52 protein-coding genes and 1 pseudogene are annotated in these 50599 nt (G+C 69.8%); 30 read left to right on the top strand and 23 right to left on the bottom strand.

The annotated features are described in order from the left end of the window. Nucleotides 1-145 precede the first annotated feature (145 nt). The 3 genes from D0D37_RS24530 to D0D37_RS24520 form a co-directional block, all read right to left on the bottom strand. The gene (locus tag D0D37_RS24530) at nucleotides 146-658 is read right to left on the bottom strand and encodes a MarR family winged helix-turn-helix transcriptional regulator (RefSeq protein ID WP_208720121.1); all 513 of its coding nucleotides are present in this window, start codon (nucleotides 656-658) and stop codon (nucleotides 146-148) included. Between the two features lie 227 nt (nucleotides 659-885). Then, nucleotides 886-2289 (bottom strand): CoA transferase, encoded by a 1404-nt coding sequence (locus tag D0D37_RS24525; protein WP_116202914.1) that lies wholly within the window; start codon nucleotides 2287-2289, stop codon nucleotides 886-888. An 11-nt stretch (nucleotides 2290-2300) separates the two neighbouring features. Beyond that, entirely contained in the window at nucleotides 2301-3293 is a 993-nt protein-coding gene (locus tag D0D37_RS24520) for an MDR family oxidoreductase (protein WP_208720120.1), read from the bottom strand. 91 nt (nucleotides 3294-3384) lie between these two features. Here D0D37_RS24520 and D0D37_RS24515 point away from each other — a divergent pair, with 91 nt between their 5' ends. The 3 genes from D0D37_RS24515 (at nucleotide 3385) to D0D37_RS24500 (ending at nucleotide 6275) form a co-directional block, all read left to right on the top strand. Then, nucleotides 3385-4239: a LysR family transcriptional regulator gene (locus D0D37_RS24515; RefSeq protein WP_116202913.1), complete on the top strand. Its 855-nt coding sequence runs from the start codon at nucleotides 3385-3387 to the stop codon at nucleotides 4237-4239. Nucleotides 4240-4333: 94 nt separating this feature from the next. Continuing rightward, nucleotides 4334-4753 (top strand): VOC family protein, encoded by a 420-nt coding sequence (locus tag D0D37_RS24505; protein ID WP_244223653.1) that lies wholly within the window; start codon nucleotides 4334-4336, stop codon nucleotides 4751-4753. 85 nt (nucleotides 4754-4838) lie between these two features. Further along, nucleotides 4839-6275: an MFS transporter gene (locus D0D37_RS24500; protein ID WP_116202912.1), complete on the top strand. Its 1437-nt coding sequence runs from the start codon at nucleotides 4839-4841 to the stop codon at nucleotides 6273-6275. 15 nt (nucleotides 6276-6290) lie between these two features. On the opposite strand, the gene D0D37_RS24495 is transcribed toward D0D37_RS24500, so the two are convergent. Further along, nucleotides 6291-6878, bottom strand: a complete 588-nt coding sequence (locus D0D37_RS24495) for a TetR family transcriptional regulator (RefSeq protein WP_116202911.1) — start codon at nucleotides 6876-6878, stop codon at nucleotides 6291-6293. Between the two features lie 91 nt (nucleotides 6879-6969). Between D0D37_RS24495 and D0D37_RS24490 the strand changes: the two genes are divergently transcribed. The 3 genes from D0D37_RS24490 (at nucleotide 6970) to D0D37_RS24480 (ending at nucleotide 9879) form a co-directional block, all read left to right on the top strand. Next, nucleotides 6970-7650 (top strand): nitroreductase, encoded by a 681-nt coding sequence (locus tag D0D37_RS24490; protein ID WP_116202910.1) that lies wholly within the window; start codon nucleotides 6970-6972, stop codon nucleotides 7648-7650. Between the two features lie 133 nt (nucleotides 7651-7783). Beyond that, nucleotides 7784-8902 (top strand): carboxylate-amine ligase, encoded by a 1119-nt coding sequence (locus D0D37_RS24485; RefSeq protein ID WP_116202909.1) that lies wholly within the window; start codon nucleotides 7784-7786, stop codon nucleotides 8900-8902. Then, the gene (locus D0D37_RS24480; RefSeq protein ID WP_116202908.1) at nucleotides 8899-9879 is read left to right on the top strand and encodes an iron-containing redox enzyme family protein; all 981 of its coding nucleotides are present in this window, start codon (nucleotides 8899-8901) and stop codon (nucleotides 9877-9879) included. Before D0D37_RS24485 ends, D0D37_RS24480 begins: the two co-directional genes overlap by 4 nt. Before the next feature lie 54 nt (nucleotides 9880-9933). Here D0D37_RS24480 and D0D37_RS24475 read toward each other — a convergent pair whose 3' ends face one another. From D0D37_RS24475 to D0D37_RS24465, 3 genes are all read right to left on the bottom strand, one after another. After that, nucleotides 9934-10134, bottom strand: a complete 201-nt coding sequence (locus D0D37_RS24475) for a CDGSH iron-sulfur domain-containing protein (RefSeq protein ID WP_116202907.1) — start codon at nucleotides 10132-10134, stop codon at nucleotides 9934-9936. Beyond that, the gene (locus D0D37_RS24470; RefSeq protein WP_116202906.1) at nucleotides 10121-10804 is read right to left on the bottom strand and encodes a methyltransferase; all 684 of its coding nucleotides are present in this window, start codon (nucleotides 10802-10804) and stop codon (nucleotides 10121-10123) included. Before D0D37_RS24470 ends, D0D37_RS24475 begins: the two co-directional genes overlap by 14 nt. 100 nt (nucleotides 10805-10904) lie before the next feature. Then, nucleotides 10905-11138, bottom strand: a complete 234-nt coding sequence (locus D0D37_RS24465) for a DUF2188 domain-containing protein (protein ID WP_116202905.1) — start codon at nucleotides 11136-11138, stop codon at nucleotides 10905-10907. 109 nt (nucleotides 11139-11247) lie between these two features. On the opposite strand from D0D37_RS24465, the gene D0D37_RS48505 reads away from it, so the two are divergent. Further along, complete coding sequence (locus tag D0D37_RS48505; RefSeq protein WP_268744698.1) at nucleotides 11248-11376, top strand: hypothetical protein; 129 nt, start codon at nucleotides 11248-11250, stop codon at nucleotides 11374-11376. A 19-nt stretch (nucleotides 11377-11395) separates the two neighbouring features. Here D0D37_RS48505 and D0D37_RS24460 read toward each other — a convergent pair whose 3' ends face one another. Continuing rightward, complete coding sequence (locus tag D0D37_RS24460) at nucleotides 11396-11833, bottom strand: ATP-binding protein (RefSeq protein ID WP_116202904.1); 438 nt, start codon at nucleotides 11831-11833, stop codon at nucleotides 11396-11398. A gap of 260 nt (nucleotides 11834-12093) precedes the next feature. Between D0D37_RS24460 and D0D37_RS24455 the strand changes: the two genes are divergently transcribed. Further along, nucleotides 12094-13320 carry a PP2C family protein-serine/threonine phosphatase gene (locus D0D37_RS24455; protein WP_162834450.1) on the top strand — a complete coding sequence of 409 codons (1227 nt, stop codon included), beginning with the start codon at nucleotides 12094-12096 and terminating at the stop codon, nucleotides 13318-13320. Here the strand turns inward: D0D37_RS24455 and D0D37_RS24450 are convergent, their stop codons facing one another. Both D0D37_RS24450 and D0D37_RS24445 read right to left on the bottom strand, forming a co-directional pair. Next, the gene (locus tag D0D37_RS24450; protein ID WP_116202902.1) at nucleotides 13321-13692 is read right to left on the bottom strand and encodes an STAS domain-containing protein; all 372 of its coding nucleotides are present in this window, start codon (nucleotides 13690-13692) and stop codon (nucleotides 13321-13323) included. Nucleotides 13693-14492: 800 nt separating this feature from the next. Next, the gene (locus D0D37_RS24445; RefSeq protein WP_116202901.1) at nucleotides 14493-15104 is read right to left on the bottom strand and encodes an HSP18 transcriptional regulator; all 612 of its coding nucleotides are present in this window, start codon (nucleotides 15102-15104) and stop codon (nucleotides 14493-14495) included. A 306-nt stretch (nucleotides 15105-15410) separates the two neighbouring features. On the opposite strand from D0D37_RS24445, the gene D0D37_RS24440 reads away from it, so the two are divergent. From D0D37_RS24440 to D0D37_RS24415, 6 genes and pseudogenes are all read left to right on the top strand, one after another. Further along, entirely contained in the window at nucleotides 15411-15842 is a 432-nt protein-coding gene (locus D0D37_RS24440) for a DUF6292 family protein (RefSeq protein WP_244223656.1), read from the top strand. An 87-nt stretch (nucleotides 15843-15929) separates the two neighbouring features. Then, nucleotides 15930-16247: an SRPBCC family protein gene (locus D0D37_RS24435; RefSeq protein ID WP_116202900.1), complete on the top strand. Its 318-nt coding sequence runs from the start codon at nucleotides 15930-15932 to the stop codon at nucleotides 16245-16247. A gap of 113 nt (nucleotides 16248-16360) precedes the next feature. Next, on the top strand, nucleotides 16361-16744 hold the full coding sequence (locus tag D0D37_RS24430; protein WP_116202899.1) for a DUF2267 domain-containing protein: 384 nt from the start codon (nucleotides 16361-16363) through the stop codon (nucleotides 16742-16744). Between the two features lie 609 nt (nucleotides 16745-17353). Next, nucleotides 17354-17950, top strand: a complete 597-nt coding sequence (locus tag D0D37_RS24425; RefSeq protein ID WP_116202898.1) for a class I SAM-dependent methyltransferase — start codon at nucleotides 17354-17356, stop codon at nucleotides 17948-17950. A gap of 18 nt (nucleotides 17951-17968) precedes the next feature. After that, nucleotides 17969-18433, top strand: a complete 465-nt coding sequence (locus tag D0D37_RS24420) for a DinB family protein (protein WP_116202897.1) — start codon at nucleotides 17969-17971, stop codon at nucleotides 18431-18433. A gap of 250 nt (nucleotides 18434-18683) precedes the next feature. Next, nucleotides 18684-19982: pseudogene (locus tag D0D37_RS24415) on the top strand (methionine--tRNA ligase); the annotation flags it as partial. Here the strand turns inward: D0D37_RS24415 and D0D37_RS24410 are convergent. From D0D37_RS24410 to D0D37_RS24400, 3 genes are all read right to left on the bottom strand, one after another. Beyond that, nucleotides 19934-20884: an arsenic resistance protein gene (locus D0D37_RS24410; protein WP_208720123.1), complete on the bottom strand. Its 951-nt coding sequence runs from the start codon at nucleotides 20882-20884 to the stop codon at nucleotides 19934-19936. The pseudogene D0D37_RS24415 and the gene D0D37_RS24410 sit on opposite strands and share 49 nt — an antisense overlap. Nucleotides 20885-21118: 234 nt before the next feature. Next, nucleotides 21119-23356, bottom strand: a complete 2238-nt coding sequence (locus D0D37_RS24405) for an ATP-binding protein (RefSeq protein WP_162834449.1) — start codon at nucleotides 23354-23356, stop codon at nucleotides 21119-21121. A gap of 363 nt (nucleotides 23357-23719) precedes the next feature. Continuing rightward, nucleotides 23720-24124: a hypothetical protein gene (locus tag D0D37_RS24400; RefSeq protein ID WP_116202894.1), complete on the bottom strand. Its 405-nt coding sequence runs from the start codon at nucleotides 24122-24124 to the stop codon at nucleotides 23720-23722. Nucleotides 24125-24551: 427 nt separating this feature from the next. Here D0D37_RS24400 and D0D37_RS24395 point away from each other — a divergent pair, with 427 nt between their 5' ends. Next, the gene (locus D0D37_RS24395) at nucleotides 24552-26858 is read left to right on the top strand and encodes an APC family permease (RefSeq protein WP_208720118.1); all 2307 of its coding nucleotides are present in this window, start codon (nucleotides 24552-24554) and stop codon (nucleotides 26856-26858) included. Nucleotides 26859-26890: 32 nt separating this feature from the next. Here the strand turns inward: D0D37_RS24395 and D0D37_RS24390 are convergent, their stop codons facing one another. Beyond that, on the bottom strand, nucleotides 26891-27430 hold the full coding sequence (locus D0D37_RS24390) for a TetR family transcriptional regulator (RefSeq protein ID WP_116202893.1): 540 nt from the start codon (nucleotides 27428-27430) through the stop codon (nucleotides 26891-26893). 48 nt (nucleotides 27431-27478) lie between these two features. Here D0D37_RS24390 and bioB point away from each other — a divergent pair, with 48 nt between their 5' ends. Both bioB and D0D37_RS24380 read left to right on the top strand, forming a co-directional pair. Continuing rightward, nucleotides 27479-28540, top strand: coding sequence for a biotin synthase BioB (gene bioB, locus D0D37_RS24385; RefSeq protein ID WP_116202892.1), 1062 nt, complete (start codon nucleotides 27479-27481; stop codon nucleotides 28538-28540). A 5-nt stretch (nucleotides 28541-28545) separates the two neighbouring features. Further along, complete coding sequence (locus D0D37_RS24380) at nucleotides 28546-29682, top strand: 8-amino-7-oxononanoate synthase (RefSeq protein WP_167493565.1); 1137 nt, start codon at nucleotides 28546-28548, stop codon at nucleotides 29680-29682. A gap of 113 nt (nucleotides 29683-29795) precedes the next feature. On the opposite strand, the gene D0D37_RS24375 is transcribed toward D0D37_RS24380, so the two are convergent. Beyond that, nucleotides 29796-30251, bottom strand: coding sequence for a MarR family winged helix-turn-helix transcriptional regulator (locus tag D0D37_RS24375; RefSeq protein ID WP_244223652.1), 456 nt, complete (start codon nucleotides 30249-30251; stop codon nucleotides 29796-29798). Between the two features lie 94 nt (nucleotides 30252-30345). Between D0D37_RS24375 and D0D37_RS24370 the strand changes: the two genes are divergently transcribed. Next, on the top strand, nucleotides 30346-31224 hold the full coding sequence (locus tag D0D37_RS24370; RefSeq protein WP_116202889.1) for an alpha/beta fold hydrolase: 879 nt from the start codon (nucleotides 30346-30348) through the stop codon (nucleotides 31222-31224). Nucleotides 31225-31352: 128 nt separating this feature from the next. Here D0D37_RS24370 and D0D37_RS24365 read toward each other — a convergent pair whose 3' ends face one another. After that, nucleotides 31353-31796 (bottom strand): DoxX family protein, encoded by a 444-nt coding sequence (locus D0D37_RS24365; protein WP_116202888.1) that lies wholly within the window; start codon nucleotides 31794-31796, stop codon nucleotides 31353-31355. Between the two features lie 161 nt (nucleotides 31797-31957). Here D0D37_RS24365 and D0D37_RS24360 point away from each other — a divergent pair, with 161 nt between their 5' ends. Together D0D37_RS24360 and D0D37_RS24355 are read left to right on the top strand one after the other, a co-directional pair. Next, a complete protein-coding gene (locus D0D37_RS24360) occupies nucleotides 31958-32500 on the top strand; it encodes a COG4315 family predicted lipoprotein (RefSeq protein ID WP_116202887.1) in 543 nt (180 codons plus the stop codon). Between the two features lie 140 nt (nucleotides 32501-32640). Further along, a complete protein-coding gene (locus D0D37_RS24355; RefSeq protein WP_116202886.1) occupies nucleotides 32641-33843 on the top strand; it encodes an NAD(P)/FAD-dependent oxidoreductase in 1203 nt (400 codons plus the stop codon). A 102-nt stretch (nucleotides 33844-33945) separates the two neighbouring features. Here the strand turns inward: D0D37_RS24355 and D0D37_RS24350 are convergent, their stop codons facing one another. The 3 genes from D0D37_RS24350 to D0D37_RS24340 are packed head-to-tail and all read right to left on the bottom strand — an operon-like array spanning nucleotide 33946 to nucleotide 36057. Continuing rightward, nucleotides 33946-34179 (bottom strand): hypothetical protein, encoded by a 234-nt coding sequence (locus D0D37_RS24350; RefSeq protein ID WP_116202885.1) that lies wholly within the window; start codon nucleotides 34177-34179, stop codon nucleotides 33946-33948. Nucleotides 34180-34196: 17 nt separating this feature from the next. Further along, nucleotides 34197-35810: a hypothetical protein gene (locus D0D37_RS24345; RefSeq protein WP_244223651.1), complete on the bottom strand. Its 1614-nt coding sequence runs from the start codon at nucleotides 35808-35810 to the stop codon at nucleotides 34197-34199. Continuing rightward, complete coding sequence (locus D0D37_RS24340) at nucleotides 35803-36057, bottom strand: hypothetical protein (protein ID WP_116202883.1); 255 nt, start codon at nucleotides 36055-36057, stop codon at nucleotides 35803-35805. Before D0D37_RS24340 ends, D0D37_RS24345 begins: the two co-directional genes overlap by 8 nt. Before the next feature lie 481 nt (nucleotides 36058-36538). Between D0D37_RS24340 and D0D37_RS24335 the strand changes: the two genes are divergently transcribed. Next, complete coding sequence (locus D0D37_RS24335; RefSeq protein WP_116202882.1) at nucleotides 36539-37072, top strand: hypothetical protein; 534 nt, start codon at nucleotides 36539-36541, stop codon at nucleotides 37070-37072. Between the two features lie 149 nt (nucleotides 37073-37221). On the opposite strand, the gene D0D37_RS24330 is transcribed toward D0D37_RS24335, so the two are convergent. Then, a complete protein-coding gene (locus tag D0D37_RS24330; RefSeq protein WP_116202881.1) occupies nucleotides 37222-37431 on the bottom strand; it encodes a hypothetical protein in 210 nt (69 codons plus the stop codon). A 147-nt stretch (nucleotides 37432-37578) separates the two neighbouring features. On the opposite strand from D0D37_RS24330, the gene D0D37_RS24325 reads away from it, so the two are divergent. The 3 genes from D0D37_RS24325 to D0D37_RS24315 are packed head-to-tail and all read left to right on the top strand — an operon-like array spanning nucleotide 37579 to nucleotide 39586. Further along, nucleotides 37579-37923 carry a DUF3040 domain-containing protein gene (locus D0D37_RS24325; protein ID WP_116202880.1) on the top strand — a complete coding sequence of 115 codons (345 nt, stop codon included), beginning with the start codon at nucleotides 37579-37581 and terminating at the stop codon, nucleotides 37921-37923. Beyond that, a complete protein-coding gene (locus D0D37_RS24320; RefSeq protein ID WP_116202879.1) occupies nucleotides 37908-38960 on the top strand; it encodes an SDR family oxidoreductase in 1053 nt (350 codons plus the stop codon). Before D0D37_RS24325 ends, D0D37_RS24320 begins: the two co-directional genes overlap by 16 nt. Next, nucleotides 38957-39586: a phosphoribosyltransferase gene (locus tag D0D37_RS24315; RefSeq protein ID WP_116202878.1), complete on the top strand. Its 630-nt coding sequence runs from the start codon at nucleotides 38957-38959 to the stop codon at nucleotides 39584-39586. Before D0D37_RS24320 ends, D0D37_RS24315 begins: the two co-directional genes overlap by 4 nt. Before the next feature lie 355 nt (nucleotides 39587-39941). Here the strand turns inward: D0D37_RS24315 and D0D37_RS24305 are convergent, their stop codons facing one another. Together D0D37_RS24305 and D0D37_RS24300 are read right to left on the bottom strand one after the other, a co-directional pair. Beyond that, nucleotides 39942-40937 (bottom strand): inorganic phosphate transporter, encoded by a 996-nt coding sequence (locus D0D37_RS24305; RefSeq protein ID WP_116202877.1) that lies wholly within the window; start codon nucleotides 40935-40937, stop codon nucleotides 39942-39944. Continuing rightward, nucleotides 40938-41552, bottom strand: a complete 615-nt coding sequence (locus D0D37_RS24300; RefSeq protein ID WP_116202876.1) for a DUF47 domain-containing protein — start codon at nucleotides 41550-41552, stop codon at nucleotides 40938-40940. It abuts the gene before it with no gap. 100 nt (nucleotides 41553-41652) lie between these two features. On the opposite strand from D0D37_RS24300, the gene ku reads away from it, so the two are divergent. Beyond that, nucleotides 41653-42552, top strand: coding sequence for a non-homologous end joining protein Ku (gene ku / locus D0D37_RS24295; protein WP_116202875.1), 900 nt, complete (start codon nucleotides 41653-41655; stop codon nucleotides 42550-42552). An 81-nt stretch (nucleotides 42553-42633) separates the two neighbouring features. Here the strand turns inward: ku and D0D37_RS24290 are convergent, their stop codons facing one another. Next, on the bottom strand, nucleotides 42634-44586 hold the full coding sequence (locus D0D37_RS24290; protein WP_116202874.1) for an aconitate hydratase: 1953 nt from the start codon (nucleotides 44584-44586) through the stop codon (nucleotides 42634-42636). Nucleotides 44587-44685: 99 nt separating this feature from the next. Here D0D37_RS24290 and D0D37_RS24285 point away from each other — a divergent pair, with 99 nt between their 5' ends. The 5 genes from D0D37_RS24285 to D0D37_RS24265 form a co-directional block, all read left to right on the top strand. After that, nucleotides 44686-45021 carry a plasmid stabilization protein gene (locus D0D37_RS24285; protein WP_116202873.1) on the top strand — a complete coding sequence of 112 codons (336 nt, stop codon included), beginning with the start codon at nucleotides 44686-44688 and terminating at the stop codon, nucleotides 45019-45021. 10 nt (nucleotides 45022-45031) lie between these two features. Then, nucleotides 45032-46843 (top strand): glycoside hydrolase family 15 protein, encoded by a 1812-nt coding sequence (locus D0D37_RS24280; protein ID WP_116202872.1) that lies wholly within the window; start codon nucleotides 45032-45034, stop codon nucleotides 46841-46843. Between the two features lie 52 nt (nucleotides 46844-46895). After that, nucleotides 46896-48689: a thiamine pyrophosphate-requiring protein gene (locus D0D37_RS24275; RefSeq protein WP_116202871.1), complete on the top strand. Its 1794-nt coding sequence runs from the start codon at nucleotides 46896-46898 to the stop codon at nucleotides 48687-48689. Then, nucleotides 48686-49798 carry an enolase C-terminal domain-like protein gene (locus tag D0D37_RS24270; RefSeq protein WP_116202870.1) on the top strand — a complete coding sequence of 371 codons (1113 nt, stop codon included), beginning with the start codon at nucleotides 48686-48688 and terminating at the stop codon, nucleotides 49796-49798. The genes D0D37_RS24275 and D0D37_RS24270 overlap by 4 nt, the downstream gene beginning before the upstream one ends. Then, nucleotides 49795-50599 (top strand): FAD-binding oxidoreductase (locus D0D37_RS24265; protein WP_162834448.1); only part of this gene is annotated, 805 nt, incomplete at its 3' end. The genes D0D37_RS24270 and D0D37_RS24265, both read left to right, overlap by 4 nt.

Raw genomic sequence — 50599 nt, 5'->3', positions numbered from 1 at the left:
ATGTGTATAAGGGCATGGGAGCTTTTCAAGGCATCTTTCCCGCATTGACAAGCACCCGCCGCCCATCATCACATTAGGCTTCGAGGTGCCCCTACGCAACTATCGTGCGCAATGTCGCCGCCAGGCGACGAGCCGCACAAGCGAGTCAAATCTCAGACCGCTCAGCAACCGCCTCCCACAACGCCCCCAGCTCGTTCAACATCCCCGCGATCTCCCCCCGCCGCTCCTCCGGACAGCCCTCAAGCAACGCCTGATCCAACTTCCGCGTCCGCCGGGTGACCTCCCGAAACGCAGCCACCCCGTCCCCCGTCAACGTCAACACCTTGGCCCGAGCGTCATGCGGCGCAGGCCCCCGAACAATCAGCCCCCGATTCTCCAGCCGCCGGCACACATCAGCCATCGTCGAAGTATCCAACGCCACGGCCTTGGCCAACGCGGTCTGATCAAACCCGGGATAAGCCCGCACCGCCGACAACACCGCGAACTGCGGCCCGGTCAGCACCGAATCGACATGCCGATTCCAAGCCGCCAAATACGCCTGATACAGCCGACGAGCCCCATACCCAGGCGCCGCGGCAAGATCCGCAGGCGCCTCCAGGCTGACCCGCCGCCCCGCCCGAGGCCCGCCTTTCGCTGACCCACCCACTGCTGTCGACATCCCTCGACCTTAACTACGCACCCGCGCCCCGGCAGACCGTCCGGCCCGCCGAAGCCTGTCCCCGCATCCCTGCCCGCTCATAATAGTACGTCCCCGGACAAACTCGAGCCCAGCCACGGCGGTCGAGTTCTGAGTTCAGGCAGCACTGCTCAGCGAACTCGCTTCTGCTGATTCCGGTCAAACAGGGCAGCCTCACCCATCAAGAAGACCTGCTCGGCACAGTCAGGTCACCACTCCGGCCGCGAACTCCCCAGCTGCGGAGTCGTCCCAGCCCAACGCGACGGGGTCTCGCTCATCCGGATCACCGGCCCCAGGCTCTTCAAATCCCCATAGATCGTGCCCTCGTCCGACACCGCGTAACGCTCGAATTCCTCCGACGAAAGACGGCCGGGGGCGTCCGCGTAATCAGTCAACAACCCCTGCCGCTGCAACAACATCGACGACTGGCACAGCGAAACCTGCACGTGATACGACCCGCCTTCCCGAGCCCGCCGCGCCAAAGCCAGCATCGCGCCATAACTCCCCAGGAAGCCGGTCAGGAAGTCGCACAGGTACACCGGAGTCAACTGTGGACGGTCGCCACCCTGAATCACACAAGCACCGGTGACCGCCTGCGCGACCTGATCCCATCCGGCACGCATTCCGAACGGGCCGCCCGAACCGAAGCAGTTCACGCTCACATAGACGATTCCCGGACGCAGCGCCGCGAGATCTTCCGGGCCGAAGCCGTGCGCGGACATCCGGCCTGGGCGGTAGCCTTCGACGAACACATCGGCCGTGCTGGCCAAAGAGCGCAACCGAGCGGAATCGTCCACTGTGGAGTAATCGAGGTAGGTGCTTCGCTTGCCGTGACTGGTATCCCGGACGAACGGCGCGACTTGCGGCAAGTGCGGAGCAGTCACCATCAGCACATTCGCACCATGCTCGGCCAGGCTCAGCGCAGCGGTGGGACCGGCCAGGATGCGGGTCAGGTCCAAGACCCGGACGTCGGAAAGCGGCGAAGCACCGCCCTCGGGCAACGGAGAGGGGGCGCTGTCGGCGATTTTGGTGATCTCGACGACCGGACGTGAGGCCAGGTAGACACCGTGCGGGTGTGCCAGCCATTCCTCCGGCGGGTGCACCACTCCCCCGCACGCGCCCACCGCAGCGATGGCGTCTTCCAGGTCATCGGCCTTCCATTTGGCAACGGCAGCCTCGACGGAGGACGGTGTCGCCTCGCAACCGAGGACATCCAGGACTCGGCGTTCCAGGTGTGGCAGGTTGAAGTGTGGCAGGAACCACCGTCCGTCGGCAGTGGGCCAAGGCTGGGTGAGCGCAACCATGTGCTCAACGGCGGGCGAAAGCGGCGCGGGGCGATATTCGCCGTCCTCAGCACGGATCAGCGTCATGTCTTCGCCGCCCAAAGCAGTAGCCGCGGCGGCACGAACGGAGACCGCGATCTTCTGCCGACGTCCAGTACGCAATTCCCACAGGTCGTTCGCGGCGACCGCGCGGGCGGCGAGGGCGTCGGCGAGGGTCTCGCCGATTCGGAACGGCGACGCGAACAGCGGGTCCGAGCCGGTGATGGCGACCTCGTCGGCGGCAGGACGCGGGGCGTCGCGCAGGGTCATGAGTTCGTCGAAGGCAGGCATTTTCTTTCCTTTCAAGCCGAAGCGACGTCGACCACAATGCGGCCGGTACCGGTACCGGCCAGGAGCGAAGCGGCGGCGTCCTTGGCCTCCGCGAGCGGGACGACGCGCGTCACGGAGTCCAGAAGAGCCGGGTCTAGCAACTGGGCCAGGCGCTGCCAGGCGGCTTCCCGGCGGAGCGGAGGCGTGCGGACCGAGTCGATGCCGAGCAGGGAGACGCCGCGCAGGATGAACGGCAGGACGTTGCCGGGGTACTCGGTGCCTCCGGCGAGTCCGCAGGTCGTCGCGACGCCGGAATGCTGCAGGCCGGCGAGAGCACCGGCGAGGACCGGGCCGCCGACCGCGTCGAGCACGCCTGCCCAGCGTTGTTTGCCCAGTGGCTTGCCGGAGGACGCGAGTTCGGCGCGGTCGAGGACCTGCGCGGCGCCCAGTTCGGTGAGCTGCCCCGACAGTTCGGAAGGACGCCCGGTGGCGGCGATGACCTCGTATCGAGCGGCCGCCAGCAGCGCTACCGCGATCGAGCCGACGCCGCCGCCTGCGCCGGTGACCAGGATCGGGCCGGTTTCCGGGGCTACCCCGTGGCGTTCTAAAGCGAGCAGGCTGAGGGCTGCGGTGAAACCGGCGGTGCCGACAGCTGCCGCGCGGAGCGGGCCAAGTTGCGTGGGGACGCGGACGAGGTCGTCGCCGTTGACCGCGGCGACACCGGCCAGCCCGCCGTGCAGGTCTTCGCCGAGCCCGGCGCCGTTCAGCGTGACGAGGTCGCCCGCCTGCCAGCGAGGGTGCCGGGACGCGAGCACCTCGCCGGTCAGGTCGATCCCGACGACGAGCGGATGTCGCCGAACGACGCCGGGGCGGCCGTGCAGGGCGAGCGCGTCCTTGTAGTTGATGCTGGAGTGGCGCACGCGGACGGTGGTGTCGAGGTCGTCCAGCATCGCCGGGTCGAGCTGGTCCAGCGTCGCGCCTGCGGCGTCGCGTGCGATCCAGCCGGGGAAGTCCGTCAGTTCCATGCTTCCCACGGTAGAAATCCGGAACCTGGCAGGGAAATGCCCGTCACAGCGACGCCATGCGCGGCGGGCATGGCTGGGTAGGCTGCCGGACATGGAGGTCGAACTGCGGCATCTGCGCGCGTTCGTGACGGTCGCGACGTGCGGCACGTTCACGGCCGCGAGCCGCGAATTGCTGATCACCCAGCCGGCGCTGACGCGCACAATCCAGCAGCTCGAGGAGACAGTCGGGACGCGTCTGCTGGAACGCACGCCGCACGGGGTCGAGCCGACCGAAACGGGCGGCGAGTTGCTCGGACGGCTGCGCGTCGTGCTGCGCGACCTCGACACCGCACTCGCCGCAGCGGGCGGGAACGCCGGACTGCGGATCGGGTTCCAATGGGCGCTGCCGGATCCGTGGGCGAGCGATCTGCTCGCCGCCTTCGAAACCGCGACCGGCGCGACCGCCACCCTCCTGCGCCGCGACGACATCGTGGCCGCGCTGCATTCCGGCGACGTCGACGCGGCGTTGGTGCGCGGCGAGGTCGACGCGTCCGGGATCAGCGGGACGCTGCTGTTCGAGGAAGACCGGCTGGCGGCCGTCGCCGCGAGTTCGGAGCTGGCGGCGCGCACGGAGCTGGATTGGGCGGAGCTGGCCGCGCATCCGGTGGTCGTGAATACGGTCAGCGGCGCGACCAGTCCGCTCGACTGGCCGCCGGAAAACCGGCCCGCGCAGGTGATCCAGTGCGGCAGCTACGACGAATGGCTCACGATCATCGCGTCCGGCCGGGCCGTCGGCTCGACCACCACTTCCGCCGCCGAAGCGCATACCCACGCGCGAGTCGCGCACCTCCCGCTCCGGAACGCACCCCGGGTGGCGCTGCGCCTGTTGTGGCCGACGCGTCGGTCAAGCGACCCGCTACTGCGCCGATTCAGCGAACTAGCCCACTCCGTTCAACGAGCGTCATAGTCCGCACGAGCCTTCTCGATCTTCGCCAAATGCTCGACACTCCACTCCAGCAACGGCGCGGTCGCCTCCCGAAGAGCTGGTCTATCTCGACGCGATGGTCCCCGATGACGGCGAAACCGCGGTTGACGTCCAGCCGGTCAGCCAAAGCCTCATCGACCTCGCCGCGCAGCACGGCGACGGCTGGCGCGTCCCGCCGCTGCCGGAGCAGCCCGCGCCGTTCGGGCTGTTCGGCGTCACCGATCCGGCCGACGTCGCGTGGCTGCGCGAAATGCTCTCCGACCAGCCGGTGCGCTGCCTGCAGCAACCGGCGCGACTCGACAATCCTGCCGCGCGAGCGATTCCGCGGACGCACATCCACTGCGTCGGCGCGACCCCGAAGGGCATCACCCGCCGTCCGGTCCCCGCGATCCAGCCCAACGGGACGCCGTCTCAGGTGTGGGAGCTGCCGACCGGCCACGACTGCATGATCACGATGCCGGTCGAGCTGAGCGAACTGCTGCTGAAGCTCGCCTAGAAAGTCCGCTCGGCAGAAAGTTGCCCAGTGGGCACTTTTTTGGCTACCTTGGGGAGCACACCACCCGGGGGAAGGACGTCGAGCCATGCCGAGAACCGTCGCGCCGGAGGAAATCAGCCCGTTCACCCGGCGCGTCAAGATCGGCATCGCCGGGGCGCTGTCCGGGATGGCGCTGGGCATGCTGGACAGCTACATCGTCGCCACCGCGCTGCCCAGCATCGCCGGGGATCTCGGCGGCCCGGGGTCGATGACCTGGATCATCACCTCCTACGCACTGGCGATCGCGGCGTCCACCCAGGTGTGGGGCAAGCTCAGCGACCAGTTCGACCGCAAGGCGATGTTCCTGCTGTCAGTGGCGGTCTTCCTGACCGGTTCGATGCTGTGCGGGCTCGCCCCGACCATGGGTGCGCTGATCGGTTTCCGTGCGCTGCAAGGAATCGGGGCGGGCGGACTGCTCGTCGGGGCGATGACGATGGTCCAGGTTCTGGTGCCGCCCAAGGAATCCACGCGAATCTCCAGCTGGACCGGATTACTGCTGGGCCTCTCGCTCGTCGGCGGCCCATTGGTCGGCGGCTTCCTCACCGACGCGCTCAGCTGGCGCTGGATCTTCTACGTCAACGTGCCGCTCGGGTTGCTGTGTCTCATCGGGACGGTCGTCGGAGCCCAGGTGCCGCCGAAGAGCGCAAAGGCGCGGATCGACTACGGCGGAACAGTTTTGCTGGTCGCCGCAGTCGTCTGCCTCACCCTGGTGACGAGCTGGGCCGGCAGGCGTTACGCCTGGAACTCGCCGACGATTCTCGGACTCTGCGCGGTCGCAGTCGCCGCACTAACGGCCTTCGTATTCGTGGAACGCCGCTGTACCGAACCGCTCGTCCCGTTCCGCATGTTCCGCACCCGCAATTTCGCGCTCGCGCAGGTGCTCGGCTTCGCCTTCAACGCCACCATGGTCGCGACGGTCACCTTCCTTCCGCTGTACTTCCAGAACGCGCGGGGTGTGCCGCCGTCGCTGAGCGGGTTGCTGCTGATCCCGATGACGGCCGGGATGGTCGCGGTGATGAACGGAAGTTCGAAGTACCTCCGCCGCACCGGCCGTTTCCGGATCCTGCCGATCATCGGCAGCGCCTGCGTCGCCGTCGGCATGGCCGGGATCTGTTTCCTCGGACCGGACACCGATCCGTTGCTCGCTTCGTTGGTCGGGCTGCCGCTCGGTGCCGGGCTCGGCTGCCTGATCCAGAACACGATCCTGATCATCCGGCTGAGCGTCGAGCCCCGAGACCTCGGCGCGGCGCTCGGCATGGGTTCGCTGACCCGGACGCTCGGCAGCGGGATCGGCGCGGCCCTGTTCGGCTCGCTGTACGTCGGCGCGCTGGCCCGGGGCGGAGCCGCACCGGCCGCAGTCACCGACGGGCTGCACGCAGTCGCCGCCGCGACGCTCATCGTCGCGGTGCTCTCGCTGGCGGCAGCTTACTTCGTCCGCGAAGTCCCGCTCACCACGCGTTGGCCTGCGGAGAAGATCTCGTGAGTGGCGATCCCGGTTCTAACCGGCATTGCCACTCACGAGAGCGCACTCCAGCAGCACCTCAGCCGCCGCTCGCGCATGACGGCCGTAGCCCGGGTCGCCGAGAACCATCGCCCGGCTCGCGGCCCCGTCCGCCAGCGTGACCAGCTGCTCGGCGAGCGCGGCAGGATCGGCAGCCCCCAATTCCGCGACGAGATCAGTGACCAGCCGGAGCATCAGCAGCTTCTGCTCCCTCGCGTAGGCGTGCACCGCACTGTCCGGATCGGGGTACTCCGCCGCCGCGTCCACGAAAAGACAGCCGCGCACCGGCTCTGACTCCGGCAGGTCGAACATCGCCAGAAGCCGTTGCCGCGGCGGAAGATCCGCCCGGGTGAGCACGTCGTGCAGGGTGTCGCCGGAGCGGACCAGTTCCCGGAGGTAGGCGACGACCAGCTCGTCCTTGACCGGGAAATGCAGGTACAACGTCCGCTTCGACACCGGAGCAGCGGCCGCGACCTGCTCCATCGTCGTCCCGGTGATGCCGTGCCGGGCGAACAGGTCCGCCGCGGCCGCCAGCACGCGCTCGCGTCCCCCGCGCCCGGCCCGGCGGGCCTTCTCCTCGACCATGCGCCCAAGTGTACAGAAACGTTTACTTAAGCCGCGCAAGCCTGCTACCGTCCTTAGGTATACGAACTCGTTTACCTAAGGAGCCGTCCCGATGCCCGCCACCGAACTCGCCGACGCCGCCGCGACCTTGATCCGCGGACGGCGCGCGACCCGGTCGTTCCGGCCCGACCCCGTTCCGGACCGCACTCTCCGCGAGATTTTCGACCTCGCCGCCGCGGCGCCGTCCAACTCCAACGCGCAGCCGTGGCAGGTGGAGGTCGTCAGCGGAGCGAAGCGGGACCAGCTGGCCGACGCACTGGTCGCCGCACACGACAAGGGCCGCCAGTCGGTCGATTTCCCATACAGCGAAGCCATTTACGAAGCCGTGCACCAGAAACGCCGGGCCGCGGCTGGCGGCGCGTTGTACGGCGCGCTCCAGATCGGCTTCGACGACCATGCCGCGCGAGCCGCCTACGACGCGGCGAGCTTGCGCTTCTACGGAGCCCCGCACGTCGCACTGCTGTTCGCGCCGGACACCGCCGAAGCCCGGCTCGCGGCGGACGTCGGGATGTACGGCCAGACCCTGCTGCTGGCCATGCAGGCACACGGAGTTTCCAGCTGCCCGCAAGGATTGCTGAGCTTCTACGCGGACACCGTCCGGGAAACGCTCGGCCTCGACGGCGGCAAACTGCTCTTCGGGATCTCCTTCGGTTACGCCGACTACGCCGCACCGGTCAACCGGTTCGCAGTCGGTCGGGCCCCGCTCGCCGAGACGACCCGATTCCACGGCTGAACCCGAGCCCGATCCTCCAGCCGTGCCGAATCTCCCCGTCGTCGCACCGGGACGGCGGGAAACACACTGTCTGAAAAGGACACCCCCGGATTGCCGCGCCGTAGCGTGGGTATCCCGGTCCGGGGAGGTGCCGATGGACGCACTGACATTCGGTGTCGAGGAAGAATTCCTGCTCGCCGCGCCAGCCGACGGACGCCCGGTGCCCGCCGCGGACGAGGTTCTCGGCAACGTCGGGCGGCTCGCGGACGGCGCGGCCGTGCACCGCGAACTGCGCGCGACCCAGGTGGAACACGCCACCGGTATCTGCACGACCGCGGCGCAGCTGCGCGACCAGCTGTGCCGCGGTCGCCTGGCACTTTCCCGCGCCGCGACCGACGCCGGTTGCGCGCTCCTGGCCACCGGGAGCCCAGTCGGCACCCTCCGCTCCCCCGCCGAGCCGTTGCCGCCCGACCGGTACGCGCGGATCGACGCGCACTACGGCGATCTTGCCGCCGATTACGAGGCCTGCGGCTGCCACGTCCACGTCGGAATCCCGGACGCGGACACCGCGGTAGCCGTCGTGAATCACCTCGCGCGATGGCTCCCGACGTTGCTCGCGCTGTCCGCCAACTCCCCCTTCGACCGCGGCCGGGACACCGGCCTGCACAGCTGGAGAATGGCTCAGCAGACCCGTTTCCCCGGCTCCGGGCTCGCGCCGCACGCAAGCTCGCACGCCGAGCACGTGCGCCTCGTCGATTCGCTGGTCGAGTGCGGCGCGTTGGTGGATCGCGAGCAGACCTTCTGGCTCGCCTGGCCTTCACCTCGGTACCCGACGGTCGAGCTGCGGGTTGCCGATGTGCCGTTGACCGTCGACGGCGCGCTCGTCCAAGCGGTCCTGTCGCGCGCGCTCGTCGCCGCCGCACTGGCTGACCTCGACAACGGCATCCAGGCACCCCCGATCGATCCACAACTCGGGTCGGCAGCGGTGTGGGCGGCGACGCGACACGGCCTCACCGGCGCTCTCGTCGACCCGGTGCGCGCGAGACCGTTGCCCGCAGCCGAGGCCCTCGCCGATCTGCTCCGCTACGCCGGACCTGCCCTTCGCAGGGCGGGAGACCAGGAACTCGCCCACCAGTTCGTCTCCGCCGCGCTGCGGGACGGCACCGGCTCGGCCGCACAACGGAAAGCCGGACCGGACGGGGTGGTCGCGATGCTCGCCGAGCGCACCGTCCCACGCGTGACGCCGCGTCAGGCGGGTACCCGGGGACGATGACGACCTCCCTCACCGCACTGCCGACCGCGCGCGGACCGGTCTCCGCGGCGTTGCTGGAAATCCTGCGCGATCCGGGCCAGCCGGCCGCTCTCGACCTCCGCGACGCCGACCCGTTCGGCGACGATCTCCACCTCGCCCTGCATCTCTGCTACGAACTGCACTACCGCGGGCTGCCGGGCGTCGACGCGGAACGGGAATGGGACACCGCGCTGCTGCGAGTCCGGGCGGAGCTGGAAAAAACGTTCCGCTCGGCGCTGCGCGACGCGGTCCCCGGCGGCTCCGACGTGGACGCCGAGTTCGACGCGCTGTTGACCGAACGCGACGCCGACGGAGCAGTCGGTTTTCTGCTCGCCGAGGGCGAATGGTGGCATCTGCGAGAACTGTTCGCGCACCGTTCGATCTACCACCTCAAGGAAGCCGACCCGCACGCGTGGGTCATCCCGCGGCTGTCCGGACCGGCGAAGGCAGGACTGGTGGCGGTCGAGTTCGACGAGTTCGGCGGCGGGCACGCCGACCGGGTGCACGCCAAGCTGTTCGCGGACCTGCTCGCGGCGGCCGGCCTGCCCGACGGGTATCTGGCCCTGCTGGAGCACGTTCCCGGGCCGATGCTCGCGCTGGTCAACATGATGTCGATGTTCGGCCTGCACCGGGCGTCGCGCGGCGCGCTGGTCGGGCACTTCGCCGCCGCGGAGATCACCACCGGTCCGGGCGCGCAGCGGATGGACCGGATCCTGCGCCGCCTCGACGCGCCCGAGGCCTGCCGGTTCTTCTACACCGAACACATCGAGGCCGACGCGGTGCACGAGCAGGTCATGCGGCACGAGGTCGTGGGCGGCCTGCTGGCCGGAGAACCGGAACTCGCCGAAGACGTCGTGTTCGGCATCCAGGCCACCGGATTCCTGGAGGCGCAACTGGACCAGCACCTGCTCGGCTGCTGGCAAGCCGGACTGTCGTCGCTGCGCCAGCCGCTGCCCTAAGAGAGAACCAGCGACCGAGAGCCTGGTCGCGACCCGCGCGACCAGGCCGCGGCGTCAGCCGCCCTGGCCTCGGACCCGCTTCCGATGGCTCGTGTCGCACCACGGAAACCTCTTGCTGCGCCGGCAAGCGCACACCGCGACGACGAACCGGTCCGACCGCACCGTGTCACCGTCCGGAGTGGACACCTCCACTGGTCCTTCGACCAGGACCGGCCCGCCCGGCACCACCCGCACCCGGCGTTCATCGCGCGGCACGGAGCACCACCAGTTCCTCGGCGCGGTCGCCGGGCCGCAGGAATCCGCGCTCGGTCAGGTACTCCAGCCGTCCGGAGACCACCGGCCCGAAGGGCACTCGCGCCCGCGCCAGCACCTCGCTGCGCAGCCCGCCCGCGGCGAGCGCGAACCGGGTCTTGTCCACATCGGACATCGTCGACTGCACCAGGTAGAGCGCGCCCGTGCGGGTCAGCAGCGAAGGGGCGGCCTCGCACAACGGGTCCAGCATCGCGCGTCCGTCCGGCCCGGCGTCCCACGCGCGGGTCGAGCGTACTGCCGGCGTCGGGGAAGGAACGTAGGGAGGATTGGCGGCCACGATGTCGTACGGTCCGGCCTCGACCGTTTCCCGGAGCCCGCCTCGGATCAGGCCGATCGGCAGGGCCCGCAGCACGGTGTTCATCCACGCGGAAGCCAGCGCCCGCATCGAAATGTCCGCGGCCACGACCGAAGCGCCCGTCCGCGCCAAGGCGATCGCCAGCGCGCCGCTGCCCGTCCCCAGGTCCGCGCACCGCATCCCGCATCCGATCCGCGTATCCGCCGCCAGCACGCCGGCGAGCAGGGCAGTGTCCTCCTGCGGACGGTAGACCCCGGGCAGGCGGAGCACTCTGCCCAGCGGCCGGGCCTCCGTTTCGGTGCGCACGGAAATCGTCATGGCGGTCCTCCAACTCGGTCGGGCCGCCGGGATACCCCAGTCCGGTCAGGACAAACAGCGTTTTTCGCCGCACCGCCCGGAAATCACCCCGCAGAGTCAGTCACCAGGCCCATGCCGCGTCGCGGTAGGAGCGCTGCTCGACGATCTCCCCGTCGCCGCTGGCGCGAGGTTCTCCGTGGACGTAATGGCCGACTCCGCGCGCCTGGGCCATTTCCCGCCCGATCGACACCGCGTCGGCGCGCCGCGCGGCGGTGTTCGCCACCCGGCGGACGCCCTCGATCCGGTTCTTCCACAGCCGCCCCTCACGGCACGTGTGAATGTCCCCTTCGGCCATCCCGCCGCTCCTTCCGCTCGCCCGCCGGGTACCCGATGCCACAGCGGGCAACCGGGTTGCGCGCGCCGCCGCCGGGGTACTCGGAAAGCTGACGGAGGGAGCGAGAACCATGACCGAACCGCGCGAATCCGACGACGTCTACGGCGACACCCCGGAAGAAGAACGCGAAACCATCCGCGGCGAACAGGGCACGTCCGGCGACGAACACGACGACTCCGACCCGCAGCAGGGCCGATGAACCGTGCTCCGCGCGGACGTCAGCGGGACGACTCGCAGGCCTCTCGCGCCGGCACCCCGCAGCCGAGCCGGGCCCAGACCGTCTTGCCGCCGGAATGCTCGTGCACGCCCCAGTCGTCGGCGAGCCGGTCGACGAGCAGCATCCCCCGGCCGCGCGCCCGCTCGAAGTCCGGCGGGCGGACCCGCGGACGGCCGGACTCCGGGTCGTCCACTTCGATCACCACGACGCACGGCCGGGCGAGCACGGTCAACCGCGCATAGCTCGGGCCCGAGGTGTGCTCGTAGGCGTTGGACGCGAGTTCCTCGACCACCATCAGTACGTCCGCGAGGTGATCGGGCGACAAGTGCCCGAGGGACTTGCCCGCCCAGGCGCGCACCCGCGGCAACGCAGAGACTCCGGTATCGCGCAGGTCCAGCACCCAGGGCTCGTCGCCCGCCCCGGCGTCCGGGCCGGTCACGGCCGGTCCCTCGTTCGTTGACCAGGACAAAAATACCCCTCTCCAGCCGACGGCTCGACGGTGCGCGACGGATGAGCCGTGGTGGAAGACGCTGCCGCGTTTCGCCGCACCTCGCCGCAGCCGCTTAACATCACGTGGGGAAGTCCCTTTCTGGTTCTCGACTTCGCCGGTGCCCAAACGGGCGTACCCGGACAGGGCCGACTTCACACCTATTGCGTCGCATCTCTGGACCCCGGAGCCGGGTCGGTTACTGTCGCTGCATGCCGCCTCACGCGCCGGAGCCCGAATCGCGCACCCTTCTCGCCGAAATCCTCGGCGCGGAGAGGAGCAACGCCGACCTCGGCGAGGAGCTCGCGAAGATTCTCGCCCGCGCCTGCACTGTCCTCGACGTCGACACCGCCACCGTGCTGCGGCACGAGGCCCGGTGGCAGCGCCTTGTCGCGATCGCGGCCGCCGGCCTCGAGGAGGAGGTCTACCAGGGAGTCCAGGTGCCGGTCGGCGCGGGGTTCGCCGGCACTGTCGCCGCGCGCCGGGAACCGGTCGTCATCGACCGCGTCGACAAGACCACCGTGCGCAACGCGCTGCTGTCCGAACGCGGCCTGCACACCATGCTCGGCGTCCCGATGCTGGCCGGCGCCGAATTGGTCGGCGTGCTGCACGTCGGAGCCGTGCGGGAGCGCACATTCTCCACCACCGACATCGAAACCGTCCGGCTGCTCGCCGAACGGCTGGCTGCCGTGCTGCAGGCGGAGATCATGCACCAGAACCAGGCCGCGACCATCGCCCTGCAGCGCAGCCTGCTGCCGGGCGTCCTGCCCGTCATCGACGGCCTGCGCCTGGCCGCCCGCTACGTGCCGGGCGCGGAGGCCGGGCTCGGCGGCGACTGGTACGACATCTTCCGGCTTCCCGGCGACCAGACCGGCATCGTGATGGGCGACGTGTCCGGACACGGCCTCGAAGCCGCGGTCATCATGGGGCGGCTCCGCAGCGCGCTGCGGGCCTACGCGCTCGACTGCGACGACCCTGCCGAAGTCCTCGCGAAACTGGACCGCAAAGCGAACCACTTCGAGCACGGCGTGATGGCGACGGTCGCGTACGGCATCCTCAGACCCGGTCACAAGAGCATGGCGCTGTCGCTCGCCGGGCACCTGCCGCCGGTCGTAGCTTCGCCGGGCAAGGCGGCCGAGCTGGTGGCGGCTCCGCCGGATCCGCCGGTCGGCCTGACCGTCGGGGCCACCGTCCAGCGGCGCACCACCAACTTCGAACTGCCGCCGGGAGCCGTCGTCGTCTTCTACACCGACGGTCTCGTCGAGCGGCGGGACCGGCTCGTGGACACCGGCATGGACCGGCTCACCGAACTGGTCCGGCCGGAAGACCCGGAACGGGCGTGCGCCCGGATCATGGCCGCCATGGTGGGGTCCCGGCCCCCGCAGGACGACGTCGCACTCGTCGTGCTCCATCGCGCCGAGGAGGCCGGAACCCGCTGATCATCCGGCGGCCAGCGCCTCTTCGAGCGTGCGGTACAGCGGCAGGCTCTGCTCCAGCCCGGTGAGCTGGATGGGCCGCAGGGTCGCGCGGCCGGACGCGACGATCCGCATCTCGGTCCCTTGCGGGGCTTCGCGGCACGCGGCCAGCAGCACGGTCAGGCCCGCCGAGGCGAGGAAATCGACCTCCGTCAGGTCCAGGACCAGCACCGGGGGTTGCCCGGAAACGGCTTCGGCGACCGCGGCCGTCAATTGCGGGGCGGTCCCGAGGTCCAGGTCCCCGTTCAGGGCCAGCACCGCCGCGGAAGGGCGGTCGGCCCGTTCGACCGACAGCGAACCCGGCGGGTCGATCACCGGGTCGGTCAGCTCACTCATCGCTCTTTCCCTCCACAGGAAGCCAGGCCGCCCAGCGGCCGGGCAGGAAAAGGACGCGGCTGTCTGCTCAACCGCGAATAGCATGCCTTACGACGGCGGCCACGCACGAACGCCGTCGCCGGAAATGATCTCGGATCGCAGGAGCAGCGGCAGCGCGGGGGCGCCTGGGATGCGACGTTCGGCTCATTGCCGACGCGCGCGGCGCCCGGTCGGGTAGTGACGCGAGCCCTCGATGCGCTCGCTGGCCCGATCCGGCTGCTGGGTGCCGAGGGTCTTCGATCCGGCTGATTCCGGGCGGTGCTGCCCGGCCGTGTGCTCGCGCGGCTGATCGGTGCGCTTGCCGATGGGGGCTGCCAGCGCAGCGCCTGGCCCGGCTCAGCGGGGACGGTCGCGCGCTGCCCGGCCGCGAACTGGCGCGGCCGGGCAGTGTGGTCGCCGACCAGGGCTGCCAGCGGGATGCGCAGGGGGCCGGGTCCGGGTGATTCCAGCCAGCGCTGCCCCGCCGCGAACTCGCGCGGCCGCGCAGCATGGCCGCCGACCAGGGCTGCCAGCGGGAGGCGCAGAGTGCCGAGTCCGGATGATTCCGCCCAGCCCGCCCCTGCCGCGAGCTGGCACGGCCGATCGGCGACCGCACCGGCCCGATCCGCCAGCGGGACGCCCCAAGCGTCTGCCCCGGCTGATTCCGGCCAGCGCCGCCCAGCCACGTCCTCGCGCGGCCGATCGGCGCCCTCGCCCGGCCGCCTGACGCGACCCGATCCGAGCCGCGGGCGCACTCGCTCCGGCAAGCGGCCGGGCCCGATTCACTGGGCACGACTGCGCCGCTGCCCGGCCGCGTCCTGGCGCAGCCGGTCCGTGTGCTCGCCGACCTCCCCGACCCGGTCGGCCAGCGCGGCGTGCCGTGGTTCGAGATGCGCGCGCACGTCCGCCAGCGGCAGCAGCAGGTTCGTGACATCGTCCTCTCCCAGCGCCATGCCGAGCCGGTCGGCGCTTTCCTGTCCGTCGGCGTCCAAGCCGGGCGCGGAGCTGGCCTCGGCGGCCAGCCGCCGCAGCACCGCCGCGTTGCGGCGTGCCCAGTCCGCGACTGCCCGGTCTCCCGCACGGCGGTCGCGTTCGGCGTCGACGCGTGCTTCGCCGGTGGTCTCTCCGGTCGCCGACGGCCGCAGCCGCAGGTAGCGACGCTCGGCCGCCTGTCTGCTCGCCACGCCGAGCGCCGGGGCCAGCGCCGCCCAGCTCGCGCCGGCCGCGCGCGCGGCCGCGATCAGTTCCGGTTCCCACTCGCCGAACTGGTCGCGCAGCGCCCGCAACGCGGACAGCGCGGCCATCGAACGTTCAGCTGCCGCACCGCCGTCCCGGGCGGCCAGCACCGTCTCGCGGACGCCTTGGACCAGCAGGGCGAGGTCTACCTCCGCCATCGCGTCATCCTCTCGACGACTTGGCAGTTGTCATCGTTTCGACGACATGCTAAAAGAAAAGGGCGTCCGCTGTCGAGCGGTGGAGGTGGATTCCGACGACCTGCCGGTCCCGCGAGCCGATTCGCCGCGCTCCGCAGGTTTCCCGCACCCCCGCACCGGGAATCAGGTCCGGACCGCCCGCCAGGGCGCGTCCCGGCAGCTAGCCGGAGAACCCCGCCGCGCCGCCGGATGCGGCCCGTCGCGCGGAGCAGGCCACCCCTGTTCCCCGCGAGTCCTTCGCGCGAGAAAGGCGTTGTCCCCGTGTCCCTGCCGCTGCACACCGCCCAGACCGGCCCGTCCCCGTCGCACCCCGCCTTGGTGCGCCTGTGGAACTACCTCGCCGACGTCACCGGCGCACTGGGCATCGGCCTCGAGTCCTGCACCGTCGACTACGACACCCCGGTGTCGGCCTACGTCGCCCTCGACGGCCACCTGCCCGCCTACCCCGGCCGCGACGTCGCCCTGCTGTGGGACGAGATCCGCGGCTGGGCCGCCGCCGTGGAAACGCATTCCGGCGAAGACCTCATCGTCATCCGCTACCTCGGCGGGCCTTCGGTCGCGCCGCCCGCGCCCCGCGTCGCCGAGTTCGCGGCAGCGGTGCGCGACGACGACCACCGGATCGGCTGCCTCGCGCCGCCCGAACTCCGGTCCCTCGGCACCCCCGCCGACCTCGACGCGGTCCTGCGCGAAGCGGTGTGAGCCGGCGAGCCGGGACCCGTCACCGTCCGTGAGCGTCCACTGTGGACTTCCCAGTTTCGTGCTGCCGCGAAACGGGTAGCCAAGGTCATGAGCGAGTTCGAGGCCGGACGGAGGATGCCCGCGACGGCGGAGCACGTGTATGCCGTCGCCGCCGATGCCGCGCACCTGGACGAATGGATGCCGGAGCCGGTCGCCGCGCCCCCGGACGGGCGCCGCGACCGGCTCCGGCTGGACTGGGGCGGGCAAGGCCGCGGCGGCTGGCTCCACATCGCCTCCGGGGAGGCGGGAACGAGCCACGCGACGCTGCACCTGTCGGTTCCGGCCGATCAGCGCGGCGGCGACGTTCCCGCGCTGATCCGCGAATCCCTCGACCGGCTCGCCGTTTTGTCCGGCTCTCCCGGCTGAGTTCTCCACTTAGTCCACAATGGACCGCGTCCGGTTCGTTTTCCGTCGCATGGAACAGGAACGGCACGCCGCGCCGCGGATCGGATACTCTGCGCCCAGGAGTTGATGGTCCCATGGTGGTGCGGAAGGAAATTCTGCGAGGGCCTCGCCTGCACAGCACGGAACGAAACCGGCTCGCGATCGACTGCGTCGTCGACAGCCTGCTGCGATGTCTTCCTCTGGCCGAGCAAACCCGGCTGGGCATCGTCGCGCCGAACCGGGGCCGCACGTGCGACCGGGAGGCCCTGCTGATGGAAATCTCGTTGCGCACCAGGCGTTCTCCGCGGGCGGCGAGATGCCTGGTCAGCGCGGTCTACTCGGCACTCGGGCAAACCTCGCCGGATCTCGCGTCCCGGGTGCGCGCGGGCGTGAGCCCGGACGTGCTGGTCCTGCTGGGCGGGACGCGGCAGCCGTGCGAATGGTCCCGGGAAACGCCGCCGCGGTGCCACAGCCGGTGACCGGGCGGCGGCCGCGGCGGGGATTTTCGTTTAAGCCCCAGTGAACTGCCGGATTCCGTCGGCGGTGACGAGTCGCCCGAAAGCGAGTTCCAGGAAATGCGCGGGCACGGAAACGTCGCCGTGGTTTGGAGTTCGGCCGCCAGCCGCTGTCGCATCGCGGTCGCCGCGGGCCGGTCCACATCGAACATGCCCTCCCCTTCGGGATCGGTCAGCTCGCTGACAGCGTGCAGGACGTCGCTGAGCAGCAGAGCGCGTTCGCCGGAATCGCTGACCACGAAGATCGCCGAGCCCGGGGTGTGGCCGGGCACGGGGCGGCCGCCCAGTCGGCGGCGTACAGGCGGAACGTCGCGCCGCGGGGAAGCGGCCTCGTCGCGCACGGTCGACCAGCACCGTCCGGCCGCCCAGCCGGACCAGGAACGATCCGACGTCCATCCGGCTCCGCCCGTCGGCAGCTGCCGGTTGATGCTGGCACTCCCGTCGCGCGCCCCCGGCGAAACGATCTCGGCCCCGGGCGTCCGCCAGGCGGGAGTTGCCGTTCCGGCAAGATCGCGTGCATTGCGGATACGGCTCCGGCGACCCTGGACGCACACCGACCCGAGGAGCCGACCGATGACCACCGACGCGACCCTGTTCTGGGACGAAGTGCACGCCGCCCGGCCGCCCGCCGACCCGCGGCCGAACGCCCGGCTCGTGGAGACCGTCTCGGACCTGCCGCCCGGCGACGCGCTCGACCTGGGCTGCGGCAACGGCGGCGACGCGCGCTGGCTCGCCGGCCGAGGATGGAACGTGACCGCGACCGACATCTCGGCCATCGCGGTCAAGCGGCTGACCGGCACGCGGATCACCGCGGTGCGGCACGACCTGCGGGTGAGCTTCCCGTCCGGCGAATTCGACCTCGTGACGGCGCACTACCTTCAGACCCCCTTCGAACTGGACCGAACGGCGGTCCTGCGCACCGCCGCGCACGCCCTGCGCCCGGGCGGCCGATTGCTGGTCGTGGACCACGGTTCGATCGCGCCGTGGTCGTGGAACCAGGACCCGGACGCGCGTTTCCCCAGCCCGGCGGAGATCGCCGCCGACCTCGCGCTCGATCCGGCCGAGTGGACCGTCGAGCGCGCCGACTCCCCCACCCGCCTGACGACCGGACCGGAGGGCCGGACCGCCGAGGTCGTCGACCATGTCCTGCTGATCCGTCGCGCCGTCTGAACCTCGAAGGAGACCACTGTGGCTCGCCGTCGCGACACCCCGCCGCCCCGCACCGGAAGCAGCGAAACCGAAGTCCTGCGCGGATTTCTCGACTATCTCCGCACCTCAGTCGCCGCCAAGATCGAAGGTGCGCCGGAACCCGAGGCGCACGCAGCCGCGGTGCCGTCCGGGACCAATCTGCTCGGCCTGCTCAACCACTTGACTTTCGTCGAGCGGTCGTTGTTTTTCGGTGAGACCGTCAAGAATTGGCCGTCGACCTTCCGCACCGAGGACAGCGTCGCCGATGTCGTTGCCCACTATCGGGAAGCGGTAAAGCGGGCCAACGAACTCCTCGACGGCTGCGCGGATCTCGCCGCCCCAATGCCAGGGCGCGACGGGCCGAGCGTGCGCTGGGCGCTGACGCACATGATCGAAGAAACCGGTCGGCACGCCGGTCACGCCGACATCCTCCGCGAGCTGATCGACGGCTCCACCGGACGCTGAACCCCGCGCCACCGCCTCAGACCCCACCCACAAACCCGACCACAACGCGGGATCGCGTCGGCGTCTGGAGGAGCAGTGCGCACGGCCCCCCGGGCCGGGTGCACTGCTCCTCCAGACGCCGACTTAAAGGCGATCCCGCACGCGACGACGGAGTCGGCGCCAAAAACACAGTTTGCCGCACCCGGTGCACTCACTCGACCTGGCGCAAGCCGACCTCCTCACCCGACCCCGACACTGACGCGGCAACCACGTCCACCTGCTCACCGGCACGGACGACAACGCCCTCAAGAACGTCACTGCGGCGAGGGCGGCAGGCGTCCCGGTGCAGAACTTCGTCGACCAGGGTGCCGCGCGATTCGCTGCGTTGCAGAAACCACTCGGGCTCGCCGTCGACGATTTCCTCCGCACCAGCACCGATCACCGACATCTCAACGGCGTCCGTCGGCTATGGCAAGCCAGCTCCCGACGCGGCGACTTCTACCTGCGCGACTACACCGGCCGATACTGTCTGGGCTGCGAACAGTTCTACGCCGACGACGAGCACTGCGCCGAGCACCCAGCCCCGCCAGAGGTAGTCACCGAGCAAAACTGGTTCTTCCGCCTTTCCCGCTACTCCAGCGAAATCCTGGAACTGCTGGAGTCGGGCCGAATCCGGATCGAACCCGCCGCCCGGCTTCGCGAGGTGCTGGGATTCGTGCGCGCCGGGCTGTCCGATATCAGCGTGTCGCGGCCCGCCGCACGCTCGGACGGCTGGGGCATCCCGGTGCCCGGCGACCCGGGCCAGGTGATTTACGTCTGGTGGGACGCGCTCGCCAACTACCTCACCGCCGACCCGGCCCGCTGGACCGAGGCAGCCGAGCGAGTGCACGTGATCGGCAAAGGCATCCTGCGGTTCCACGCCGTGTACTGGCCAGCATTGCTGCTCTCGGCGGGCGAGCGGCTACCGGACACCATCTTCGTGCACGACTACCTGACTCTCGACGGCGCGAAGATCTCCAAGAGCGCGGGCAACACCGTCCACCCGACGGACCTGATCGACCGGTATGGCACCGACGCCGTCCGCTGGTGGCTGCTGCGCGAGGTCGCCCCGCTCGGCGACACCGACTTCACCGAAGCACGGCTGATCGCCCGCGCCGACCAGGAACTCGCCAACGGTCTCGGCAATCTCGTGCACCGCGTGCTCAGCCTCGCCCGCCGCACCGGCCGGATTGTCCCGTTGAGTCCACTGAGGACAGTCACGGGCCTGGGCGAGCGGATCGACGCGGCACTCGCCGATTTCGACTTCCGCGCGGCCACCGGCGCGGTGGTCGACGTGATCGCCGACGCCAACCGGTTCGTCGAGCAGACCCGGCCGTGGACGTTGAGCGGAGACGAACTGGACCAAGCACTCGGGACTGTCGTAAGCACTTGCCGGGAACTGGCAACGGAATTCAGCCCGTTCCTCCCCGACGGAGCCGCCCGCCTGCACGCGCAACTCGACCGCGGAGAACCGGCCCGCCTTTATCCCCGGCTGGCAGAGGGCAGCAACCGAGGCACCAGCCGGACGTAACAGACCATGCCGACCACCTCGACCAACGTCTGCGTCACCACGACGACCGGCGCGACCGCGAACTCGTCCGGCAGCGACAGCGCCAACGGAAGCACCACCAGCGAGTTCCGCGTCGCCCCGGCGAAGACGATCGCGCGCCCAGCCGGAACGTCCACTCGGAACAGTCGCGCGATACCGAGTCCGGCGAACGCCATCACCACCAGGAAAACCACGTACAACGGCACCACCGACGCGACCGGACCGAGTCCGCCGTGAAGCTTCGGGGTTTGCGACGCGACGACGGTCACCAGCGTCGCGGCCATCAGCGGCACCATCGCGGTCCCGGCCGCGCCGGCGAACCGGCGGCCGGTCGCGTGCCGGGCCGCCCAGGCTTGGGTGAGCCAGGCCAACGCCAGCGGAAGCACGATCAGCACGAGGAACGCTTCGAGGAACGGCCCGACCCGCACGACCTGCGCCAGGTCCGCGCCGAGGAAGAGGAACAGGAAGCCCGGCAGCAGGATCATCTGCGCGAGCAGCAACAACGGCGTCGCGGCGAGGAGACGGCGGCTGCTGCCTCCGGCCAGGCCGCTGAAGACGATCACGTAGTCGACGCACGGAGCCAGCAGGACGAGCAGCATGCCCAGCCGCAGCGCCTGCCCGGCCGGGAAGAAGGCGAACATCGCCGCGACGACCAGCGGCACGACGACGAAGTTCACCGCCAGCGCGGCGCCGAGAAACCGGCCGTCGCGCAGGGAACGACCCAGTTCGGCGGCGGGCACCTGGAGGAACGTGACGTACAGCAGCGCCGCCAGCACCGGGTTGATCGCCGGCTCCAGCCCCGGCCCGGCCGCCGGGGCCAGCCAGCCGACCAGTGCGCCGACGGCCAGCGCGCCGAGGTAGATGACGACCTGGTGGCGTTCCATCCGCGACACCAGACCGGACGACTGCGACAACGGGCGCGCTCCTCAGTCCAGCCTCGTGAGTGTTCGTCCCCGTTCTAGCAGGCCTTCTTGTGCCTGCCTGCCGTGGGGCCTGAGCCGCAGTCACCGCCGCGGGGACCGGTCAGTCCATTGTGGACTCCGCAGTTGCCACGGACGCAAGCGGGGGCAGCAAGTGCTCGAGGACCGACCAAGAGTTCCGCAGTCCCAGCCTGCCGCTCATTCGGCCAGCCGGGCGCGCAGGACGGCAGCGTCCGGATGGTGCAAATCGTCCAGGATGGACAGGGCCTGTCGCCAGGAATGGCGCGCGGCCCGCAGATCGCCCGCGTCCCGCTGGGTTTCGCCGAGGCGGACGAGCGTGTCGGCTCGCGGATGACGACTGCCCAGCTTTTCGTACAGCTCCAGCGCGTTGCGGTAGCAGGCAACGGCCCGCTGGTGCTCGTGCCGGTTGTGGTGGGCGAACCCGAAGGTGTCCCAGGTGTCCGCTTCGCCGTGCCTGCTGCCGACCTCCCGGTGCAGTTCGAGCGCCTCGGCGCAGCAGCGCAGCGCTTCGGCGTGCTGGCCCAGCTGGGTCCGCATCCAGCCGATCGCGTTGAGCGCTTCGGCTTGGCCGGCCCGGTGCCCGGCCGCGCGGAACAGCGCGTACGCGGCTCTGCCGTGTTCCAGTGCCTCCGGATGATCGCCTTGTGCGTAGGCCACGATGCCGAGGTTGTTGTAGCTGCGGGCCTGGCCGACCAGGTCGCCGAGCGGTTCGTCCAGCTCGATCGCGCGGCACAGGACGTCCCGCGCGTCCGCGTGACGGCAGAGCCGGATGTAGGCCCGGCCCAGCTCGCGCAGGGACCAAGCCTGTCCGCGCGGTTCGCCCGCGCGTTCGGCCGCGGCGATCGCGGCGAGCTGGCTCGCGACCATCTGGTTCCAGTGTCCGGCACGGACGCAGAAATTGGCCACGCCGCAGGCCAGTTGCCAGACATGGGTGTCGAAACCGGCGGCAGCGGCCTTGTCTAGGGCCGCCGGGAACACCGAGCGCTCGGTGGTGAACCACTGCCAGGCCTGCTCGTCGTCGGAGAGGTCCTCGAGACAGGTGCCCGGTTGCGGTTCGGCGAGCGGCAGCCGGTCGTTCGGCGGGTTGAGCAGCAGCACTGCGGCGTGCGCGGTGTGCAGATAATGGTCGAGCATGCGGTGCAGGGCGGCGTGGCGCGTCTGCTCGGTCTCTTTTTTGCGGGCCTTGGCCGCCGAGTACGCCCGCAGCAAATCGTGATAAGCGAACCGCCCCGCGGCTGGTTCGGTGAGCAGCTGCGCTCTCGTCAGCTCGGACAAGGCCGCGCGTGCCCGGTCGCGATCGGTTCCGGCGAGGCTCGCGGCGGCGGCCAACGAGATGACCGGGCCCGGATGCAGGCTCAGCAGCCGGAACATCCGTGCTGCCGAGGCGCTGAGCGTCCGGTAGGACCAGGAGAAGACCGCGCCCAGATTGACGCTGGCATCGCCGACGTCCAAGGCGTGCAGCCGATCGCGTACGCCGTGCAGCTGGTTGACCAGCTCGCGCAACGAAAGCGCGGGGCTGAGCGTGGCTCGCGCGGCGACGATGCTCAGCGCCAGAGGCAGGTGCGCGGACAACGCGATCAGGTCGCTGACCGCCCGCGGTTCGGCGGCCAGCCGTTCCGGACCCAGCCTGCTCGCCAGCAGGTCGTAGGCTTCGGCGGCGGTCATCAGGTCCAGCGGGACGGCGCGCGCCCCCTCGCTGACCACCAAACCGCCGAGGCGGTCGCGGCTGGTGATGACAGTCAGGCACTGGGCCGAACCCGGCAGCAACGGCCGGACCTGGCCGGCGTCGCGAGCGTTGTCCAGCACCACCAGCATTCGCCGACCGGCCAGCTGGGACCGGTACAGCGCCGCCTGCTCGGCCAGACCCGCCGGGATCCGCTCGGCAGGTACCCCGAACGCATCAAGGAACCCCCGGATCGCCTCAGCGGGCCGCACCGGCGGGCCGCCGGGATCGAACCCCCGGAGATTCACATACAGCTGGCCATCAGGAAACCGGCCCGCGACCTGATGCGACCAGTGCACCGCGAGAGCCGTCTTCCCAACCCCCGCGGTGCCGTTGATCGCCGAGATCACCACCGTGTCCTCCCGGCCCAGCAACCCGGTGAGTTCCTTGAGCGCGGACGCCCGGCCGGTGAAACCCGCCAGCGCCGCGGGCAACTGCCGGGGCACCCTGGCCGTCGGGACCGGGGCGGTGTCAGCACGCGCCGCCGCGAGCAACTGTTCGCGGCGGCGCGGATCGAGCGAGAGGGCGTCGGCGAGCCGGCTCACCGAAGACAGCCGCGGCTGTCTTCGCCCTGCCTCCAGCACGCTGATCGTATGGACCGACACCCCGGACCGGTCCGCCAGTTCGTCCTGCGTCCAGCCCGCCGAAAGGCGGCAATCGCGCAAAAGCTCCCCAAAGGCGTTACCGCCCATTTCCTCCCCCTGGAAACGGTCAGCCGCCGAGACGGCACATGCCAGTCGGACCATTATCGGCCAGCGGGCTGTGCGTTTCAACGACGTCGCGTCGGGCGAGGGAGCGGATCGGCCCGGGGATTGTTGGCAAGGAAGGAAAGTGAGGGGCGTTTGCCCGGCCTGCGAGCAAATGGCCAGTTGCGTGCTTTATCCGATCGACGGCGACATTGCGGGCCGTTGCCCCGGACCGCGCGGGCCGTTCGCTGGCACCAAAGCGGCCGAACGGCCGAACGGCGCAGCAGCAGGCCCTTCCCGCGCTGGCAGGGAAGCGGACTGGCAGCCGCACTCTGTGCCAGTCCGCTTCCCTGCCCGGAACTCGCGGGATCAGTAGTTGCAGTATCTGAGCCCAGCGTTGATCCCGGCCTCGCCGTCTACGTAAGGCGCGTAGGTCCACTGGTAGATGTGCAGCGCGTAGCCGAGGTGGTTGTAGTACTCGGTGTCCGTGTGGTAGTAGCGGTTCCCGCGGTCCAGCGGCGTCCCGTATCCGTAGCAGTCAGTCTCGATCCCGTCCGTGACGTTGATGTTGGAGTTGTAGATGAGATCGGGAGCGCCCTTGTCGGCGTTGTCGATTCGGGTCTTGTCGTTGTACAGCCCCACGTTGTGTCCCGTGATCAAGTGGAGACCCATGTCCGACGACGACGCGTTCGCCGGCGCGGCAGCCACCACTCCGCCCACGACCACTCCGCTCAGCAGCGCGAGGGCCGCGGTCAGCTTCTTGCCGATGTACATCAGAATTCCTCCCGGACGAGTGGCGACCTCAAGGGCGTGACAGCCGCGATCGCCATGCGGTCTGGCAAGTCGGCGAGTCGATCCCTGTTTCCCGCCCCTGCCGTTGCACCGCACACTCTTCCGCCGCGCGGGCGGCATCTCCATGACGGCGACTTGTCGTTCGCCTGTCGTTCGCTCCTCGGCTGGAGGAGCGCAGAGGCCTTCAGCGATGCGGCGGGCGACCCGATCCAAGCGGCACATACGACGTCCTTCTCCTGCCGCACGCCCGCCGGGAAAGCCACCGTCTTGACGAAATCCTAACGCTCGCGAGACCCGTATTAATGCACCCCTGACGCAAGCGAAAACCCGGTTTCTTAACGCATTTCAGAATGGGATTGATCTCGCCGCACAGCGCGTGCGAGGCGGTTCGCGCGTGCATGCTGAGCCCGTGACACACACGGAAGAACCCCAGCGCCGCCTGGAACCGGGCGCGTTCGGGTATGCGGTGAAGCGGCTGTTTCTCGGCAAACCGCTCATCAACGCGCAATTGACGCACGAACGCCTTTCCAACACGACCGCATTGGGCGTGCTTTCCCCGGACGCGATCTCGTCGTCGGCGTACGGCACCGAGCAGATCCTCGTCGAACTGCTCCCCTACGCCGGGCTCGCCGCGTTCAGTCTCGTGCTGCCGATCACCGGCGTGATCCTGGTCATTCTGGTGCTCGTCGCCGCGTCGTACCGGCAGGTCGTGATGGCCTACACGCGCGCGGGCGGGTCGTATGTCGTCGCACGGGAGAACTTCGGGCCGCGCGTCGCGCAGGTCGCCGCGGCGGCGTTGCTGATCGATTACATCGTGACTGTCGCTGTGCAGACGTCGGCGGGCACGGTCGCCGTCGTGTCCGCGATACCGGCGCTCGGGCCGTACAGCCTGGAAATCACCATGGCGATCGTCATTCTGCTCTGTTACGCCAATCTGCGCGGCCTGCGCGAAGCCGGCCGTCCGTTCGCGATCCCGACTTATCTTTTCTCCGCGCTGATGCTGGTGATGATCGTGGTCGGCCTGGTCAAGGCGATGACGGTCGGGCTGCCGGCCTACGACGCGGCCCACCTGCCCGGCGCGGTGCCGGTCCAGCACGGGGACGGCCTCGTCGCCGGTGCGACGGTTTTGGTGCTGCTGCGCGCTTTCGCCAACGGCGGATCGTCGCTGACCGGCGTGGAAGCCATCTCCAACACGGTGTCCGCGTTCCGCAGTCCGCGTGGCCTCAACGCCCGCAAGGTTCTGGTCACGATGGCTGTCATTCTCGGCACCCTGGTCGGCGGCGTGTCGTTGCTCGCCTTCTTCACCCACGCGACGCCGTACGCGAGCGGCTATCCGTCGGTGGTCTCCCAGGAAGCACGCGCGGTGTTCGGCAACGGCTGGTTCGGGCAGGCGATGTTCGTCGCGATCCAGGCCGCGACCGCGCTCATCCTCTACACCGGGGCCAACACCAGCTTCAACGGCTTCCCGTTCCTCGCCAGTTTCGTTGCCAGCGACCGTTTCCTGCCCCGCCAGCTGACGACGCGCGGCCATCGCCTGGTGTTCTCCAACGGCATCCTCGTGTTGACCGTGCTCGCCGTCGCCCTGTTGTTCTTCTCCGGCGGCACGGTGACCGCGCTCGTTCCGTTCTACGCGATCGGCGTGTTCACCGGCTTCGCGATGGCCGGATACGGCATGACCAAACACCATCTGCGACTGCGCGAGCAAGGCTGGCGGTTCAAACTCTCGGTCAACCTCGCTGCCGGGATTCTGTCCACTGTGGTCGTCGGCATCTTCGCCATCGCCAAGTTCACCGAGGGCGCTTGGCTGGTCGTCGTGGTGTTCCCGATCCTCGTGTTCGTCCTGATTAGACTGAACCGCGAGTATCGCGCCGAAGCCGCCGTGCTCGAGCGCATCACCGCCAACCGCGCCAATCCGACGCAATACGCGCGCCATCAGGTTTTCGTGCTGGTCAACATGATCGACCTGGCCGTCCTCGAAGCATTGCGGTACGGCAAGAGCCTCCGGCCGGACAAAATCACCGCCGTGCACTTCGTGATCGACGCACAAGCCGCCGAACGCCTGCGCGCCCGATGGGAAGAACTCGGCATGAAAACCGGCCTGCGGCTGATCGACGTCCCCGACCGGCGAATCGCCCGCGCCGCATACACGTTGGTACAGAAGGCGATCGCCGACGCGGAGCGGACCAGCGTCACCGTACTCCTGCCGCGGCGAAGCTACGCGCCCCTGCTCGGACGGCTGCTGCACGACCGAACCGCCGACCGGATCGCCCGCATCGTCAGCCGCATCCCGCAAGCCGCGGCGACCATCGTGCCGTACGACGTGCAGACCCGGATCCGCACGCTCATGCCGCACCTGCCCGAAGAACGCGCCACCGCGGCAGTCGAACGGCTGCTCACACGCATCGGCACCACGCCGAAGCAAGAACTGACCCCCAGCGCGCTCGCCGAACTGCGTCCCGGAACTGACGTCAGCATCGACGGAAGGCTTCAGGAACTGGCATTGTCCGAAGAGGACACTCGCGGTCCGGTCCTCACCGCGCAGCTCACCGACGACACGGCGACGGTCGCGCTGGAATTCAGCCAGGCGCATCCGGACCTCGAACCCGGCCAGGTGCTGCGCGTGACCGGCCGAGTGTCGGACGGGACGCCGCTGGTTATTCGAGACCCGGTCTGCCACATTCTCGAAGCCGCTGGAGAAGAGGAGGAAGGGTCGTGAGTGTTGATCACGGTTCTAACCGTGATCAACACTCACGACAGTCCACTGAGGATCGCGTCGATGCCGAATCCGAACGCCTCGTCCGAATCCCCGCTGCGCCCCGGGTCTTCCTCGACAATCCCGGCACGCACCAGCTCGGCGTGGTTCTGCTCCTCGGCGACGAAACCGAGTACATAATGGACAACCGTCCGCGCGGCCCATTCCGCGCGCCGCTCGTCGAACTTGCCGGTGAACAGCTGACGCAGCGCGTGCGTCGGCACCAGCAGATCCGGCCGGTACGCCTGTACGAACGACACCACCTCGGCGCCGTCGCGAACCTGCAGCAGCGCCGAACGGAAGTCGCCAGCCGCCTCGCGCGGGTCCTTCGCCACCCCCGGCAACCCCTTCAGGATCCGCGCGGCGACGACGGCGAGCAGCTCCTGTTTGTTGGCGACGTGGTAGTACAGCGCGCCCGGCTGGACCCCCAGGTCGAGGGCCACCCGCCGCATCGACAAGCTGCTCAGCCCGGCCTCTCGCAGCAGCTCGTACGCCCGGTCGACGATCTGGTCTCGCGTCACCTTCACCCCTCTCATTCTGCCTGCCGCTTGCTTCCGGCCGAACGGCCGCCTAGGATTTGATAGGTGTTCAAAACCTTCGACGACCTGGCCGACCGGCAGCTGGCCGGCGGCGTACTCGACCGAACTGACGCCTGCACGGTGCTGGAAGCGCCGGACGAGGACGTGCTCGGCCTGGTCGCGGCTGCCGGGCGGCTGCGGCGCGCGCACTTCGGCAACCGGGTCAAGGTCAACTACCTCGTCAACCTGAAATCGGGCCTGTGCCCCGAGGACTGCGGGTACTGCTCGCAGCGGCTCGGGTCGTCCGCGCAGATCCTCAAGTACTCGTGGCTGTCCGCCGAGGAAACCGCGCGCCAGGCGAGCGCGGGCGTCCAAGGCGGCGCGTCGCGGGTGTGCCTGGTCGCGAGCGGGCGCGGGCCGAGCGACCGCGACGTCGACCGCGTCGCGCAAGCCGTCGAGGCGGTGAAGTCCGCGCATTCCGATGTGGAGGTGTGCGCGTGCCTCGGGCTGCTCAAGGACGGTCAGGCCGAGAAGCTGCGCGAAGCCGGCGTGGACGCCTATAACCACAACCTCAACACGAGCGAGTCCCGGTACTCCGAGATCTGCACGACGCACGGGTACGACGACCGCGTCGACACCGTCGAAAAGGCCAAGTCCGCCGGGCTTTCCGCGTGCTCCGGCCTGATCGTCGGCATGGGCGAGACCGACGACGAGCTGATCGACGCGATCTTCGCGCTGCGCGACATCGACAGCGATTCGATCCCGGTCAACTTCCTGATGCCGTTCGAAGGCACGCCGCTCGCCGGAACCTGGGAGCTGAACCCGCTGCGCGCGCTTCGCATCCTCGCGCTGGCACGATTCGCTTGCCCGACAAAGGAAGTCCGGATGGCCGGCGGCCGCGAGATGCACCTGCGGTCGCTGCAGCCGATCGCGCTGCACGTGGTGAACTCGCTGTTCCTCGGCGACTACCTCACCAGCGAGGGCCAGGCCGCGAAGGCCGACCTGGAGATGATCGCGGACGCCGGGTTCGAGGTCCTAGGCGCGGGCGAGCAGCAGCAGGCCGCCGAGCACTCCGCCCCGTCCCTGCGCGAACGCGGAGCGGGCACCGCCGCCGCACCCAACGCGTGACCGCCATGGTGTCGATGCACGACTGGCTGACCGCCGCCGGACGAGACCGGCACGTCGCCGGTCTCGTCCGGCGGACCGATGATCGACGGCATCCGCGATCGTCCACATTGGACCTAGCGTCGAACGATTATCTGAGCCTCAGCACCGATCCGCGACTGCGCGCAGTGGCTGTCCAAGCCGTCGAGAAATACGGCGTGGGCGCTGGCGCGTCGCGAGTCGTCACCGGCACCACGCCGTGTCACACGGAGCTGGAACGCGAACTGGCGGAATTGACCGGACAACCGGCCGCACTCGGGTTTTCCAGTGGCTACACGGCGAACATCGGCGTCATCACCGCACTCGGTTCGCCGGACACGCTGCTGATCACCGACGCGCACATCCACGCGTCGCTGATCGACGGCGCGCGGCTGTCCCGCTCCCCTGTCGCGATCTGCCCGCACGGCGACCTGGACGCGCTCGCGCAACTGCTGCGCGACCGGTCGCAGGAACGGGCGATCGTGGTGGTCGAGTCGATCTATTCGGTGCTCGGGGATGCGACGGATCTTGTTCGCACCGCGGCATTGTGCGCTGAATACGGCGCTTTCCTGGTGGTGGACGAGGCACACGGCATCGGCGTCGCGGGCAACGGCCGGGGCGCGGTGCACGCGGCCGATCTCGCGGGCGCGCCGCACGTCGCGGTGACCGCCACCTTGTCGAAAGCCTTGGGCGCACAGGGCGGTGCGGTGCTGGGATCGCCGCTGCTGCGCGAACACCTGGTCAACACCGCGCGGACGTTCATCTTCGACACCGGTCTCGCCCCCGCCGCGGCGGCCAGTGCGGCGGAGGCTTGCCGGATCATCGCGGCCGAGCCTTCACGGGTCGAGAACCTGCACCGTGCCGCGGCCGCGATCGCCGACGCCGCAGGGGTTTCGCGGGCACCGGGCGCGGTGCAGTCGATTCCCGCTGACTCGCCGGAGCAGGCCGTCGCTGCCGCGAACCTGTTGTACGAACAGGACATCGTCGTCGGCTGCTTCCGACCGCCGAGCGTCCCGGACGGTGTTTCGCGGCTGCGGCTAGTCGCTCGCGCTGGGGTTGACCTGGACCGCGCTCAGGACGCGGCGCGGCTCGCTGCCCAATGGTCGCGTGCCGCGAGCATCGTCTGACCGATTCCTCGCCCCGCACTTGGATCGCCTGCGCTCAGATCCAAGTGCGGGTCGATCATGGCGACGGCGACCCGCCGATGGGCCGAGGCGGGGACTGAGCGGGCTTCGCGAGATCAGTCCCGCAGGTCCTCGGCAGTGAACGAGCGGCGCTCGACGAGCTGGGCCAGGAGGGTTTCCAGGATTTCGAGCTGTTCAGGTCCGATTTGGGCTGCCCAGCGGCTGCGGACGTCGTCGAACAGCGCACCGCCGACGGTCATCAGCTCGCGGCCGCGCGGGGTGACCCGCACGCGCTTGCGGCGTGCGTCGCCGGGGTCGGGCTCACGGTCGACATAGCCGAACCCCTCCAGCACGGCGATGGTCTGCGCGGCGGCCTGCTTGGTGACCGACAGCCGGCGACCGAGTTCGGAGGCGGTGTCCGCGCCCGCGTCCACGGCGCGCAGGGCGAACTCGTGCACCGGGCGGACCCCGTCGTGGCCGCGCTTCGCGAGTTCCGCGTTCACCTCGTCGACCATGGAGTGGAACCCGCCGAGCAGCAGAAGCGCTAGCTCGGCCCCGCTGGACTGCGCCATGAGGGCGATCATACGAGACCCGCCAAGGTAGACAAGTTACTTGTCTACCGCCTAAGGTTAGACAAGTAACTTGTCTATCGACTTGAGGGACCTCATGAATCGCCTCGCCGCCACCATCCCCGGTGTCGATCACCACCGGGTCAGCCTCAACGGCACCGAGCTGCACTACGTGGCCGCCGGCACCGCCGGGTCTCCCGTCCTGCTGGTGCACGGCTTCCCGGAGAGCTGGTGGGTCTTCCGCAAGCTGATCCCCCTGTTGAGCGAGCAGCACCGGGTCTTCGCCGTCGACCTGCGCGGATTCGGCGACTCCGCCACCGCCGCGCCCGAGCACGACAGCGCGACCGCGGCGAAAGACCTCAGCGACCTGATCGCCTGCCTGGACGTCGGTCCCGTCCACCTCACCGGCCAGGACATCAGCGGCCCCACGACGTTCCGCGTCGCCGCCGGCCGCCCCGAACTCGTCCGCAGCTACACCGGGATCGAGACCGGGCTCCCGGGATTCGGCGCCGAGATGCTCGCCGACGTCACCCGCGGCGGCGCCTGGCACATCGGAGTCCTCGCGGCCCCCGGCATCCCGGAAATGCTCCTCGCCGGACGCGAGCGCGCGTTCCTCGCCGACTACGCCATCCCCTCCCTGACCGCGAGCCCCGACGCGTTCGCCGACACCGACGTCGACGAACTCGTCCGCTCCTACGCCCGGCCCGGCGCGTTTCTCGGCGCCGCCGGCCTGTATCGGTCCCTGCTCTCCGACGGCGAAGAACTCCGCGAACTCGCGGCCCGGAAGCTGGAGATGCCCGTGCTCGCGGTCGCGGGCCGCTCGCTGGACTTCACCCCTGCGACGTTGCGGCAGGTCGCCGCCAACGTGACCGCGGTGCACATCGAAAGGATCGGCCACTACGTGGCGATGGAAGCCCCCGCCCAGCTCGCGGCCGCCCTCCGCTCCTTCTACGCGGATGTCGACGGGAAGTCTTGACCCACCGCACGCGACCCCCGTCGCCGTCCTCTTCCGGCGCTCGTCGGTCTGGCGACATCGACCAGGATCGTCTTCCCCGGCGACTGAGCTGAACGGGTCCCGGCGTCCGCCCTAGCCGCACGCTGGGACTACACGACACCCAGCGGTCGCGCGCCGCGAGCCTCGTCTGCCCCCTTCCGGAACAACGCATCAACCGCCAGCGCGCCCGGCCCGGTGAAGACCAGCAACAGGAAAGCCCAGCAGAACATCGCCGCGGACTCGCCGTGGTTCTGCAGCGGCAGCAGGCCGTCCGGCTGGTGGACGACGAAGTAGGCGTACGCCATCGAGCCCGACGCGAGCAGCACCGCGATCCGGGTGCCCGCACCGAGGACCACCAAGAGGCCGCCGACGAGCTGGATCACCGCCGCGTACCAGGACGGCCACCCGCCTGCCTCGACGGTTCCGCCGTTCGGGCCGCCGCCGAAAATCCCGAACAGCGCCGCCGCGCCGTGGGCCGCGAACAGCAGCCCGACGACGATCCGGAACAGGCCGAGCACGTACGGGACGGCCCGGTCGAGCACACGCTCTGGCATGGGTCCTCCTCGGAGAGTTACTAAGGTTAGGCTTGCCGTACCGTACGTGCCGGGCTTGCTTCCGTCCAGATGCTGTGACGCTCGCTAAATCGGGCTGAACCGTTCCGGCGCCAGCCGCGTGTCGAAGGAAGGGCAACACCCACGCACGGTTGGAGGCTGGGATGAAGGTCCACATTCGGGCAACCCCACGAACTTTCGGGCTGGCGGCTGCACTGGCCGCGGCAGGTTTGTTCGCCGCCGCGTGCGGTGGCGGCAACAGCGGGAGCACAGCCGCACCGCCCGCCGCGCCGACGCATTTGACCGACAACAAAGGCGACACGATCTACCTGTTCGCCGCGGACCACGACGGCCAGTCCACCTGCACCGCGAGCTGCGCGAGCTACTGGCCCCCGGTCGCGGCGGGCACCCAGCTCACCGGACCGGCGCAGGGCGGCACGCTGGGCTCGATCACCCGGCCGGACGGGTCCAAACAGGAAACTTTCGACGGCCATCCGCTGTACCGGTACATCGGCGACCACTCCGCCGGGCAGACCAACGGGCAGGGCCTGAACCTCAGCGGCGGGCTGTGGTGGATGGTCTCGCCGGGCGGCGTCGCGATCACCAACGCCGCCGCGCCCGCCGGCCCGGCGACGTCCAGCGGTTCCGCGCCGTCGAGCACCGGCGGGTACAGCGGGGGCGGCTACACCGGCGGCGGGTACGGCTGAGCGAGGTAACACCTTCCGGGGTAGGCGCAGTCTCAATGGGGTACCTCTGATCAGGGCGACTTGACCGAGCAGCCGAATAAGACCAAACTTCGCTAGCGATATAAGTGCTCCCGTCGTCCCCGCATCGAAGGAGTTCGTCCGTGACCTCGTCGTTCGTCATCATCGGAGCCGGGCTGGCCGGAGCCAAAGCCGCGGAAGCGTTGCGCGACAAGGGTTTCGACGGGAAAATCACCATCGTCGGCGACGAGCGGCACCTGCCCTACGAGCGTCCGCCGCTGTCGAAGGACTACCTCGCGGGCAACGCGGAGGCCGAGAGCTTCCAGGTGCACGACGCCGCGTGGTACGCCGAGAAGAACGTCGAGCTGCGCCAAGGCGTCAAGGCGACGGCCATCGTGCGGGACGAGAAGCAGGTGACGCTCGACGACGGCTCCAGCCTCGGCTACGACAAGCTGCTGCTGGCCACCGGCGCGAGCCCGCGCGCGCTGCCGGACACCGCGGGGATCCACTACCTGCGCCGGATCGAGGACTCCGACCGGCTCAAGGAGCTGTTCGGCACCGCGGCCAAGCTGGTGGTCGTCGGCGGCGGCTGGATCGGGCTCGAAGCGACCGCCGCCGCGCGCCGGGCCGGGGTGGAGGTCACCGTCGTCGAGGCGCTGGACCTGCCGCTGATCACCGCGCTCGGCCCGGAGGTCGCCCCGGTCTTCGCCGACCTGCACCGCGCGCACGGCGTCGACCTGCGGCTGGGCGTCCAGGTCGAGCACATCTCCAACGGCGGCCAGAGCAAGCGGATCCGCCTCAGCGACGGCAGCGTCCTCGAGGCGGACGCCGTCCTGGCCGGGATCGGCGCGAAGCCGAACGTCGAACTGGCGGAGGCGGCCGGCCTCCGCGTCGACAACGGCGTGGTGACCGACGCGAGCCTGCGCACGAGCGACCCGGACATCTTCGCCGCGGGCGACGTCGCGAACGCCTACCACCCGTTCCTGGGCAAGCACCTGCGCGTCGAGCACTGGGCGAACGCGCTCAACCAGCCCGCCGTGGCCGCGTCCGGGATGCTCGGCAAGGAGGAGTCGTACGACGAGCTGCCGTACTTCTTCACCGACCAGTACGACCTCGGCATGGAATACCTCGGCACCATCGAGGGCCACGACCGCGTCGTCTTCCGCGGCGACGTGGCCGGGCGCGAGTTCATCGCCTTCTGGCTCAAGGAAAACCGCGTGCTGGCCGGGATGAACGTCAACGTCTGGGACGTCACGGACCCGATCAAGGCGCTCATCCTTTCCCGTGCCTCGGTCGACCCGGAGCGGCTGGCCGACCCCGAGGTTCCGCTGGAGGACCTCGCCTGATTTCCGTCCGCGCGGGGTGCGGCCGAAAGTCCGTGAGGGGAACCCTGAGGGAATCAGAGTCCTTCAGGGTTCCCCTCACGGACCGCGAACTCCGCCAGCCACTCAGACCGTCCGCAAACGCCGCCACTCCCACGCAGCCAACCCCGCGAACAAGACCGTCGCCACGCAAGCAACACCCGTCAGCAGCCACTCAGCCTCTCCTCCCCCGCTGTCCGGGGAAGCGCCGGTCGCAAGCTCGATCCAGTCCGGAACAGTCAACGTCAGCACCAACGCGACAGCGCTGAGCGCGGCGATCCCGGCCTCGGCCGCGATGCGAAGCTTTTGTGCAGTGTTCATGACACCCTCCCTGCTCGTCAGTACTTCGCCGCGTTGAGGCGCGTCCGCCAGGTGTTGCCCGCGCCGGCGTATTCGCCGTAGCTCCACACGGTCCGGGAATCCGACGGGTCCCGGCCGATGCCGAAGTAGTCGCCCCATCTGCCGCCGGTGTAGGCGCTTTGCCCGGCGATCACCGACGCGCTGCCCTGCAACGTGCCGGGAGGGTCGGTGGCGAGGCGGCCGGTCTGGCGGAAGTGGCCGTACTCGTCGTCCGCGGACCGGCCGAACGCTACGTGGGCGTTGCGCGAAATGTCGGTCTGGACGGCCGGGAAGAAGTAGTGCTTGCTGGGCGCGCCGAACGCTCCTTGTTGCGTGATCGAGTGGCTGGGCACGTCGATTTCGTACCACTGCACCACTGAACGCGCCTCGCTGTCGCCGGGCCAGCTGTACGCGGACGTGTGCGTCGTCCACAAGCGCTGCGTTCGGCCTGCCGCTTGGAAAACCGCGTTGAGCAGCCGGGTGTCGTTCGTGGCGATTCGCGTGGTGCCGCCGTCTTTTTGCACCGCGCCGGGCGGCAGGTTGTAGCTGCGGCAGGAAACGGCGGTCGAGGTGAGTGCCGGCGCGCCGCCGGACCACAGACCCAGCGGGTTCGACAGCGTCCAGAGGGTGAGGCTCGACCCCGACGGGAACAGCGAGTTCACCAGGTAGGCCCGGGGATTCCCGCCTATGCCTTGGAAATGGCAGCACGGCTGCACGGAGAACGCGCCGCTGCCGTCCGGGTTCTTCAGGTCCCAGAAATCCCACCAGCGGATGGTGTGGCCTCCGCCGAGCCCGCCGCTGTACAGCTCCGCCTTGTTGAAGATCCGCAGTTTCGCGTAGGCGAACCCGCCGCCGAAGGCGAATTGGTTGGCGGACACGTAAATCGCCTGGGAGTCGAAGCCCAGCATCGGGTAGTCCGACCAGTTGCCGGTGGCGGTGGAACCGTTCGCGGTCGCGTCGGTGCTCCAGATCCAGTACCCGCCCGCGGGGTCGCCGGTCTGCGAGACGCCGAGCATGATCCACGATCCTTGCGGGTTCGCGCGCCGCGCGGCGACGCAGACGATCCACCGGCCGCTGTAGTGGTCATAGGCCAGTTTCGGGTCGAAAAGCTGCGCCCCGGCAGGAAGAACCGGATTGAACATGGCGGTGAAATTCGCCCACCGGAACTGTTGCAGGCCGGTCTTGTCATACCCGACCAGGTCCACGTTGACCGCGGCCAGCACCTGCTTCGGGCCGACCGCGACCGTGCAGTCCGGCGGCCGGAACGCGGTCTGCGAAATCCCCTCGAAACTCGCCGACGCCGCCGGGGCCAGCCCCTCGGCGATCTCGTCCTCCGGCGGATTCTCCTCCGACAGTTCCGCCGCCGCTTCCTCGTCGAGCTGTACGTCGAGCGCGTCCGCGGGCGCCAGCGCTTCCGCGCCGTGCTCCCGCGCGCCGGTCTTCAGCCGGTCGTACTCCTCGACCGGCACCGGGAACCGTTGCGCGAACAACGGAGACCGGTCCGGCGACGGCGGTTCGGCGAGGAGTTCGCCGACCGTCAGATCCGCCATCTCCCGCGACGCACCACCGGCCGTTTCGCCGGCTTGGCCCTCGAGCACCTGTGCTTCAGGCATCACGGTGATCACCCTCTTCCTCCGCGGCCTCGTCGCCGGCCCGTGCCGGGGCGTCGGCCTCCTCCTCCCGATCGCGGTGCCGCCGCGCGGCCGCCTTCAGCCGCTCCATCTCGGCGGCCGGAACCGGCATCCCGATCGGAATCTCGTACCCCATTTCCGGTTCGGCGGGCGCGTTTTCGCCCGCCGGACCGCTTTCCGCTCCCTCGCCGTGCCCCGCACCGGAGTTCGGTCCTTCGCGCTCGCCCATCGCTCACCCCCGGAAATTCCGCCCGAAAAGATCAATTCCGGCGGCGTTCACGAAAAAGGTCGCGCAACGGCCTGAAACGGATACCGAAACACCGCAACTTCAACCGAACGGCGCAGCGTAAATCGATTGCACCACTTTCCCCGAATCACCGGGAAGTCGCATAAAAACCGACCGGAAACGGTTTCGAACAACCTTTCCGAGCGCCGGGAGCCGCCCGTCACACGCTTGTCCTGTACGTCCGAATGCTGGCTGATCAAGCTGTTTGACGCTGTTCATCGGCACTTGACCGGGTTGCGCCGCATTTACCGATCATCCCGCCCGAAAGCCATAAGCAACCCCGGATTTACGTCCACCTTGTGCATTTTGCCGCCCGGCAAGTTGAGCACCCGGTTAATTCTTCACTGATTCCTTCGAAGGTAGGTAGTGCGATTACCCGGCCTCGGCGGACGCTGGCGCGACCGTGCCCGAGGAGGAGATTTCCATGTCCCGACTTGCCCGTTTCGCCGCGTCGGCAACCATTTTGGCCGGTTCGCTGGCCTTGGTCGCGCCGGCCGCGCACGCCGACGTCTCGCACACTCTCGCCGCGAGGTGCTCGCAGTCCTATCTTCCGCTGCCCGACCCGGCCTGCACGCCCGGCGCGACCAACCCGGACGTCAGCCAGGACACCATCGACGACACGATCTGCGTCCCCGGCTGGACGGCCACCATCCGCCCGCCGACGACCTACACCAACAAGCTCAAGAAGCAGGGCATCATCGACTACGGCTACTCCGACACCTCGCTCAGCTCGTACGAGGAGGACCACTTCCTGCCGCTCGAACTGGGCGGTGCGCCGAAGGACCCGAACAACCTCTGGCCGGAACCGCACGACGGCGACCAGAACTCCTACAGCAAGGACTCCGTCGAGAACGCGGTCAAGAAGGCGGTCTGCGCGGGGAAGGCCACTCTCGCCGACGCGCAGCACGCGATGCTCACCAACTGGACCACCGCGGAGTCCGTGCTCGGGATCGGCTGAGCCGGGATTCCGGCCGCAGCGCGAGGTTCCGGCACCCTCGCCAGGCCGATTGCGCAACGTCCGTGAAGGGCTCCTTGAGGGAATCTGATTCCCTCAAGGAGCCCTTCACGGACCTCCCCAGCGCCGCGACGGCGGCCCCAGGGTCAGCCTCAGGTCGGCCGCGAAAGCAGGGCCAGCCGAGGACGTCGCGTCTCCCCCAGCACGGGCCCCGGCCGATGCGCGCGGCACACCGTGCACACCACCGCGTGGCTGACCGGCGTCCCGTCCTCCTGGACCAGCCTGCCCACGTGCACCGCCTCGCGGCCGCACTGTCCACAGGGGACGGTCGCGCTTTCCGGGTCTACCAGCAGCCTGCTCATCTCGTGCTCCCTCCGAAGGTTCTCCGGCGATTGCGCTCGCCCGCCCGGTTACCCTTCGCCTTCCCCGGCAAACCGGACGCTTCCGCCCTTCTGGTTTGCCCTGGCCAGAAGCGGGTAAGCCGTCGGTCAGGCGGAAGGGAGCAGGCGATGGCCGCGCACCGGCAGCCGGATCCCCACCGGGCCGACCCCGCGCTGCGGGCGATGGAGCGAGGGCTTCTCGCCACCGACGCGCTGTGGGTGCAACGCGCCTTCGGCCGGTCGGCGTGGCCGCTGCGCCGGGTGTGGCCGGCGGCGTGCTGGGCTCTCACCGCGGCCGCCGCGGGGCTCGTGGCCTGCGGGATCGTCTTTCCGCCGGAGGTGCCGCTCGCGCTGCTCGGCTTCGTGCTGGCCGCGATCGCGGTGTGCGGGCACGTCGCCCGCCAGGAGTGTCTGCGTCCGCCGACCCGCCGGACTTCCGGTCCGGGGAAAGGATTCCCATGCCGCCCGTCGTAGTCGTGACCGGGGCCAGCGCCGGAGTAGGCCGGGCCGTCGCGCGCGCTTATGGAAGCCGCGGCGCGAAAGTCGCCCTGCTCGCGCGTGGCGAGAAAGGGCTCGCCGCCGCCGCGGAAGATGTCCGGGACGCCGGAGGCACGCCGCTGGAGCTGCCGACGGACGTAGCCGACTTCGCCCAGGTCGACGCCGCCGCGACCCGCGCCGAGGAGGAACTGGGGCCGATCGACGTGTGGGTCAACGTCGCGTTCAGCTCGGTGTTCGCCCGGTTCGCCGACGTCAAGCCCGAGGAATACCGCCGGGTCACCGAGGTGACCTACCTCGGTTTCGTGCACGGCACGATGGCCGCCCTCGCCCGGATGAAGCCGCGGGACGCGGGCACGATCGTCCAGGTCGGCTCAGCGCTCGCGTATCGCGGAATTCCGCTGCAGAGCGCGTACTGCGGGGCCAAGCACGCCATTCAGGGCTTCAACGAAGCGCTTCGCTGCGAACTTCTCCACGAGCACAGCGGAATCCGCACGACCATGGTGCAGCTGCCCGCGGTCAACACGCCGCAGTTCACCTGGCTGCTGTCCCGGCTGCCCGAGCACGCCCAGCCGGTGCCGCCGATCTACCAGCCCGAACTCGCCGCCCGCGCGGTGCTGCACGCAGCCGACCACCCGCGCCGCCGCGAGTACTGGGTCGGCACGAGCACCGCCGCGACGCTGCTGGCCAACGCCGTCGCCCCCGGCCTGCTCGACCGCTACCTCGGCCGCACCGGGTTCGGCGCCCAGCAAACCGGACAGCCCCAGCGTCCGAGCCAGCCCGCGAACCTGTGGGAACCGGCGGACGGGCCGCGCGGGTTCGACTACGGCGCGCACGGGGAGTTCGACCGGCAGGCGAAAGCGCACGACGTCCAGCCGGTGCTCAGCCGTCACCACGGCGCGGTGGCCGCCGGGCTGACCGCGGTCGTCCTCACCGCCGGACAGTTGCTGCGCCGCACCATGAAGTCCAAAAAGAACAGCCGATTCCGCTGGCGGGCAAGGAAAGGCCGCTGGTGAAACCGTTCCGGAACCGCGCCGACGCGGGCACCCGGCTCGCCGCCGCGCTGGCCCGGCGGGATTGGGCCGACCCGGTCGTCTTCGGGCTCGCCCGGGGCGGGCTGCCGGTCGCCGCACCCGTCGCGCAGGAGCTGGACGCACCGCTGGAACTCCTGGTCGCGCGCAAGATCGGCGCGCCGGGACGGCCGGAACTCGGACTCGGCGCCGTCGCGGCGGACGGGCCGCCGTTCTTCGACCGCGCCGGGCTCCGTGCGCTCGGGCTGACGCCGGACGACGTGGCGGACCTGGTCGACCACGCCCGTACCGAAGCCCGCGATCAGGTCCGCCGCTATCTGGGCGACCGTGTCCCGCGCTCGCCGGCCGGGCATGACGTGGTGGTGGTCGATGACGGCGTCGCTACCGGAGGGACCGCGATCGCCGCGCTGCGGGCACTTCGGTCGTACGCGCCGCTGCGACTGGTCTTCGCCGCTCCGGTCGGCGCGCCGTCCGCTTTGGACAAGCTCGCCCGCGAGGCGGACGAGGTGGTTTGTCTCCGGGAACCGGAGGGGTTTCGCGCGGTCGGCGAGTTCTATGCGGACTTCAGCCCGACCAGCGACGACGAAGTTCTCGCTCTGGTGCCCCGGTGATCACTCGAAGGCCCGCCGCGCCGCCGAAAGCCGCCCGATCTGGCCAAACTCGCCCGCGAGGCCGACGAGGTGGTTTGTCTTCAGGAACCGCAGGAAATCCGCGCCGTCGGCGAGTTTTACACGGACTTCGGCCCGGCCAGCGACAACGAAGCCCTCACCCTGGCGCCCCGGTGATCACCCAAACACCCGCCACACCGCCCAACGGCTTCGCGCCGCCCACATTGGACAAGCTCGCCCGCGAAGGCGAAGCAGTCTCTCTCTCCAGAAGCCAGAGGGGTTCCGCGCGGTCGGCGAGTTCTATGAAGACTTCAGCCCTACCAGCGACAACGAAGCCCTCGCCCTAGCGCCCCGGTGATCACCCGAAGGACGACAAAAGCCAGAATGCCAGCGCAGCCACCCCAGCCGCAGCCGGGAACGTCAGTACCCACCCCAGCACGATGTCGCGCGCGATCCCCCACCGCACCGCCGAAAGCCGCCGGGTCGCGCCGACGCCCATCACCGCCGCGGTGATCACGTGGGTGGTCGAAATCGGCGCCTTCACCGCGAAAGCCGTCAAGTACAGCACCGAAGCCCCGACGGATTCCGCGACAAACCCGTGCGGCGGATCGAGCGGGAACACTCGGCGGCCGAGGGTGCGCATGATCCGCAGGCCGCCCGAGCAGGTGCCGAGCGAGAGCGCCCCGGCGCACACCAGCGTCACCCACAGGGGTACCGAAAACGTATCCTGTTTACCCGCCGCGATCAGCGCCAGGACGAGCACGCCCATCCCCTTCTGCGCGTCCTGCAATCCGTGTCCGAGCGCCAGCGCCGAGGCCGACACGATCTGCAGCCGGCGGAACACCCGGCCGCTCCGGTGCGGGTTCTTCCGGCGCAGCAGCCACAGCACCGCGACCATCGCCGCGTAGCCGAGCAGCAGCCCGAGCAGCGGCGAAGCGACCATCGGCACCAGCACTTTCTCCGCGATGCCCGTCCAGTGCACCGTGCTCGCCGCGGCCAGCGCGGCCCCGACCATGCCGCCGATCAGCGAATGCGACGACGAGGACGGCAGGCCGAAATACCAGGTCACCAGGTTCCACGCGATCGCGCCGACCAGCGCGGCGAGCACCACGGTCAGCGCGCCCGGGCCGGGCGGGACGTCGATGATTCCTTTCGCGACGGTCGCGGCGATCCCGGTCGACAGCAGCGCTCCGGCCAGGTTCATCACCGCGGCCAGCACGAGCGCGGTGCGCAGCGGGAGCGCCCGCGTCGACACCGCGCTGGCGATCGCGTTGGCGGCGTCGTGGAAACCGTTGGTGTAGTCGAAAAAGACCGTCAGCACCACGACGGCGACCAGCGCGGCGGTGCCGTCCACTCAGGACTCCTTGACCGCGATCGTCTGCACCACGTCCGCGACGTGCTCGAATCCGTCGGCCGCCAGTTCGAACTGTTCGACGACTTCCTTCGCCTTGAGCACTTCGAGCGCGTCGGCCCCCGGCTGGAACAGGTCGGCGAGCATCCGCCGGTAAGTGTGGTCCGCCTCGTTCTCCAAGGCGTTGATCTCGATCCAGTACGGCGACAGCTCGCCCACCTTCGCCAGCCCCGGCATCGATTCCGCGGTCAGCTCCGCGGCGCGGCACAGCACGCGCAGCATCCCCTTGGTGCCCGGCGGAAACTCGCCCAGCCGGTACAGCACCGCGAGGTCGGCGGCAGTGTCCAAAAAGTCCAGGACGTCGTCGATCCGCGCGGCCAGCGCCTGGATGTCCTCGCGGTCGAACGGCGTGACGAACGTGCTGTTCAGCTCGACCATGATGGTGTGCGTCAGGTCGTCGCCGGCGTGTTCGACCTCGTGCAGCCGGGCCGCGATGGCCTCGCGGTCGGGCGGCGCGGCCTCGGTGAGGTCCCGCAGCAGCGCGGTGGCGGTGACGAGGTTCGCGGCCGCGTCCGCGAGCAGCTGGAAGAACTGGCTTCCCCGAGGTTTTATGCGCATCGGTGGATCAGTTACCCCGAATCCCCCGCGCTTACACCGCGCGGTGTGCCGGGCGCCCGCTTTGGGTACCCGGCGGGCAACAGGGAGGAAGGAGCGGCCGATGCGTCCGGTGTGGCAGGGCTCGCTGTCGTTCGGGCTGGTGAACGTCCCGGTGCGGATGTACAAGGCGGTCGAGGACCACGCGGTGCACTTCACGCAGTTCCAGCGCGGGACCCAGGACCGCATCCGCTACCGGCGGGTGAACGAGCGGACCGGCGACGAGGTGTCCTACGCCGACATCGTCCGCGGCCGCGAGGTCGGCGACGACGAGTACGTGCTGGTCGAGCAGGAGGAACTGGACGAGATCGCGCCCGGCCGGTCGCGGTCGCTCGAGGTGGAGAGCTTCGTGGACCTCGCCGAGGTCGACCCGGTGTTCTTCGACCGCGCCTACTGGCTCGCGCCCGCCAAGGAAGACGGACAGCGGCCGTACGTGCTGCTGCTCGACGCGCTGGCCAGCCGGGACAAGGCGGCCGTCGCGAAGTTCGTCTTCCACGGCCGCGAACACCTGGCGCTCGCCCGAGCCGGCGACGGCGTGATCGTGCTGAACACGCTGCATTACGCCGCCGAAGTGCGCAGCGCGGACGACGTGCCGCAGCTGCCCGCCAAGGCCAAGACGAACAAGAAGGAGCTGGACCTCGCGGTCAAGCTGATCGACGCGATGTCCGAGCCGTGGCAGCCGGAGGAGTTCCACGACACCTATCGCGAACGGGTGGAGGAGCTGATCGAGGCCAAGAAGGCCGGGAACACCGTCACGCCCGCCGCCGAGCCGGAGGAACCGACGAAGGTGGTCGACCTGATGGAGGCGCTGGCCAAGAGCGTGCGCGGCAGCCGTCGGCCGCGCACCCCGGACTTGTCCGAGCTGTCCAAGACCGAGCTGCAGAAGCTCGCGAAGGAGCGCGACGTCAAGGGCCGCTCCAAGATGTCCCGCGCCGACCTGGAAGCCGCGCTGAAGGCTTCCTGACCAGCCAAAGGTCCGTGAGGGGAACCCTGAGGGAATCTGAGTCCCTCAGGGTTCCCCTCACGGACTTCTGCCAGAGCGGGCTCAGTGCAGCGCCCGGGCCAGCTGCGGAATCCGCCCGCCCGCCAGCAGCACGTCGACCTGACGCGGCGACAACTGGTGCTTCACGCGATACTCCTCGTCCCGGGTCTGGTTCCGGACGGTGAACTCCGCCGTCTCGGCCAGCTGGTGGAGCCCGGACACGGACAGCACGTCGTCCCGCTGGATTTTCTCGCCGTCGTCCGGGTCGGCGAATTCCAGCGGCAGCACGCCGAAGTTGACCAGGTTCTGCCAGTGGATCCGGGCGAACGACCGCGCCAGCACCACGCGCAGCCCCAGGTACCGGGCGGTGATCGCGGCGTGCTCGCGAGACGAGCCCTGGCCGTAGTTCTCCCCCGCCACCACGAAATGCTCCGGGCTGTCGGCCGCGCGCTTCGGGTAGTCCTCGTCGATCCGGGTGAACGTGAACTCGGACAGCTTCGGAATGTTCGAGCGGTACGGCAGCGCGCGTGCGCCGGCGGGCGAGATCTCGTCGGTCGACACGTCGTCCCCGGCCTTGAGCAGGACCGGCCCTTCGATCTCGTCCGGGAGCGGCTCGAAGTCCGGCAGCCCGGCGACGTTCGGGCCCTTCACCAACTCCTCCCGCAAGGCCTCTTCGTCGGGCAACGGAGCGGTGAAGACACGCGGGTCGGCGGCCGAACGGGCTGGTCCGGAGACGCGCGGGTGCGCCAGGTGGTGGACGGTGGCGTAATCGCGCGGATCGGTCAGCACGCCGGTCAGCGCCGACACCGCCGCGGTCTCCGGCGAGCACAACCAGACCGAATCGTCCGCGGTGCCGGACCGGCCGGGGAAGTTGCGCGGGAACGTGCGCAGCGAGTTCGTGCCCGGCGCGGGCGCCTGGCCCATCCCGATGCAGCCCAGGCAGCCCGCCTGGTGCACCCGGGCCCCGGCCGCGACGAGGTCGGTGAGGTGCCCGCTGCGGGCCAGTTCGACGAGGATCTGCCGCGAGGTCGGGTTGACGTCGAAACTCACCGAATCGGCCGTCTGCCTGCCCCGGACGGTGGCCGCGGCGACGGCGAAGTCCCGGAACCCGGGGTTGGCCGACGAACCGAGCACGACCTGCCCCACCGGAGTCCCGGACGCCTCCCGCACCGGCACCACGTTGCCCGGCGACGACGGCTTGGCGACTAACGGCTCCACAGTAGACAGATCGATCTCGTCCTCGATGTCATAGGAAGCATCGCGTCCGGCGCGCAGATCGCGGAAGTCGTGTTCGCGACCTTCCGCGCGAAGGAACGCACGGATCGCTTCGTCGGCCGGGAACACCGTTCCGGTGGCGCCCAGCTCAGCGCCCATGTTCGCGATCACGTGCCGGTCCATCGCGCTCAGGCAGGCCAGCCCGGGCCCGTGGTACTCGATGATCCGGTGCCGCCCGCCGCTCACGCCGTGCCGCCGCAGCATCTCCAGCACGACGTCCTTCGCCGACACCCACGGCGGCAGCTCGTTCTCCAGCCGGACGCCCCAGATCTCCGGCATCCGCAGGTAGAGCGGCTCTCCGGCGATCGCCAGCGCCACCTCGAGGCCGCCGACGCCCACGGCGAGCATGCCCAGCGCCCCGGCCGCACAGGTGTGCGAATCGGACCCGGCGAGGCTCTTGCCGGGCACGCCGAAGCGCTCCATGTGCGTCGGATGCGAAACTCCGTTGCCCGCTTTGGAGAACCACAGCCCGAACCGGCGGCACGCCGAACGCAGGTAAGCGTGGTCCTCGGCGTTCTTCTCGTCCGCCTGCAGCAGGTTGTGGTCGACGTACTGAACGCTCAGCTCGGTCCGCGCGCGATCGAGCCCGAGCGCCTCGAGCTCCTGCATCACGAGCGTGCCCGTGGCGTCCTGGGTCAGCGTTTGATCGACCCGAAGGCCGATTTCGGTCCCTGGTTCGAGCCGGCCGGCGACCAGGTGCTCGGCCAGCAGCCGCCCGGCAAGAGTCTGTTCGCGTCCCACTCTCCGGCGGGTACCCGTTTCCAGCGCGGCGAACCGCGATGTTTCCGTCCCGGCCGCGCGGGCAATCCCCGGGATCAAGAACGGCGGAAGGAGAGCGGGATGCCCCAGCAGGCCTGGAGTTCGAAGCGCGAACGGCAGTACGAGCACATCGAAGAGTCGCAGGAAGACCGCGGCGCGAGCAAGAAGCGCGCGAAGGAGATCGCCGCCCGCACGGTCAACAAGAACCGGGCGCAGTCGGGCGAATCGGACCGCGCGAGCAAGACCTCGGTGCGGGACAAGTCGCCGCAGCAGCGCGGCGGGCACCGCTCCGGCAAGCGGCTCGGCCCCGGCGGGCCCACCCGCGACCAGCTGTACAACGAGGCGAAGAAACGCAACATCCATGGCCGCTCGACGATGACGAAAAAGGAACTGGCGAAGGCGCTGGGCCGGGACTGATTTTTCCGCGATGAACCAGCGCCCGATCGAGGACTACGCCCTGCTCGGCGACTTGCACACCGCGGCGTTGGTGTCGCGGGAAGGCGCGGTCGAGTGGCTGTGCCTGCCGCGCTTCGACTCGCCCGCGTGCTTCGCCGCGCTTCTGCACGACGAAAGCGCGGGGGTGTGGCAGCTCGGGCCCGCGGACGGCGGGCCGGCGACGCGCCGCGGCTACGTCGGCGATTCCCTGGTACTGGCCAGCGAATGGGAAACGGCCGAGGGCACCGTCCGCGTGCTCGACTTCATGCCGCCCCGGGACGGCGCCGCCGATCTCGTGCGGATCGTCGAAGGGCTGCGCGGCCGGGTCCCGATGCGGACCTGCCTGCGGCCGCGGTTCGACTACGGGGCGGTCCGGCCGTGGGTCCGCCGCGTCGACGGGCGATTCGACGCGGTCGCCGGTCCGGACGCGATTCGGCTGACCACGCCGGTCGAAGTGTCCGCCGAGGGTTTTGCCGAGTTCACCGTCGCCGAGGGCGAGCGCGTGCCGTTCGTGCTGACGTATCACGCCTCCTACCAGGAACGTCCCGATCCGGCGGACGCCGAGAAGGCTCTGGCGCACACCGAACGGTTCTGGGCGGACTGGATCAGCCGCTGCCGCTACGACGGCCGGTGGCCCACCGAGGTGCGCCGCGCGCTGATCACGCTGAAGGCACTGACCTACGAGCCGACCGGCGGCATTCTCGCCGCGCCGACGACGTCGCTGCCGGAGAAGATCGGCGGCGAACGCAACTGGGACTACCGCTACTGCTGGCTGCGCGACGCCACCTTCACCCTGCAAGCGCTCGTCGGGACGGGCTATCCCGACGAGGCGCGGGCGTGGCGCGAATGGCTGGTCCGCGCGGCGGCCGGAGACCCGGCCGAACTCCAGGTCCTTTATGGACTCGACGGCTCCCGCCGGGTTCCGGAGTCCACTCTGGACTGGCTGGACGGGTACGCCGGTTCGTCCCCGGTGCGGATCGGCAACGCCGCGGCGGGCCAGGTCCAGCTCGACGTGTGGGGCGAAGCGCTCGACGGCCTGCACCTCGTCCGCGAGGCCGGGTTGCCGGTGACGCATCCGGCGTGGGACCTGCAGCGCGGGCTGCTCGATTTCCTCGAAAGCCACTGGGAAGAACCTGACCACAGCCTGTGGGAAGTACGGGGCGAACCGCGACATTTCGTGCACTCCAAGGTAATGGCGTGGGCTGGGGTCGACCGCGCCGTCCGCACGGTGGAACGCCACAAGCTCGACGGGCCGGTCGACCGCTGGCGCGCGCTGCGCGAACACATTCACCAGGAAGTCTGCCGCGAAGGTTTCGACGCCGACCGCAACACTTTCACCCAGTTCTACGGCTCGCGCGGCCTCGACGCGGCCTTGCTGCTCATCCCCCGCGTCGGCTTCCTTCCCGGCAGCGATTCCCGCGTGCGCGGAACCGTCGACGCGGTGCGGAAAGAGCTGTCGCGGGACGGATTCGTCCATCGTTACGACCCGGACGCCGATTCCGGAATGGGTGAATTGCGCGGCGGCGAAGGCGCATTCCTGCCGTGCAGTTTTTGGCTCGCCGACGCACTGCACGGCACCGGCCGCACCGAGGAAGCCGTCGAGGTTTTCGAGCAGATGCTGGCTGTCCGCAACGATGTCGGGCTGCTGAGCGAGGAATACGACACGGCCGCCGGACGCCAGCTCGGGAACATGCCGCAGGCCTTCAGCATGGTCGGGCTCGTCAACACCGCGCGTCACCTGGACGGCGCGGAAACCACCACAAATGCGACCGGGCACGAACAGGGGCTGCGACACGACGTGTAACGCCGCTGAGGCCCGGGTAGCCGGGGAGAACTCAACGCACGGGAGGATTGTCATGACCGAGACCGTCGGCGATTACCTGCTTTCGCGGCTGCGCGATTGGGGCGTGGAGCAGGTGTTCGCGTACCCCGGGGACGGGATCAACGGTCTCGTCGCGTCCTTCGGCAAGGCGGACAACCAGCCGCGCTTCGTCCAGGCCCGGCACGAGGAGATGGCCGCCTTCTCCGCGGTCGGCTACGCGAAGTTCAGCGGGGCGGTCGGCGTGTGCATGGCGACCTCCGGGCCCGGCGCGATCCACCTGCTGAACGGGCTCTACGACGCGAAACTCGACCACGTCCCGGTCGTCGCGATCGTCGGGCAGACCGCACGCACCGCGATGGGCGGCAGCTACCAGCAGGAGGTCGAACTCCAGGCCCTGTACCGGGATGTCGCGAACGAATACTGCATCGAGGTGAACGTCGCCGAGCAGCTGCCGAACGCGCTCGACCGCGCGTTCCGCGTCGCGCAGGCGTCCCGCACGCCGACCGCGCTGATCATCCCGGCAGACCTGCAGGAAGAGCCCTACGAGCCGCCGCAGCACGCGTTCAAGCAGATGCCGTCGAGCCCGCCGGGGACCGCGTGGCCGAATCCGGTGCCGCCCGAACCCGCTATCAGCGAGGCGGCCGACGTGCTCAACGCGGGCGAGAAGGTCGCGATCCTCGTCGGGCAAGGTGCCCGTAAAGCGGTCGAAGAAGTCAAACAGGTCGCCGACCTCACCGGGGCCGGAGTCGCGAAAGCCTTGCTGGGCAAGGACGTCCTCCCCGACGATCTCCCGTATGTGACCGGCGCGGTCGGACTGCTCGGCACCCGGCCGAGCTACGAGATGATGCGCGACTGCGACACCCTGCTGATCGTCGGGTCCAACTTCCCCTACAGCCAGTTCCTGCCGGAGTTCGGCCAGGCCCGCGCGGTGCAGATCGACATCGACGGCCGGTTCATCGGCATGCGCTACCCCACCGAGGTCAACCTGGTCGGCGACGCCGCGGCGACCCTGCGCGCGCTCCTGCCGAAGCTGAACCGGACCGAAAACCGTTCGTGGCGCGAGAAAATCGAGAAGAACGTCGCCGAGTGGTGGACCACCATGGACCAGCAGGCGGCGGTCGGCGCGAAACCGGTCAACCCGATGCGGATCGTGCACGAGCTGTCCCAGCAGATCCCGGGCAACGCGATGGTCACCGCCGATTCCGGCTCCTCGACCAACTGGTACGCGCGCAATCTCCGGATCCGCGACGGCATCCGGAGCACGCTGTCCGGCACGCTCGCGACGATGGGACCCGGTGTGCCGTATGCGATCGGGGCCAAGTTCGCGCATCCTGACCGGCCGGCGATCGCACTAGTCGGCGACGGTGCCATGCAGATGAACGGCATGGCCGAGCTGATCACCATCGCCCGGTACCAGGGATTGTGGACGGACCCGCGGTGCATCGTCTGCGTGTTCCACAACAACGACCTCAACCAGGTCACCTGGGAACTGCGCGCGATGGGGGGCGCGCCGAAGTTCGAGGAATCGCAGTCGCTGCCGGACGTCGACTACGCCGGTTTCGCGCGCAGCATCGGCCTCGAAGGGATCAACGTCGACGACCCCGACGATCTCGCTTCGGCTTGGCGGACCGCGTTCGCCTCGGACCGGCCTGCCGTGCTGGACGTGCGGTGTGACGCCGAGGTCCCGCCGATCCCGCCGCACGCGACGTTCGAGCAGATGAAATCCGTGACCGAGTCGGTGCTCAAGGGCGATCCCGAAGCGTTCCACCTGATGTTCCAGGGTGCGAAGACGAAGCTGCAGGAGTTCTTGCCCGGACGGTCGCGGTGACCGTCGCTGCCCCGCACATCGAACGGATCGACGCGCGCGCCTACCAGGTGCCTACCCCTTCGCCGGAGGCCGACGGCACGCTCTCCTGGGACTCCACGACACTTGTCGTGGCCAGGGTGCGGGCCGGCGGCGCCGACGGGCTCGGCTGGACATACGCCGATTTCTCGTGCGTCCCCTTGATCGAAGGCAAACTGGCCTCCGCGATCGTCGGAATGCCGGTCCTGGATCCGCCCGCCTGCTGGACCGCCATGCAGCACGCGATCCGGAACCTCGGCCGCCCCGGATTGGTCTCTTGTGCACTGTCCGCTGTGGACATCGCGATCTGGGACGCGTCCGCCCGGCTGCTCGACGTCCCGCTGAGCCGCCTGCTCGGCCGGGTGCACGACGAGGTCGACGTGTACGGCAGCGGCGGCTTCACCTCGCAGGACGACGACGAACTGGCGGCGCAGCTGGACGGCTGGGTCCGCAAGCAGCGCATTCCGCGGGTGAAGATCAAGATCGGCGAGGCTTGGGGCAACGCGGTCGCGCGCGACATCGGCCGGGTCCGGCTGGCGCGCGAGACGATCGGGGACGACGCCGCGCTGTATGTCGACGCGAACGGCGGCTACTCGGTCGGCCGGGCCCGCCGGATCGCCGACACGCTGCGGGAGTTCGGCGTGACCTGGTTCGAGGAGCCGGTGTCGAGCGACGATCTGCCCGGGCTCGCGCAGCTGCGCACGCCGGACGGGCCGGACATCGCCGCCGGCGAGTACGGGTACGACCTGCCGTACTTCGCCCGGATGCTGCCTTCCGTGGACTGCCTCCAGGTCGACGTGACGCGATGCGGCGGCTACACGGAATGGCGTCGCGTCGCCGCGCTGGCCGCCGCCGCGAATCGCGAGGTTTCCGCGCACTGCGCACCGAATCTGTCCGCGCACGTGGCCGCGGCGACTCCGAACTTCCGGCACATCGAGTGGTTCGCCGACCACGACCGGATCGAACGGGAACTGTTCTACGGCGGCCTCGACCCCAGCGGAGGCCGGGTCGCCCCGTCGATGTCCGTTGCGGGGCACGGGCTGCGCCTGCACGCCGACGCTGCCGCCGAGTACGCGGTCGAGGAGGGCCGATGAGCACCGCTGAACTCCCCAATCCCGTTGTGCGCGTGCCGGAACCGGCCGAAATCGACACCGAAGCCCTCGCCGCCGCCCTGCGCGAGCGGGTCGAGGGCGAGGTCCGCTTCGACGACGGCAGCCGCGCCGCCTACTCCACCGACGCGTCCAATTTCCGTCAGGTTCCCCTCGGCGTCGTCGTGCCGCGTTCCCCCGACGACGCCGTTGAAGCGCTGGCCGTGGCGAGGCAGTTCGGCGCGCCCGTGCTCTCGCGCGGCGGCGGGACGAGCCTCGCCGGCCAGTGCACCAACACCGCCGTCGTGCTCGACTGGTCCAAGTACTGCTCCGAGCTGGAATCCGTCGACACCGAGCGCGGCACCTGCGTGGTGCAGCCGGGAATCGTGCTGGACGACCTCAACCGGCAGCTCGCCGACACCGGTCTCCGCTTCGGCCCCGAGCCCGCCACGCACATGAACTGCACCCTCGGCGGCATGATCGGCAACAACTCCTGCGGCGCGACGGCCCAGCGCACCGGCAAGGTCGTCGACAACATCGTGCGCCTGGAAGTGCTGCTCGCCGACGGAACCCGGTTCTGGTGCGGCAAAACCAGCGACGAGGAGTACGCCGAGATCGAGCACCACGGCGACCGCCGCGCCGCGATCTACCGGCAGCTGCGGCGGTTGCGCGACGAGTACGCCGACGAGATCCGCCGCCGCTTCCCGGACATCCCGCGCCGGGTCTCCGGCTACAACCTCGACTCGCTGCTGCCCGAACCCGGCTTCGACGTCGCCGGGCTGCTCGTCGGCAGCGAATCGACGCTGG

It is taken from the genome of Amycolatopsis circi, from assembly GCF_003385235.1.
In the GTDB taxonomy this organism is placed as follows: domain Bacteria; phylum Actinomycetota; class Actinomycetes; order Mycobacteriales; family Pseudonocardiaceae; genus Amycolatopsis; species Amycolatopsis circi.
This window is presented reverse-complemented; position numbering and strand designations above follow the sequence as displayed.

Coding starts and splice junctions, on each gene's coding strand:
- D0D37_RS24515 (WP_116202913.1), top strand. CDS start 3,385: ATGGAGGTCGAACTGCGGCATCTGCGCGCGTTCGTGACGGTCGCGACG.
- D0D37_RS24405 (WP_162834449.1), bottom strand. CDS start 23,356: ATGGGCGGTAACGCCTTTGGGGAGCTTTTGCGCGATTGCCGCCTTTCG.
- D0D37_RS24380 (WP_167493565.1), top strand. CDS start 28,546: ATGGTGTCGATGCACGACTGGCTGACCGCCGCCGGACGAGACCGGCAC.
- D0D37_RS24500 (WP_116202912.1), top strand. CDS start 4,839: ATGCCGAGAACCGTCGCGCCGGAGGAAATCAGCCCGTTCACCCGGCGC.
- D0D37_RS24360 (WP_116202887.1), top strand. CDS start 31,958: ATGAAGGTCCACATTCGGGCAACCCCACGAACTTTCGGGCTGGCGGCT.
- D0D37_RS24350 (WP_116202885.1), bottom strand. CDS start 34,179: ATGAACACTGCACAAAAGCTTCGCATCGCGGCCGAGGCCGGGATCGCC.
- D0D37_RS24455 (WP_162834450.1), top strand. CDS start 12,094: ATGCCGCCTCACGCGCCGGAGCCCGAATCGCGCACCCTTCTCGCCGAA.
- D0D37_RS24400 (WP_116202894.1), bottom strand. CDS start 24,124: ATGTACATCGGCAAGAAGCTGACCGCGGCCCTCGCGCTGCTGAGCGGA.
- D0D37_RS24490 (WP_116202910.1), top strand. CDS start 6,970: ATGCCCGCCACCGAACTCGCCGACGCCGCCGCGACCTTGATCCGCGGA.
- D0D37_RS24495 (WP_116202911.1), bottom strand. CDS start 6,878: ATGGTCGAGGAGAAGGCCCGCCGGGCCGGGCGCGGGGGACGCGAGCGC.
- D0D37_RS24330 (WP_116202881.1), bottom strand. CDS start 37,431: ATGAGCAGGCTGCTGGTAGACCCGGAAAGCGCGACCGTCCCCTGTGGA.
- D0D37_RS24340 (WP_116202883.1), bottom strand. CDS start 36,057: ATGGGCGAGCGCGAAGGACCGAACTCCGGTGCGGGGCACGGCGAGGGA.
- D0D37_RS24275 (WP_116202871.1), top strand. CDS start 46,896: ATGACCGAGACCGTCGGCGATTACCTGCTTTCGCGGCTGCGCGATTGG.
- D0D37_RS24335 (WP_116202882.1), top strand. CDS start 36,539: ATGTCCCGACTTGCCCGTTTCGCCGCGTCGGCAACCATTTTGGCCGGT.
- D0D37_RS24485 (WP_116202909.1), top strand. CDS start 7,784: ATGGACGCACTGACATTCGGTGTCGAGGAAGAATTCCTGCTCGCCGCG.
- D0D37_RS24390 (WP_116202893.1), bottom strand. CDS start 27,430: ATGAGAGGGGTGAAGGTGACGCGAGACCAGATCGTCGACCGGGCGTAC.
- D0D37_RS24320 (WP_116202879.1), top strand. CDS start 37,908: ATGCCGCCCGTCGTAGTCGTGACCGGGGCCAGCGCCGGAGTAGGCCGG.
- D0D37_RS24450 (WP_116202902.1), bottom strand. CDS start 13,692: ATGAGTGAGCTGACCGACCCGGTGATCGACCCGCCGGGTTCGCTGTCG.
- D0D37_RS24410 (WP_208720123.1), bottom strand. CDS start 20,884: ATGGAACGCCACCAGGTCGTCATCTACCTCGGCGCGCTGGCCGTCGGC.
- D0D37_RS24480 (WP_116202908.1), top strand. CDS start 8,899: ATGACGACCTCCCTCACCGCACTGCCGACCGCGCGCGGACCGGTCTCC.
- D0D37_RS24525 (WP_116202914.1), bottom strand. CDS start 2,289: ATGCCTGCCTTCGACGAACTCATGACCCTGCGCGACGCCCCGCGTCCT.
- D0D37_RS24430 (WP_116202899.1), top strand. CDS start 16,361: ATGGTGGTGCGGAAGGAAATTCTGCGAGGGCCTCGCCTGCACAGCACG.
- D0D37_RS24285 (WP_116202873.1), top strand. CDS start 44,686: ATGCCCCAGCAGGCCTGGAGTTCGAAGCGCGAACGGCAGTACGAGCAC.
- D0D37_RS48505 (WP_268744698.1), top strand. CDS start 11,248: ATGACCGAACCGCGCGAATCCGACGACGTCTACGGCGACACCCCGGAA.
- D0D37_RS24325 (WP_116202880.1), top strand. CDS start 37,579: ATGGCCGCGCACCGGCAGCCGGATCCCCACCGGGCCGACCCCGCGCTG.
- D0D37_RS24530 (WP_208720121.1), bottom strand. CDS start 658: ATGTCGACAGCAGTGGGTGGGTCAGCGAAAGGCGGGCCTCGGGCGGGG.
- ku (WP_116202875.1), top strand. CDS start 41,653: ATGCGTCCGGTGTGGCAGGGCTCGCTGTCGTTCGGGCTGGTGAACGTC.
- D0D37_RS24445 (WP_116202901.1), bottom strand. CDS start 15,104: ATGGCGGAGGTAGACCTCGCCCTGCTGGTCCAAGGCGTCCGCGAGACG.
- D0D37_RS24435 (WP_116202900.1), top strand. CDS start 15,930: ATGAGCGAGTTCGAGGCCGGACGGAGGATGCCCGCGACGGCGGAGCAC.
- D0D37_RS24375 (WP_244223652.1), bottom strand. CDS start 30,251: ATGGCGCAGTCCAGCGGGGCCGAGCTAGCGCTTCTGCTGCTCGGCGGG.
- D0D37_RS24465 (WP_116202905.1), bottom strand. CDS start 11,138: ATGGCCGAAGGGGACATTCACACGTGCCGTGAGGGGCGGCTGTGGAAG.
- D0D37_RS24425 (WP_116202898.1), top strand. CDS start 17,354: ATGACCACCGACGCGACCCTGTTCTGGGACGAAGTGCACGCCGCCCGG.
- D0D37_RS24345 (WP_244223651.1), bottom strand. CDS start 35,810: ATGCCTGAAGCACAGGTGCTCGAGGGCCAAGCCGGCGAAACGGCCGGT.
- D0D37_RS24520 (WP_208720120.1), bottom strand. CDS start 3,293: ATGGAACTGACGGACTTCCCCGGCTGGATCGCACGCGACGCCGCAGGC.
- D0D37_RS24300 (WP_116202876.1), bottom strand. CDS start 41,552: ATGCGCATAAAACCTCGGGGAAGCCAGTTCTTCCAGCTGCTCGCGGAC.
- D0D37_RS24505 (WP_244223653.1), top strand. CDS start 4,334: ATGGTCCCCGATGACGGCGAAACCGCGGTTGACGTCCAGCCGGTCAGC.
- D0D37_RS24280 (WP_116202872.1), top strand. CDS start 45,032: ATGAACCAGCGCCCGATCGAGGACTACGCCCTGCTCGGCGACTTGCAC.
- D0D37_RS24470 (WP_116202906.1), bottom strand. CDS start 10,804: ATGACGATTTCCGTGCGCACCGAAACGGAGGCCCGGCCGCTGGGCAGA.
- D0D37_RS24365 (WP_116202888.1), bottom strand. CDS start 31,796: ATGCCAGAGCGTGTGCTCGACCGGGCCGTCCCGTACGTGCTCGGCCTG.
- D0D37_RS24370 (WP_116202889.1), top strand. CDS start 30,346: ATGAATCGCCTCGCCGCCACCATCCCCGGTGTCGATCACCACCGGGTC.